The organism is Isoptericola sp. 178 (genome assembly GCF_030586525.1).
GTDB classification, from domain to species: domain Bacteria; phylum Actinomycetota; class Actinomycetes; order Actinomycetales; family Cellulomonadaceae; genus Isoptericola; species Isoptericola sediminis.
In genome coordinates, this window is record NZ_JAUQYN010000003.1 from 337264 (window position 1) to 394397 (window position 57134).

Below are 57134 nucleotides of genomic sequence, written 5' to 3' on the forward strand. Positions count from 1 at the left end.
CCAGTCACCCTCCGGCGGGTTCGCGACGGCCTCGACCGAGGCGGCTCCGGGGTTCGCGATGGGCCCCGGCGGCAGCCCGGCGTGCTGGTACGTGTTGTACGGGTTGCTCGGATCGTTGGTGTCGTCCCGGGTCAGCTCGGTGCCGGGGATCCCGAGACCGTAGGCGACCGCCGCATCGATCTGCAGACGCTGGCCGATGTCCAGACGATTCTCGATGGCCCGAGCCATCTTCGGACGGTCCTCGTCGGCCCGGGCCTCACGCTCGACGAGCGACGCCTTGATGAGCACGTTCTGCCGGTCGTCCTTGGCCACGCCCAGCGAGTCGAGCTCGGCCTTGGTCTGGTCGATCATCGTCGACAGCAGGTCGACGGCCGTGTCCCCCGGCTGGACGGCGTAGGTCTTGGGGAACAGCCAGCCCTCGGCGTCGCCGTCGGCCTCGCCGGGCAGCCCGATCTTCTTGGGCGAGTCCAGGGCCGCGGACAACTCGTCCTGCGTGATGGGCGTGACGGAGGCGATCTTGTCGACGACCTGCTCGACCGTGAACCCCTCGGGGATGGTCACGTTGGTCTCGACCTTCTCGTTCGCGACCAGCGCCTCGACCGCGTCGGCGGCACGCATCTGGGTGTACAGCTCGTAGGTGCCCGGCTGGATGCCGGACGCACCCGGCGTGGCGTCGAACGCCGCGTTGAACGCGCCCACGCTGGCGACCACGTCGGCCTCCACGAGCGCCGACCCCATCATCGCGCCCGTGGCGCCCTCGGGGATCTTGACCTGCACCGGGTCGACACCGGGTCCGGCGTAGTCCTCGGGCGCCGAGTCGAACAGGTCGAACCCCGACAGCGAACTGCCGAGCCGGTCGACGAGGAAGTAGCCGCCGACGCCGAGGACGCCGAGCAGCACCACGAGGATGACGGCCGTGCGACGCTGCCGCTGGCGCCTGCGCTTGCGCGCCGCGCGCTTGCTCGCCGCTGAGCGTCCCCGCGACGGCGAGGCGTGCCGCTGGACGGTGGTGGTCTCGAAGAGATCCGTCACGCCGGAAACATCCTTCTCATGGAACGGTCACTGGACATGCTCTCACGCCACCTCGACCAGCTCGCCGACCCGGTCCCCCGTGGTCCGCTCCGCCTCGAGTGCGTGTTGCAGAATGATAACGGCTGCGGCTTGGTCGATGACAGGGCGGTGCTTGGCCGTCTTCTTGCCCGCGGCCCGGAGCTGGGCATGGGCCGTCACCGTCGTCATCCGTTCGTCCACCAAGCGGACCGGCACCGGATCGACCGCGGCGGCCAGTCGGCCCGCGAACTCCCGGGCGTCCGTGGTCGCGGCCCCCTCGTTCCCCGACAGGTGCCGGGGCAGGCCGACGTAGACCACGGCGGCCGACCGCTCGGCGACCTCCGCAGCGATCCGCGCGACGTCCGCCGTCGGCCCCGGCGCACCGTCCGTGCCGGTCGGCACGGACAGCACGCGGCCCACGGTCTCGACCGGCGTGGCGACCAGCCCGTCCGGGTCGGACCCCGCCAGGCCGATCCGGGCCCTGCCGACGTCGACGCCGAGCCGGGCACCACGCGGCAGCGCGTCAAGCACCGGCGGCCTCGCGCACCTGGGCCCGGACGCCGTCGAGCGCCGCCGGGACCGCCCCGACGTCGGAGCCGCCGCCCTGGGCGAGGTCCGGCTTGCCGCCGCCCCCGCCGCCGAGGGTCCGGGCAGCGGTCTTGACGAAGTCCCCGGCCCGCAGGCCGGCGTCCCGCGCCGCCGCGTTGGTGGCGACGACGACGAGCGGACGACCGTTCGACTCCCCGGCGACCGCGACGACGGCGGCGTCCGACTCGCCGAGCCGGCCCCGGACGTCCAGCGCGAGCGTGCGCAGGTCGTCCGCGGAGCCGACCTCCCCGGCGTCGTGCGCGACGACCCGCACGTCGCCTTCGCGGGACGCCTCGGCGGCCAGCGTCGCGGCCTGCGCCAGCAGCTGTCCCTGACGCAGGGTGGCGAGCTCCTTCTCGGTGTCCCGCAGGCGGCTCATGAGCGAACCCACCCGGTCGGTCAGCTCCTCGGGCCGCGCGTTGAGCATGCCGGTCAGCTGACCGACCAGCGCGTGCTCCTTGGCGTGGAAGCCGTAGGCGCCGGCGCCGACCAGCGCGTCGACACGGCGCACCCCCGAGCCGATGGACGACTCCCCGAGCAGCGCCACCCGACCGACCTCGCCGGTCGCGCCGACGTGCGTGCCGCCGCACAGCTCGCGCGACCACTCGCCGCCGATGGAGACGACCCGGACGTTCTCGCCGTACTTCTCCCCGAAGAGGGCCATCGCACCCAGCTCCTTGGCCCGGGACAGGGGCATGACGGCGTCGGTGACCTCGAGGTTCTCCGTGAGCCGCTCGTTGACCCGCTCCTCGATCTCGCTGAGCTGGGCGGCCGAGACGGCCGTGGGCGAGCGGAAGTCGAACCGGACCCGGCTCGGCGCGTTCTCCGACCCGGCCTGGGTACGGTCCTCGCCGACCATCTCGTGCAGCGCCTTGTGGATCATGTGCGTCGCCGAGTGCGCCCGACTGATGGCCACGCGCCGACCGGCGTCGATCGTGGCGGTCCCGGGGTCGCCGAGCGCCACGGTGCCCTCCACCAGACGGCCGCGGTGCACGGACAGCCCCGCCACGGGACGCTGCACGTCGTCGACCTCGATCGTGGCGCCGGAGTCCAGCGTGATGGTGCCCTGGTCCGCGAGCTGGCCACCGGCCTCGGCGTAGAACGGCGTCCGGTCCAGGACGACCTCGACGTCCGCGGGGGCCGTGGCGGCCGGCGCGGACGCGCCGTCCACGAGCAGCCCCTCGACGTGCACCGAGGCCTGGTGGTCGGAGTACCCGAGGAACTCGACGGGGGCCGAGAGCTTCTTGGACAGCTCCTCGTAGGCCCGCAGGTCCCCGTGGCCGGTCTTCTTCGCCAGCGCGTCGGCGCGCGCCCGCTGCTTCTGCTCCGCCATGAGGTCGCGGAACGCCTTCTCGTCGACCCGGACGCCCTGCTCGGCGGCCATCTCGAGGGTCAGGTCGATCGGGAACCCGTAGGTGTCGTGCAGCTGGAAGGCCTCGGCCCCGCCGAGGACGACCGGACCGCCCTCGGAGGTCTTCTTGGCGCGCTGCACCGCGGTGTCCAGGATCGTCGTGCCGGAGGCGAGCGTGCGCCGGAAGGCGTCCTCCTCGCCGTAGGCGACGTCGGCGATGCGCCCGAAGTCCGTCTCGAGCTCGGGGTAGGACGCCTTCATCGCGTCCTTGGAGACCGGCAGCAGGGCGGGCAGTGCCTGCTCGTCGACGCCGAGCAGGCGCACCGCGCGCACCGCGCGGCGGATGAGGCGCCGCAGCACGTAGCCGCGACCCTCGTTCGCGGGGCGGACGCCGTCGCCGATGACCATCAGCGCCGAACGCACGTGGTCCGCGACGACGCGCATGCGCACGTCGTCCTCGAGGTTCGCGCCGTAGCGCTTGCCGGTCATCTCCTCAACCGTGGCGATGACGGGGTAGACCTCGTCGATCTCGTAGAGGTTCTCCTTGCCCTGGAGGAGGTAGGCGATGCGCTCGAGCCCGGCGCCGGTGTCGATGCTCTTGTGGTCGAGCTCGCCCAGCAGCGGGTAGCTCTTGCCCTGTCCCTCACCGCGGACGAACTCGTCGAAGACGAGGTTCCAGATCTCCAGGTACCGGTCGCCGCCCGGGTCCACCGTCCCGCCCTCGGCCTCGGGTCCGTAGGCCGGACCGCGGTCGTAGTGCCACTCGGCGCAGGGGCCGGCCGGGCCGGGCTGGCCCGTGTCCCAGAAGTTCTCCTCGCGCGGCAGCCGCACGACGTGCTTCGGGTCCAGGCCGATGCCCTTCGTCAGGGCGTCGTAGGCCTCGGTGTCCTGCTCCCAGATGGTGACCCACATGCGGTCGCCGTCGAAGCCGTAGCCACCGGCGCCCTGCTCGGTCGTCAGCAGCTCCCACGCGAAGTCGATGGCCTCGCGCTTGAAGTAGTCGCCGAACGAGAAGTTGCCGTTCATCTGGAAGAACGTGCCGTGCCGCGTCGTGCGCCCGACGTTCTCGATGTCGTTGGTGCGGATGCACTTCTGCACGCTGGCGGCCCGGGGCCAGGGCGCCTTCTCGGTGCCGAGGATGTACGGGATGAACGGCACCATGCCGGCGATCGTGAAGAGGATCGACGGGTCCGGCGAGACCAGCGGGACGCTCGGGACGATCTCGTGGTCCTTCGAGCGGAAGTAGTCCAGCCAACGCTGGCGGATGTCGGCGGTGCGCATGGTGTCCTTCGTCAGAGTCGTTGCCTGGTGGCCCTGGGGCCATTGTCCCGCGCCGGAGCGGTGCCGGCGGCGGGCTCAGAACGAGTAGCCCAGCTCGTCCTCGTCGGCGCGCGTAGCGGCCTCCGGGTCGACGGCGGCGTGTCGGCCGCGGCGGGCCCGGACGTCGACGTCGTCCGGGTGCGGCTGGCCCTCGGCGAGCAGCGCCGCGACGAGCTCGTCCTCGCGGGACTCGCGGGCCACGGAGAACTCGTGCCGGAACGTCTCCAGGAAGGTCCCGGTGCGGCGCGAGACGTCACGTCCGAGATCCTCGGCACGTGCGGCGACGGCCTCGGGGGTGTAGCGGGCCACCAGCCGCCGACCACGCTGGATCACGACGACCGTGATCGTCACGCCCACGCCCACCCAGAACAGCCGCCGCGTCATCGCGACGCCCCGTTCCCGGTCGACGACCGCCAGGCCTTGCCCAGGCCCTGGCGCACGCCGTAGGAGAACGCGGCGACCTTGACCAGGGGGCGACCCAGCGTCGAGGCGTACAGACCGGCCAGGGCCGAGACGTTCTCGCTCACCTGGGCGGCGGACGTCGTGATGACGTCGACCTTGACGAGCTGGTCGTTCGTCGAGGACACGGTGCTCGCGGCCTCGTCGAGGATCGGCACGGAGTGCTCCGTGAGCTCACGGATGCTGCGCGAGGTCTCGTCGAGCGTCCGCCCGAGCTTGACCAGCGGGACGGCCAGCAGGCCGACCAGCAGCACGAATGCGATGGCGGCGATCAGTCCCGCCACGTCCCCCACGGTCATCTCTCATCTCCTCGGTCGGGTGAGTCGCCACCCTATCCAAACGACGACGCCCCGTCCCCGATCGGGGGACGGGGCGTCGTGCCTGCTGAGCGCGGTGGCGCTGGATCAGCGGGCGTAGTACTCGACGACCATCTGGACGTCGCAGGTCACGGGGACCTCGGAGCGCTTCGGGGCGCGGGTCAGCGTCGTCGACAGCTTCTCCAGGTTGACGTCCAGGTAGCCCGGGACCTCGGGCAGCACGTCACGGTGCGCACCGGCGGCGGCGACCTGGAACGGCGTCGTGGTCTGCGACTTCGGCTTGACCTGGAGGGTCTGGCCGGGCTTCACGCGGAACGACGGGCGGTCGACGATCTTGCCGTCCACCATGATGTGGCGGTGCGTCACGGCCTGGCGCGCCTGCAGGATGGTGCGGGCGAAACCGGCACGGAGCACCAGCGCGTCGATGCGGGTCTCCAGGTCCTCGACCATGACCTCACCGGTCAGACCCGGGTGCTTGCGGGCGTTCTCGTAGACCTTGAGCAGCTGCTTCTCGCGCAGCGCGTACTGGGCGCGCAGACGCTGCTTCTCGCGCAGACGCACCGCGTAGTCGGACTCGGTGCGGCGACGGGCACGGCCGTGCTCGCCCGGGGGGTACGGACGCTTCTCGAAGTGGCGGACGGCCTTCGGGGTGAGGGCCAGACCGAGCTTGCGGCTCAGGCGCACCTGGCGGCGCGACTTGCGGACTGCAGTCACAGTGTTCTTCCTGTCCTGTCGTGGTTCTGAGGTCACACCCGAGGCGCAGTGGTCCGTGGACCAGGACGTCGGGTGCGGGACCAGCCGACGGAACCCTCGTCGACACCGTGACGATGTCGCAGGAGGAGTTCGCAGGGCCGAGGTCCCAGGTGGTCGCCGCGCGGGCAACCCGTCCATGTTACCCCATCGCCGCCGCGCCCCCGTGCCGTCCCCGCCGTCGTCACGCGACGGCGGTCAGGACCCGCCGTCGAGGATCTGCCGGATCCGGTCCAGCCGTTCACCGACCTGCCGCTCGAAACCCCGGTCGGTGGGTTCGTAGTACCGGCGCCCCGCCAGCTCGTCGGGCAGGTACCGCTGCGCGGCGACGCCGTGCGGCTCGTCGTGGGCGTAGCGGTACCCCTTCCCGTGGCCGAGCTTCTCCGCACCGGCGTAGTGGGCGTCACGCAGGTGGGCGGGGACCACCCCGACGCGACCCGCCGAGACGTCCGCGAGCGCCGCGCCGATCCCCGCGTACGCGCGGTTGGACTTCGGTGCCGTGGCCAGGTGGACCACGGCCTCGGCGAGCACGATCCGCCCCTCGGGCATCCCGACGAGCTGGACGGCCTGCGCCGCGGCGACGGCCGTCTGCAGAGCGGAGGGGTCCGCCATCCCGACGTCCTCGGCGGCCGAGATCACCAGCCGGCGGGCGATGAACCGGGGGTCCTCCCCTGCCGCGACCATGCGCGCGAGGTAGTGCAGCGCGGCGTCCACGTCGGAGCCGCGGATCGACTTGATGAACGCCGACACGACGTCGTAGTGCTGGTCGCCGTCGCGGTCGTACCGCACGGCCGCCACGTCGACGGCGCGCTCGACGGTGTCCAGGTCGACGGTGACCGGCTCGTCGGGGGCGACCTCGTCACGGGCGTCGCTGAGGGCCGCACCGGCCGCCGCCTCGAGGACCGTCAGGGCCTTGCGCGCGTCGCCGCCGGCCATGCGCACGAGCTGCTCCTCGGCGTCGTCGGCCAGCGTCACGGCACCGTCGAGCCCGCGCTCGTCCCGGATCGCCCGCCGGACCAGGCCGCGCACGTCCTCGGCGGTGAGCGGCCGCAGGGTCAGCAGCAGCGACCGGGACAGCAGCGGGGAGTTGACGGAGAACGACGGGTTCTCGGTGGTGGCCGCCACGAGGGTGACCCACCGGTTCTCCACGCTGGGCAGCAGGGCGTCCTGCTGCGTCTTGGAGAAGCGGTGGACCTCGTCGATGAACAGCACCGTCTCCTCACCGCCGGTGGCGAGCCGGCGCCGGGCGTCCTCGATGACCTGCCGGACGTCCTTGACCCCGGCGGTGACGGCGGAGAGCTCGACGAACCGTCGCCCGGAGCTCGTCGCGACGAGGTAGGCCAGCGTCGTCTTGCCGACACCCGGCGGACCCCACAGGATCACCGAGCCGGGCGCGGCCCGGCGCGCGGCGTCGTCGGCGGGTTCCACCAGGCGCCGCAACGGGGACCCGGCGACGAGCAGGTGCCCCTGACCGGTCACCTCGTCGAGCGAGGCGGGACGCATCCGGACGGCCAGCGGGGCGCCGGCGCCGCTGCGCGCGACCACCGGCGTGCCGTGCTCCCCGGTCGTCGCGGCGTTGAAGAGGTCCATGGGAAGGAGCCTAAGTGCCGCCGCCGACGATCGCACACCTGTTCGACGGCCGTCCCGGGTGCGGCGGCGCGGGGTGCCGCCGCGTGCGGGCGCCGCTGCTAACCTGTCGCGGCGATGCCCGGGCCGCCGGCCTCGTGGGAGGCCGCCACCCTCCCGACGCCGGAACGACAGACAGGGGCCGACCGTGACGCTGGACGCTTGGCTGACGCTCGCCGTGGTGCTGGCGGTGCTGGCGACGCTCGTGCGCGGTCGGGTCTCCCCCGCCGTGACGGTCTTCGCCGGCGCCGTGGCCGTGATGATCCTCGGGGTGGTGCCCGCCGAGGACGCGTTCTCCGGGTTCTCCAACGCGGCGCCGATCACTGTGGCGGCCCTGTACGTGCTGGCGGCCGGGATCGAGAAGACCGGGGCGCTGACCCCGGTGATGCAGTCCACCCTGGGCGAGGACGGCGCCTATCGCCGCCCCCTGGTGCGCACGCTGGCCCCGACGATGGCGGCCTCGGCGTTCCTCAACAACACGCCGATCGTGGCGATGCTCGTGCCCCAGGTGACCGCGTGGGCGAACCGCCGGCGGCTGGCCGTGTCCAAGATCCTCATGCCGGTGTCCTTCGCCGCGGTCCTGGGCGGCCTGCTCACCGTGATCGGGACCTCGACGAACCTCGTCGTGTCGGGCCAGATGTCCACGTTGGGCCTGGAGCCGATCGGGTTCTTCGAGATCGGCAAGGTCGGGCTGCCGATCGCCCTGGTCGGGTTCGTCGCACTGGTCGCCCTGGCGCCCGTGCTGCTGCCCGACCGCCGGTCGGCACGCGCGGAGATGGAGCAGGAGGGCCGGCGGTTCTCGTTCGAGATGATCGTCGAGCCGGGCGGCCCGGTCGACGGTCGCACCGTCGAGCAGGCCCGGCTGCGCGACCTGTCCGGCCTGTTCCTGGCGTCGGTGGACCGCGGGGACACGATCATCGCCCCGGTGCGTCCCGAGACCGTGCTGCGCGGCGGCAACCGGCTGCACTTCGTGGGGCCGATCGACCGCGTGGTCAACCTGCAGGAGATGCGCGGGCTGCGCTCGGCCGAGATGGAGCACGTGCTCGACCTGGACGAGCCCTCGGTGCGCTACTACGAGGCCGTGGTCGGCTCCCGCTCACCGCTGGTGGGACGCACGCTGAAGGACGTGGGCTTCCGCGCCACCTACCAGGCGGCGGTGCTGGCGATCCACCGCTCCGGCCAGCTCGTCGAGAGCCGGCTCGGCACCGAACGGATCCGCCTGGGCGACACCCTGATCCTGGTCAGCGACCCCGACTTCCGCGACCGGTGGCGCGACCGTGCGGACTTCCTCCTGGTGGCCGGCCTGGACGGGCACCCGCCGTCACGGGCGTCGCGCAGCTGGATCCCGGTCGGCCTGCTAGCGGCGGTCGTGGTGCTCGCCGCCACCGGCCTGGTGCCGATCCTGCACGGTTCGCTGGTGGCGGCCATCGTGCTGGTGGCCTCGAAGGTGCTCTCGCCGCTGGAGGCACGCCGCGCGATCGACGTCGAGGTGATCGTCGTCATCGCGTCCGCCTTCGGGCTCGCCGCCGCCATGGAGGCGTCGGGCCTGGCCGACGTCGTGGCGCAGGGCCTGGTGGGACTGTTCGGGGACTACGCCCCCTACGGCGTGCTGCTCGGCCTCGTGCTGGCGACCGTGGTGCTGACCGAGCTCGTGACGAACAACGCCGCGGCGCTGCTGATGCTGCCGGTCGCGGTGAGCACGGCCGCCTCGGCGGGCCTGGACCCGCGGGGCGCGGCGATCGCGGTCGCCGTCGCCGCGTCCGCCTCGTTCCTGTCCCCCATCGGCTACCAGACCAACATGATGGTCTACGGCCCGGGCGGGTACCGGTTCACCGACTACGCGCGTCTGGGGTGGATCCTGACGCTCGTGACGGTGGTGGCCACCGTCGTGCTGGTGCCGACCCTGTGGCCGGCACCAGCCTGACGGCGGCGTGCAGGACGGGCGCGTCAGGCCCCGTCGCCCTCGGGCTCGGCGTCCACGCCGGCCTCCTGGCGCTGCTCCGCGGTGATCGGTGCCGGTGCGTCGGTCAGCGGGTCGTAGCCGCCGCCGGACTTCGGGAAGGCGATGACGTCGCGGATGGACGGCGACTGCGTCAGCAGCGCGACGATCCGGTCCCAGCCGAAGGCGATGCCGCCGTGCGGCGGGGCGCCGAACTTGAAGGCGTCCAGCAGGAAGCCGAACTTCTCCTGGGCCTCCTCGTGACCGATGCCCATGACCTCGAAGATGCGCTCCTGCACGTCCCGGCGATGGATACGGATGGACCCGCCACCGATCTCGTTGCCGTTGCAGACGATGTCGTAGGCGTAGGCGAGCGCGTTGCCCGGGTCGGACTCGAACGTGTCGAGCCACTCCGGCTTCGGGGAGGTGAAGGCGTGGTGCAGGGCGGTCCACGCCGACGTGCCGAGCGCCACGTCCCCGTCGTCGGCGGCCTCTCCCGCCGGCTTGAACAGCGGCGCGTCCACGACCCACACGAACGACCAGGCGTCGTGGTCGATCTGGCCGGTGCGCTCGGCGATCTCCACGCGGGCGGCGCCCAGCAGGGCGCGGGAGTCCGTGGTGCGACCGGCCGCGAAGAACACGGCGTCGCCGGGCTGCGCGCCGGTGACCTCCGCGAGCCCGGCCCGCTCGGTCTCGGACAGGTTCTTGGCGACCGGGCCGCCGAGCGTGCCGTCCTCGGCGAACGTGACGTAGGCGAGGCCCTTGGCGCCGCGCTGCTTGGCCCAGTCCTGCCAGGCGTCGAACTGCCGGCGCGGCTGCGAGGCCCCGCCGGGCATGACGACGGCGCCGACGTACTCGTTCTGGAACACCCGGAACGAGGTGTCGGCGAAGTACTCGGTGAGCTCGACGAGCGGGTTGCCGAACCGCAGGTCGGGCTTGTCCGTGCCGTACAGGCGCATGGCGTCGGCGAAGGTGATCCGCTCGAACGGACGGGGCACCTCGACGTCGACGAGCCGCCAGATCTCGGCGAGCAGCTCCTCGGTCAGCCCGATGACGTCGTCCTGCTCGACGAAGCTCATCTCGACGTCGAGCTGGGTGAACTCGGGCTGCCGGTCGGCCCGGAAGTCCTCGTCGCGGTAGCAGCGCGCGATCTGGTAGTAGCGCTCCAGGCCGCCGACCATGAGGAGCTGCTTGAACAGCTGCGGCGACTGGGGCAGCGCGTACCAGGAGCCGGGCGAGAGCCGGGCCGGCACGAGGAAGTCCCGCGCACCCTCGGGCGTGGAGCGGGTCAGGGTGGGCGTCTCGACCTCGACGAACTCGTGCGAGTCCAGCACGCGCCGCGCCGCGGCGTTGACCTTGGCCCGCAGCCGCATGGCGTGCCCCGGCGCCGGGCGGCGCAGGTCCAGGTAGCGGTGCTTGAGCCGGGCCTCCTCACCGATCGTCTCGGTGTCCGCGAGCGCGGTGGAGACCTGGAAGGGCAGCGCCTCGGAGGTGTTGAGCACCTCGACCTCGGTGGCGATGACCTCGATGTCCCCGGTCGCGAGGTTCGCGTTGGCGTTGCCCTCGGGGCGCCGGGAGACCTCGCCGGTGACGCGCAGCACGAACTCGGAGCGCAGCGGGTGGGCGACCTCCTCGTCCCGGATGACGACCTGGGCGATGCCGGAGGCGTCGCGCAGGTCGATGAAGGCCACTCCTCCGTGATCACGGCGGCGATCGACCCAGCCCGTGAGGATGACGGTCTGGCCGATGTGCTCGGCTCGCAACGAGCCGGCCGTGTGGGTGCGGAGCACGGAAGGTTCCTTTCGCACGATGTCGGGAGTCTCACCGTCGGGTCCGCCGACGGAGTGGGGCGCACGCGACGCCCGTGACATCCTACGGGGGCAACCGCCCCGGACTGCGAGGAGAGATCGATGGCCCGCCAGATTGCGACGAACACCACCGTGGGTCGCGAGGAGCTGACCGAGTTCCTGCGGTCCCGTCACCACGGGGTGCTCGTCACCACCCGCGACGACGGGCGTCCGCAGCTCAGCCCGGTGGCCTTCGGCGTCGACCCGGCGGGGCGCGTCGTGGTCTCGACCTACCCGGAGCGCGCGAAGGCGGTCAACCTGCGCAAGCGCCCGCAGGTGTCGTTCATGGCCCAGAGCGACGACTTCGGCGACGCCTGGGTGCAGGTGGACGGCACGGCGGAGGTCCTGGACATGCCCGAAGCCCTGGAGCCGCTGGTGGAGTACTTCCGGGCTGCGGCCGGCAAGGAGCACCCGGACTGGGACGAGTACCGCGAGGCGATGAAGAAGCAGGACAAGTCGGTGATCCGGATCACCGTGGAGCGGTGGGGCCCGATCGCGACGGGCGGGTTCCCGCCGCGGCTCGCCGACGAGGGCTGAGCGGCCCCCGGTTCAGCCGCGCAGGCGCCGAAGGGCCCGCCGGGCCCGGGTCACCCGCGACGGCGGCCGGGCCTGCAGCTCGACGAGCAGGTCCGCCACGGTGGCGACCGCCGCGTCGGCGACCTGGCGAGGCATCCGCCGGTCGGGATCGACCCAGCGGGGCGCGGGCGGCTCGGGCACCAGGTCGTCGAGGTCACCGTGCACCCGGACCCCCCGGTCCCGCAGCCACCGGGTCCAGCGCTCGGTGCGTTCGACCACCCACGGGTGGTCGTGCGGTCCGATCGTGATCCGGGCGGCCGGTCTCGAGCCCATGCCGGGCACGACGACGGACTCGATGAGGGGCGAGGCGGCCCCTCCCCGTCGGGCGTCGTCACCGAGCTCCCGGTTCAGCCGCCGGAGCAGCCGGGCCTGCGCGACGCCGATCGACTCGTTCACGCGGGCCGCCTCGCGCGGTGCGACGTCGGCCGGGACTCCCAGGGCGTCGAGGAACCTGCGCCAGAGCACGTCCGGTGACCCCGCCGCCGGTGCCGTCACCACGTGGAGCCGGTCGGCGGGCAGGTCCGCACCCCACACCGTCAGCAGCCGGGGGACGTCGAACGACGCCATGAACCCCAGGCGGTTCTCGCGCGCACGACGCATGTACGCCGCGAAGGACCTCGTGCTGCCGAACTTGACCATCTCCTGCCAGCCGCTCGCCAGCTCCCGGGCGAGGTCACGTGCCGTGACCACCACGTGCACCTCGTCCCCGGTCCCGCTCAGGTCCTCGAGGACGCGTCGGGCCTGCTCCTCGGAGGCCGAGGAGAAGATCTCGTGGCTCACGACGACGTCCCCGCGGGACCGTCGCACGGCGCGCCGGAGCCTCGGCCAGGCGTCCCGCAGCGTGCGCGGGTCCAGCCCGTGGTCCTTGCCGGTGACGTCCAGGGCCGCCCGGTAGTGGATCTCGGGGTCGCGGAGCGGACCCAGCGGATAGGTCAGGCCGTGGCGCCGCAGGGCTCGCTCGTTGAGCAGGAGCCGGGACTGCAGCGAGGTCGTGCCCGACTTCGGGGCACCGACGTGCAGGAAGATTCGTCGCGGCATCGCAGCACCATGACACATCCCCGTGCGTCGGGCGCGCCGTCGGGTGGCCCTACGATGCCTGCATGGCAGCAGGGCAGATCATCGGGTGGGTGACGGGCCTGGTGGTGGCCCTCGTCGTCGTCACGGCCGTCGTCTGGTGGGTGAGGCGCCGTCGAACGGAACGACGCCGGCGGCAGGACGAGCAGCTGCGGCGCCGCACCCAGGACGCCGGCCAGGTGCTCGTGCGCACCGACGAGCGCGCCCGCCTGGCCGAGGACGAGCTCTCCTTCGCCGTGGCCGAGGTGGGCGACGGCGTCCGGGACGAGTTCGGCCCGACGCTGCAGCGGGCGCGCACGCACCTCGGCGAGGCGTTCCACCTCAACCAGCTGCTGCACGACGAGATCCCGGACACCGACGCCGAGCGGCACACCTGGTCCGGGCGCATCCTCGCGGCATGCACCGAGGCCGAGACGCTGCTGGACGACATCGAGCGAGCCCTGGCCGAGCGTCGCTCCGCGGTGCGCGCGACGCCGGACCTCCTGGAGCGGACCGCGACCCGTGCCGACTCCCTCGGCGACGGAGTGGCCGCGGCCCGCGAGGACGTCGAGCGGCTGCGCGGGCAGTACACCGAGGAGGCGCTGCGCCCCGTGGCGGACAACCCCGAGCAGGCCGAGCGGCTGCTCGACTTCGCGCGGCGCGGCGTGACGGCCGCGCGGAAGCGGCTGGCGGCGGGGCGCAAGGACGAGGCCGCCACGACCGCGCGCGCCGCGGAGGAGTCGGTGCGCCGCGCCGAGGGCCTGCTGGCGGCCGTCGACGACTTCGAGCACGAGGTGCTGCGTGCCGAGGCCGCGCTCGGCGCGGTCGTGGCCGAGTGCCGCGACGAGCTGGCGCAGGCGCGCGCCCTCCCGCAGCGCACCGGGGCCGTCGACGAGGCGGTCCGCGCCCTCGAGGCGGCGCTGGCGGCCGTCCCTGCCGCGGGCCAGCCGTCGGACCCCGTGGGTGCGCTGACGCGCCTGCGCGGGGCCGCCCAGGGGTTGGACGAGGCGGTGCGCGAGCACGAGGAGCGCGCCGCGCAGGCACGGCGTGCCGAGGCGGCCCGCGGCCCCGCGATCCAGGACGCCGAACGGCAGATCGCCGCCGCCCGCGGCGTCGTCGACGACTACCGGGCACCCGTCGGTCCGGACGCGCGGACCCGGCTGGCCGAGGCGGAGCGCGAGCTCGCGGCGGCCCGGGACGCCGCCGACGCGGAGCAGGCCGTGACCCGGGCACGGCGCGCGGCCTCGCTGGGGGCGGAGGCGGCGACGCTCGCCCAGCGGGACCTGCGGGCCCACCACGGACAGGGCGGCTACGGCCAGGGAATGGGACTGCCCCGCGGCCGGTCCGGCTCGGACGTCTTCGGCGCGGTGCTGGGCGGCATGGTGCTTGGCGGGATCCTCGACGACATCGGCGACCTGGGCGACTTCTTCGACTGACGCTCGCGCACGGTCACGGCCGCGGTCACCATCAGAACAGGGTCGCCGACCGCTCCTCCGGCGCGGTGGGCGCAGCGGCGACCATCGACCCGGCCGGGTAGTCGGCGTCGTCGTGGGGGCGCAGGTCGTCGTCGTAGCGGCCGGTGGCGCCGGAGGCGGCCCGGTGCGCGGACCCCGCGAACCCCCGCTCCTCGAGCAGGGGCCGCACCCGCTGCCAGAGCCAGTCCCGGTACCCGTCGTGCACGTCGGCACCTCGGGCGAAGACGCGCCGGTAGCCCGCCACCCGGTCGGGGTGCTCCCGGGCGAGCCACTGCAGGTACCACTCCCGCACGCCGGGCTTGAGCCGCAGCGGGACGACCGTCACGCCCGTCGCGCCCGCGTCGGCGATCGCGTCGAGCAGCCGGGTGAGGTGGTCCGTGGAGTCCGTCAGCCACGGCAGCACCGGGGCGACCATGACACCGCACGGCAGGCCCGCGGCACGGATCGTGCGGACGAGGTCCAGCCGCGCCTTCGGCGTCGGCGTGCCGGGTTCGACGGCCTGCTGGAGCTCGGCGTCGACGAACGACAACGAGACACCGAGACCGACGTCGACGTGCGTGGCGGCGTCGGCGATCAGCGGCAGGTCGCGGCGCAGCAGCGTGCCCTTGGTGAGGATCGAGAACGGCGTCCGCGAGTCAGCGAGCGCCGAGATGATCCCGGGCATGAGCCGGTAGCGCCCCTCGGCGCGCTGGTACGGGTCGGTGTTGGTGCCCAGCGCGACCGGCTCGCGCCGCCAGGAGGGCCGGGCCAGCTCGGCGCGCAGCACCTGGTCGACGTTCGTCTTCACCACGACCTGGGAGTCGAAGTCGGTCCCCGCGTCCAGGTCGAGGTACTCGTGCGTCGGGCGAGCAAAGCAGTTGTGGGCGACCACACCGTTGGCCACGAAGTCGCCTGTTCCTGTCGTGATGTCGACCATCTCCTGGTCGAAGCCACAGGCCTCGACCATCACGACACCGAGGTCCACCGAGGTCTTCAGCGCCATACCCGTCACGGAGAGCTTGCGGACGATCGCGGGCCGGACGAGGCGGAAGAACCGTTCCCGCGCCGCGAGACCACCTCGCACACGCACGCGCGCCACACCGTTCGGTCGTGGAGGCTCGAGCGTGTGGTCCAGGGCGAACCGCCGGAGGGAATCGGCCACCTGGGACAGGATCGCCTCGTCCTTGTTGGCGATCCTCAAGATCCCCCGGGAGCACGAACCCTCAGCGTCGAAGATCCCTGACAGAAAGCCCCTCGACCATTCCGCGCTCGGCACCGCCGGCCACTCGATCAGCCTTCTGATCGCATCGACGTCCGCCGACCGCGCGGTGTGCAGTGCGCTCATGGCGCGACGTGTCTCCGTCGCGGTCACGAACGGACGACGTCTCGTGACGATCCCGTCGAGGGCCAGGTACCGGGCGGTCCGGTCGAGACCCTCCCGGTCGGCCAGGGCGAGGCGGAACATGCACACGCGGGCACCGCCCCGCGATGTCCTCGGGTAGGTCTTCTCGAAGATCATGCCGTCGCCGCGGATCATCCCGGTGAGATAACCGCGCCGGTAGTCGCGCGACTCGGTACTGCCTGTGCCTTCTTCCGGCCGGCCGGTACCGAACCCCATCAAGGAGTCGTTCGTCGTGAGGTGCGGGCGCTGCGTGCCCGGTGGCCCGGCGGCGACGTGCTTCCATCCACGACCCCGGGCCAGGAACCGGTGCTCGGCGCTCGCCACGATCTCGGTGCCGTCGCGCAGGATCACCCGGTAGGCGGGTTTCACCGACGTCCATCGCGCCAGCACCGTGGTCTCGACGAACCGTCGGTAGGTCCCCTGGCGGCGCGTGCCGACGATCCGGTCACCGACCGACACCTGGCCGATCGGCTTCTGCGTGCCGTCCGCCATCAGGACGAGCGTGGACGGAGAGACGCAGTAGGTGCACGCGTGAGAGCAGCCGCGGTAAGGGTTGACCGTCCACCGGAACGGCATGCGCGAGGCGGCCGGCACCTTGGACAGCGCACTCTTGGCCATCACCTCGTGGAAGGTGATGCCGGCGAACTCCGGGGTGCGCGTGCTGCGCACGAGGCCGAGCCGGGCCAGCCCCGGCCGCTCCAGACCGGGCAGCGCCCCGTCGTCGGCCGTCGTCGCCTGCCCGTCCCATCGCACCCCCGTAGTCGAACACGCGTTCGACGACGGGTCAAGGGACGCGGGTCACCCGCAGGGGCGGGGCCTCACTCCCCCGGGACGACCCGGGGGTGCAGGTCCTCGGCGGGCGGCGCCCAGGTCGTCGGGTCCGCCTCGACCTGCTCGCCGGAGCGGATGTCCTTGACCTGGTGCTCCTCGCCCGGGAACCAGACGAACGGGATCCCGCGACGGTCGGCGACCTTGATCTGCCTGCCGAACTTCGCCGCGGACGGGGCCACGTCGGTGGGGATGCCACGGGCCCGCAGGGCCGCGGCCACGGCGTCGGACTGCGCACGGTGGTCCTCGTCGGTCACGGCGACCAGCACGGCGGTCGGCACCCCGCGCGTGGCGGTCATGAGTCCGGCGGAGAGCAGCCGCGAGACGAGCCGGGAGACCCCCACGGACAGCCCGACGCCGGGGTAGGTGTTCTTGCCGTCGGACGCGAGCGTGTCGTAACGGCCGCCGGAGCAGATCGAGCCGAGCTGCTCGTGGCCGACCAGCACGGTCTCGTAGACGGACCCCGTGTAGTAGTCGAGGCCGCGGGCGATCTTGAGGTCGGCCACCACGACGCCCGGAGCGCGGGCACCCGCCGCCTCGATCAGCGCGCCGAGCTCGGCCAGGCCGGTCTCCAGCAGGTCCGTGGCGGCGTCGTACCGCGCCGCGAGCTTGCGCACGTCGTCGACCACGGTCGTGTCGCTGCCGTGGATCGCCGCCAGGTCGAGGCAGGCGGCGGCCTGCTCGGCCGTCGCGCCCTGCTCGGCGACGAGCAGCTCGGCGACCTTCTCCACGCCGATCTTGTCGAGCTTGTCGATCTGGCGCAGCACGCCCTCGACGTCGCTCAGGCCCAGCCCGCGGTAGAACCCCTCGGCCACCTTGCGGTTGTTGACCAGGACCCGCACGGGCGGCAGCCCGACCTCGCGCAGGGCGCCGAGCGCCTCGGCCATGACCAGCGGCACCTCGACCTCGTAGTGGTAGGGCAGCTCGCCCGCGCCGACCACGTCGATGTCGGCCTGGACGAACTCCCGGAACCGACCCTCCTGCGGCCGTTCACCACGCCAGACCTTCTGGATCTGGTAGCGCTTGAACGGGAAGGCGAGACGTCCCGCGTTCTCCAGCACGTACCGGGCGAACGGGACCGTCAGGTCGAAGTGCAGCCCGAGCTGCTTCTCGCCACGTCCACCGTCCGCGGAGGTGTCCTCGCCCTCCTCCTGGAGGCGGCGCAGGACGTACACCTCCTTCGACGTCTCGCCCTTGCGCAGCAGCTGGTCGAGCGGCTCCACCGCGCGGGTCTCGATCCCCGCGAACCCGTGCAGCTCGAAGGTGCGGCGCAGCACGTCCAGCACGTGCTGCTCCACCACGCGACCGTCGGGGAGCCATTCGGGGAAACCGGAGAGAGGGGTGACGCGAGCCATGGGGACGATCTTCCCACGATCCCGGACGGTGCCCGGGCCACGTCCACCGCTGCCGTCAGGCCGGCAGGAACGGGTTGGCCGCCAGCTCCCGGCGCACCGTGGTCGTGGGTCCGTGCCCCGGGACGACGCCGAGCGCCGGGTCGAGGGCGCGGACGACGTCGCGCAGCGTGGCGAGCATCGCGTCCACGTCCGCGCCCGGCAGGTCGGTGCGCCCCACCCCGCCGGCGAAGAGGACGTCACCGCTGAGCACGACACCCGGTCCGCCGTCGCTCCCGTCGACGAGGTAGAGGGTCGACCCCTCGGTGTGCCCGGGGGCGTGCACGGCGTGCAGCGTGACGTCCCCGGCCACGATCTCGGTGGTCGACCCGTCGAAGGGCTCGACCGTCGCCGGGACCCGGTAGTCCCGCGGGTCGCGGCCGAAGTCGCCGAGCGCCTGCGCCAGCGCGCTGCTGACGCTCGTGGCCGCGGCGTCGTCCCCGCCGCGCAGGATCGTGCCGAACGGGTCGTCGATCCGGTAGGCGTCGGCGGCGTGCAGTCGGAGCGGCACGTCGAACCGGGCGCACAGCGCCGCGGCGTCCCAGGTGTGGTCGACGTGCCCGTGGGTAGCCAGCACGGCCCGTGGCACGAGCGAGCGGTCCGCGACGAGCTGTGCCACGCGGTCGGCCGTGCCGGCCCCCGCGTCGACGACGACGCAGTCGCGCCGGCCGTCGTCGCGGACGGCGTCGGCGACCACGACGCAGCAGTTGGTGCCGAACACGGGGGCGACCACGACATGCACGTCCATGGCGCCCACCGTAGTGCCGGACGGCGGGCCGTCACCGCCCGCGGGCCCGGATGCCGGAGTTCGTGCGGATGACCTGGGTCGCGAGCCCTAGACTGTCGGAGGCGCACGGTTGTCGTGCGCCGAGGATCCGAGGAGGCCGACGGACGGTGGCGCCGAGCAAGCGCGAGCGCGAGTACGCCCGGAAGCGCGAGGCGAAGTTCGCCGCGCGCCGACGCGCCAAGCAGGAGCGCCGTCGCCGCATCGGCATCGTCGTGGCGATCGTGGCGATCCTCGGCCTGGTCGGCGGCGGTGCGCTGGTCGCGGGGCTCACCGCGTCCGAGGACGCCCCCGTCGCGTCGGGCGTGGAGACCCCGGCCGGCGCGGCGTGCCCGCTGGGATCGACGGAGGCGCGCGACGGCGGTGAGCTGCCCGACCCATCGGTCGCCGAGGACCGGTCCTGGACGGCCTCGCTCGACCTGTGCGTGGACGGGGTCACCGAGACCGTCGAGCTGGAGCTGGCGGGAGCCGACGCACCGCAGGCGGTGGCGAGCTTCGTCGCGCTGGCCGACCAGGGCTACTTCGACGGCACCCAGTGCCACCGCCTGACCACCCAGGGGATCTACGTCCTGCAGTGCGGCGACCCGACCGCCACGGGCACCGGTGGCCCCGGCTACTCGTTCGGCCCGGTGGAGAACGCGCCCGCGGACGACGTGTACCCGGCCGGCACCCTGGCCATGGCCCGCCGCGGCGGCGACGCCGCGTCGATGGGCTCGCAGTTCTTCCTCGTCTACGAGGACTCGACCATCCCGTCCGACGCAGCCGGCGGGTACACGGTGTTCGGCACCGTGACGTCCGGCCTGGACCTGATCCAGGCAGTCGCTGACGCGGGCACGGCCGACGGAGCCGGTGACGGCTCCCCGGTCAGCCCCGTCATCATCGAAGGAGTGGAGACCCAGTGAGCGAGAGCACCCCCGGCTCGGCCGGCCCCGAGAACGTCGAGGCCGCCGAGCAGGCACAGGCCGAAACTCCTGGCGCCGGGACCGAGCGGTCGACGAACGCACCGTCCGACCCGGCACCGTCCGACCCGGCACCGTCCGCGCCCGAGGCCCCCCGGCCGTCGGCACCGAAGCCCTCGGCGCCGAAGCCGGGCCCGCCCGGAGCAGGCGCGCCCAAGCCGTCGGCGCTGCACCGGCCCACGCCCCGGACGGCGCCGACCCCCACCACCCCGGCCGCCCCGGTCCCCCCGGTGCACGACGCCGCCGAGACCGCTGCGGCCGCCGCCTTCGGCCGGGTGGACGACGACGGCACGGTGCACGTGCGCGAGGGCGACGGAGAGCGCCCCGTCGGGCAGTACCCGGGTGTCCCGGCCGAGGAGGCGCTGTCGCTCTACGTGCGGCGCTACCTGGACCTCGTGGCGAAGGTCGCCCTCTTCGAGACCCGCCTGGACAGCGCCGACCTGGCGATCCGCGAGATCGACCAGACGCTGGCCAAGCTGGCCGAGGAGACCACCGAGCCGGCCGCCGTCGGCGACCTGGACGCCCTGCGGAAGCGGGTGGAGCAGGTCCGCTCCCGCGCGGGCGAGCGTCGCGCGGCCCTGGAGGCCGAGCGGGTGGCCGCCAAGGAGCGTGCCGTCGAGGCCCGGACCGAGATCGTCGAGGCCGCGGAGAAGATCGCGGCGACCGACCCGGAGAAGATGCAGTGGCGCCCGGCGGGCGAGGAGCTGCGCAACCTGCTCGAGCGCTGGAAGGAGTCGCAGCGCACCGGCCCCCGCATCGACCGGCCGACCGAGGAGTCGCTCTGGAAGCGGTTCAGCCAGGCGCGCACCGCGTTCGACCGCGAGCGCCGGCACTTCTTCGCCGAGCTGGAGCAGCGCAACGCCTCCGCGAAGGCCGCCAAGGAGCAGATCGTGGCGGAGGCCGAGGCGCTCCAGCACTCCACCGAGTGGGGTCCCACGACCCGCGAGTACCGCGACCTGATGAACCGCTGGAAGGCTGCGGGCCGGGCGCACCGCAAGGACGACGACGCGCTGTGGGCCCGCTTCCGGGCGGCCCAGGACGTCTTCTTCGGTGCCCGGGACGAGGCGAACGCGGCGATCGACGCCGAGTACGGCGAGAACCTCAAGGTCAAGGAGGCGCTGCTGGCCGAGGCCGAGGCGCTGGTGCCCGTCAAGGACGTCAACGCCGCCAAGGAGGCGCTGCGCGGCATCCAGGACCGCTGGGAGGAGGCCGGCAAGGTGCCGCGGGCGGACCTGTCCCGCGTCGAGGGTCGCCTCCGGGCGGTCGAGAGCGCGATCCGGGACGCCGAGGACGACAAGTGGCGCCGGACGAACCCCGAGACGCAGGCGCGCGCGGAGGGCGCGGCCGCCCAGCTCGAGGAGGCGATCTCCGGCATGGAGTCCGAGCTCGCCGACGCCGAGGCGGCCGGGGACGAGCGCTCCGCCGACGAGATCCGGGGCGCCATCGCGGCGCGCAAGGCGTGGCTGGAGCAGATCGTCAAGGCTGCCGAGGACTCGCGCGGCTGACGCACGTCCTGTGGACGCCGCCCGGCGTCCACAGGACGACGGCCGCCGGGCGGTCGGCGCGGCGACGGGTCCCTAGGGTCGCTGGCTGAGACCGCGCGTCCAGCCCGGAGGTGACCGCGTGCCCGCCGTCCCGACGTCGGCCCCCCGTCCGTTGCGCGAGCTGCTGCACGGGCCGGGCCCCGCACCGCCGGTCGTCCGCCCGGGGGACGTCGGCGGCCGGGCCGCCTGGCAGACCCTGGTGCACGAGGGCGTCCTGCGGGTGCTGCGGGTCGACGCCGCGTGCCCGGCGGGCCGGGTCGTGGACGCGGCGCTGCGCGCCTCGGTGCTCGCCCCCGAGGTCCCGGCCGGCGCCGTCGTCACCGCACGCACGGCCGTCTGGGTGCACACCGGACGCGGCCGGCCGGAGACGCTGGACCTCACCTACCCGGCGGGCCGCCACCGTCCCGAGCGGCCCCGGGGTGCACGGCTGTGGCAGGGCCACCTGCTCGGTCCCGACACCCGGCGGCTCGGGGGCGTGGCCGTGACGACACCGCAGCGCACCCTGGTCGAGCTGGTGCTGCACGGCGCCCGGAACCCGGAGACGACCCTGCTGGCCGCCGCGCTCCTGCGGGCCGGCGCCGACCCGGGGCGTGCGCGACGCGCGATCGAGGCCCGGTCCCGGGTCGCCGCGCGCGGACCCGCGCACGCCGCCCTGTCCGCCGCGGCCGCGACGCTCGTCGGCGTGGAGTCCGCGCACCGGTGACGGCCCCGGCGTAGGTTGGGGTCCATGCCTTCCGCGGGAGCCGTCGAGGTCGAGGTCGCCGGTCGTCGGGTGCGGGTGTCCAGCCCGGACCGGGTCGTGTTCGGCGACCTGGGAATCACCAAGCTCGAGGTGGTCGAGTACTTCCTCGCCGTCGGCGACGGGATCCTCGGCGCGCTGCTGGACCGGCCCACGACGCTGGAGCGGTGGCCCAAGGGCTACTCCCCCGACGCCGTGATGGCGACCCGCCAGGACTCCCACGGCGACGCCTTCTACCAGAAGCGGATCCCGAAGGGCGCGCCGGACTACGTGCGCACCGCGCGGATCGCCTTCCCGTCCGGCCGCACGGCCGACGAGGTGGCCCCGACCGAGCTCGCCGTGATCGCCTGGGCGGCCCAGCTCGGCACCCTGACGTTCCACCCGTGGCCCGTCCGGCGGGACGACGTCGAGGCCGTCGACCAGCTCCGCATCGACCTCGATCCTCAGCCCGGCACGGACTTCGCCGACGCCGCGCGCGCCTCGCTGACCTTGCGCGAGGTGCTCGACGAGCTCGACCTGGTCGGCTACCCGAAGACCTCCGGGGGCCGAGGGCTGCACGTGTTCGTGCCCGTCGCGCCGCGCTGGAGCTTCGTCCAGGCCCGACGCGCCACCATCGCGATCGGTCGCGAGCTCGAACGACGCCTGCCGGACGCGGTGACGACCCGCTGGTGGAAGGAGGAGCGGGGGGAGCGCCTGTTCGTGGACTACAACCAGATGGCGCGCGACCGCACGATCGCCTCGGCGTACTCGCTGCGGCCCAACCCCCGGGCCACGGTCTCGACACCGCTGGACTGGGACGAGGTCACCGAGGTCCACCCGGACGACTTCACCCTGCGCACGGTGCCCGAGCGGTTCGCGGCGCGGGGCGACCTCTTCGCCGCCCTGCGGGCCGACCGTGACCCGGCCCTGGACTGCTCGTTGGAGCCGGCGCTGGAGCTGGCGCGCCGGGACGAGACCGAGCACGGGCTCGGCGACCTCCCCTATCCCCCGGAGTACCCGAAGATGCCGGGCGAGCCGCTGCGGGTGCAGCCCAGCCGGGCGAAGGACCGGCCGCCGGACGACTGACGGTCCTCGTCAGGGCCGGGTGCGGTACCGGAGGAAGACCGCGCCGGCGGCGAAGGGCCGGCTCTCCACGAGCTCCAGGGCCGTGCGCATCCCGTCCGGGAAGGCGCGGGTGCCACCGCCGAGCACGTGCGGGGCGACGAACATCTCGATCTCGTCGACGAGGCCCGCGCGCAGCGCCTCGGCCGCGACCGTCGGGCCCGCCACCTCGACGACGCCGTCCGCGCCGGCCGCGATCTCGGCGAGGCGCTCGGTGGTGAGTCGCGGTTCGAGGGTCGTGCGGGGAGCCGCGAGCGCGTCGAGCGAGTCGGAGCAGACGATCTTGTCCCGCCCCGCCCACAGGTCGGCGAACTCCTGCTCGACCGCGGAGTCCGCCTCCCAGTCGTCCCAGACCTTCAGCGTCTCGTACATGGCGCGGCCGAGGACGAACGTGCTCAGCTCACGGACACGGCGGTTGACGAAGGCGTGCATCTCCTCGCTCGGCGCGGTCCACCGGAAGTCGCCGTCGGGGTCGGTGACGTACCCGTCGAGGGAGCAGGTCATGCTGAATCTCACGGTTCCCATGCCGTGCCGACCTCCCGGGACCCCGGAACTCATCGGTCGATGCCCGGGGCATCGGGCAGGATCGTCGCCAGGTCGTACCCGACGGGTTCGACGAGCTGGTCGTACGTGCACGAGCCGGGGTCGCGGTCTGGTCGCCAGCGCTTGAACTGCGCGGTGTGCCGGAACCTCCGCCCCTCCATGTGGTCGTAGCCGACCTCGAGGACCCGCTCGACCCGCAGCGGGGTGAACGACAGGTCCTTGCCCGCGCTCCACCGCGACTGCGCGCCGGGCCGCCGCTCCCCCGCGCTGCCGTCCGCGACGGCGGGATCCTGCCAGTCGGCCCACGGGTGGTCGCCCGCCGCGGACGTCCCCGGCTCGACCCGCAGCGGTGCGAGCTCGTCGTACAACGCGGCGCGACGCGCGGCGGGGAAGGACGCGGCGACCCCCACGAACTGCAGCGACGGCCCGGCGTCCTCCCCGGCGCCGTCCAGGTAGAGGCCCAGCAGGAGCGAGCCCACCAACGGCCGGTCGGCCGTCGAGGTCTTGTGCTCCCGCAGACCGGCCAGGACGACGTCGGCCGTCCGGGCGTGCTTGACCTTCCACCACCCCCGCTTGTTGGGCTGGTACGGCTCGTCGTCGCGCTTGGCCACGACCCCGTCCAGCCCCGCCCCCTCGAACGCCGCGAACCACTCGCGGGCCGTGGCCGCGTCGTCGGTGCGCGGCGTGGCGTGCACCCGGGGGTCGTCCAGCCCGAGCCCGTCCAGCCGGGCGAGCCGCTCGGCCAGCGGACGGACCGACAGGTCCTCGTCGTCGAGGGCCAGCACGTCGAAGACGACGAGGGTGGCGGGGACCTCCTCGGCCAGGCGCCGGACCCGCGAGTCGGCCGGGTGGATGCGCTGGCTCAACGCGTCGAAGTCGAGGTGGGCGTCGGGACGGCCCGGGCCGGGCGGACGGGCGACGACGATCTCGGCGTCGACGACGCACCGCGACGGCAACGCCTCCCGCACGGCGTCGACGACCTCCGGGAAGTAGCGCTGCATCGGCCGGGCGTTGCGCGAGTCGATGCGCACCTCGTCGCCGTCGCGGTAGACGATCGCGCGGAACCCGTCCCACTTGGGTTCGTACACCCAGGCTGCGCCGTCGTCCGGCTGGTCGGGCACCGCGGCGACCGACCGGGCGAGCATGGGTCGGATCGGCGGGCGGAGCGGCAGGTCCATGCCGGTGAAACTACGCCCGTCGGGGCGTCACCGCCCGGTCAGGCGTCGGCGGGTGCCTCGGGTGCGTCGGAGCCGACGTCCTCGGCCTTGGTGCCGGTGATGCGGTAGACGTCGAAGACGCCGTCGATCTTGCGGGCGGCGGCCAGCACCTGCTGCAGGTGCGCCGGCTCGGCCATCTCGAAGACGAACCGGGAGATCGCGATGCGGTCCGTCGACGTGGAGACCGTCGCCGAGAGGATGTTCACGTGGTGGTCGGACAGCACCCGCGTCACGTCCGACAGCAGCCGGGACCGGTCGAGGGCCTCGACCTGGATCTGGACGAGGAACATCGTGTTCGCGCCGTTGGTCCAGGACACGTCGACGATCCGCTCGGGCTGCTCGCGCAGCTGGGCGAGGTTCGCGCAGTCCGCGCGGTGCACGCTCACGCCCGCACCCCGCGTGACGAACCCGACGATCTCGTCGCCGGGGACGGGGGTGCAGCACTTGGCGAGCTTGACCCAGATGTCGTCCATGCCCTTGACGGCCACGCCCGGGTCGCCGGTGGAGCGCGAGCGGCGCACGGCCTGACCCGGCCGCGCGACCTCGGCGGTGTCCTCGGCCGTGCCGTCCTCCCCGCCGAGGGACTTCACGAGCGTCTCGACGACGTGCTGGGCGGAGACGTTGTTCTCCCCCACCGCGGCGTACAGCGCGGAGACGTCGTCGTAGCGCAGGTCGTTGGCCAGCCCCACGAGCGCCTCGTGGCTCATCAGGCGCTGGATCGGCAGGTTCTGCTTGCGCATCGCCCGCGTGATCGCGTCCTTGCCGCGCTCGATCGCCTCGTCCCGGCGTTCCTTGGTGAACCACTGGCGGATCTTGTTGCGCGCCCGGCCGGACTTCACGAAGTTGAGCCAGTCCTGGGACGGTCCGGCCGTCTCGGCCTTGGAGGTCAGCACCTCCACGACGTCGCCGTTCTGCAGCGGCGAGTCGAGCGGCACCAGCCGTCCGTTGACGCGTGCGCCCATGGTCCGGTGACCGACCTCGGTGTGCACCGAGTAGGCGAAGTCGACCGGGGTGGCACCGGCCGGCAGCGCCATGACCTCACCCTTGGGCGTGAAGACGTAGACCTCGGCCGCACCGATCTCGTAGCGCAGGGAGTCGAGGAACTCGCCCGGGTCGGCCGTCTCGCGCTGCCAGTCCACGAGCTGGCGCAGCCAGGCCATGTCGTTCGCCCGCGGGTCGTTCGACCCGCCCTTGCCGGCGCGCGCCGTCTCCTTGTACTTCCAGTGCGCCGCGACGCCGTACTCGGCGCGGCGGTGCATGTCGTGCGTGCGGATCTGGATCTCGACCGGCTTGCCGCCGGGTCCGACGACCGTCGTGTGCAACGACTGGTACATGTTGAACTTCGGCATCGCGATGTAGTCCTTGAACCGGCCCGGGACCGGGTTCCACCGCGCGTGCAGCGCACCGAGCGCCGCGTAGCAGTCGCGCACCGAGTCCACCAGGACACGGGTGCCGACCAGGTCGTAGATCTCCGTGAAGTCGTGCCCGCGCACGATCATCTTCTGGTAGATCGAGTAGTAGTGCTTGGGGCGGCCCGTCACCGTCGCGCGGATCTTCGCCCCACGCAGGTCCGCCGAGATCTGCTCGCGCACCACACCGAGGTACTCCTCGCGGGCGGGGGCCCGCTCGGCCACGAGGTGCACGATCTCGTCGTAGACCTTCGGGTACAGGGTCTGGAAGGAGAGGTCCTCCAGCTCCCACTTGATCGTGTTCATGCCCAGCCGGTGGGCCAGGGGCGCGTAGATCTCCAGGGTCTCGCGGGCCTTGCGCGACGCCGAGGACCCGGAGACGTACTTCCAGGTGCGGGCGTTGTGCAGGCGGTCGGCGAGCTTGATGACCAGGACGCGGATGTCCTTGGCCATCGCCACGACCATCTTGCGCACGGTCTCGGCCTGCGCCGCGTCGCCGTAGGTGACCTTGTCCAGCTTCGTGACGCCGTCGACGAGCATCGCGATCTCGCTGCCGAAGTCCCGCGTGAGGTCGTCCAGCGAGTAGTCGGTGTCCTCGACGGTGTCGTGCAGCAGCGCGGCGGCCAGCGTGGCGCCGTCGAATCCCAGCTCGGCCAGGATCGTGGCGACCGCCACGGGGTGGGTGATGTACGGGTCGCCCGACTTGCGCTGCTGACCGCGGTGGGCGCGCTCGGCGATGCCGTAGGCACGCTCCAGCACGCTCAGGTCGCTCTTGGGGTGGTTGGTGCGCACCGCCTGGAGCAGCGGCTCGAGCGCCGGCGTCGAGGGGGTCGCACCGCCCAGACCGAGGCGCACGAGGCGGTTGCGCACCCGGTTCCCGGCTCCGGTGGAGGAGGATCGGGGCGCGTCGGCGGCAGAGCGGGTCTGCGTGTCGTCGCTCACGAGCACCTCCTTCGCCCATCGCCGCCGGGGTGACCTCCGGGACGGCAAGTCTACGTCCCCACCCGCAACAGGGTCTCGACGGTGTGGTCACCGAGCCGGGCCCGACCGCCCAGGGCGGCCAGCTCGAGCAGGAACGCCAGTGCCACGACCGTCCCCCCGCAGCGCTGCACCAGCCGGGCGGCGGCCTCGGCCGTCCCACCCGTGGCGAGCACGTCGTCGACCACGAGAACACGCGCACCGGGCTGCAGTGTTCCCCGGCGCAGCTCGATGGACGCCGTGCCGTACTCCAGCTCGTAGTCCTCGCGCTCGACCGGCGGCGGCAGCTTGCCCGCCTTGCGCAGCGGGACGAAGCCCACGCCGAGCCGGGTGGCCAGCGGCGCGCCGAGGAGGAACCCGCGCGCCTCCATCCCGGCGACCACGTCGACGCCGCCGTCGGCCTCCACCAGGGAGGCGAACGCGTCGGTGACGTCGGCCAGGGCCGCACCGTCCGCCAGCAGGGGCATGATGTCCCGGAAGACGACCGGCGGGTGCGGGTAGTCCGGGATGTCCTGGATGAGCGAGCGGATCTCGGCCGCCCTGGCCGGACCGAGCCCGGCCAGGGCGACCACCGAGATGTCGTCCTCGATCACGGGTGACGTCACCTGCCGCCGCGCTTCCGGCGCGGCTGGGACCCGTGCCCCTGGTGATGCCCCGGGATCAGCTGGGACCGTCCGGCGGCCACGGCCGCGAGCTCGGCCTCGTGGCCGCCCTCGTCGGCCAGGCGACCCCGCTCGGCCAGCACCTCCTCGGTGTGGCGGCGGATCTTCGGCTCGCGCTGGCGCAGCGACACGTCCAGCGGCGTGGCCAGGAAGATCGACGAGGCCGCACCGACCGCGATACCGACGAACAGCGAGAGCGAGAGGTCCCGCAGGGTTCCCGCGCCGAGCACGAAGGCACCGAGGAAGAGGATGCCCGCCACCGGGAGCAGGGCCACCACGGAGGTGTTGATGGACCGCACCAGGGTCTGGTTGACGGCCAGGTTGGCCCGCTCGGCGTAGGTGTTGCGCGACTGGTCGAGCACACCGGTGGTGTTCTCGCGCACCTTGTCGAACACGACCATCTTGTCGTAGAGCGAGAAGCCCAGGATCGTCAGGAAGCCGATGATCGTGGACGGCGTGACCTCCCAGCCGATCAGGGCGTACACCCCGGCGGAGATCAGCAGGTCGCTGAGCATCGCCAGGATGCCGGCGACCGACATCCGCCAGGCGCGGAAGTACACGGCCATGAAGGCCGCCGCGAGGAGGACGAAGACCGTCACGCCCCACAGCGCCTTCTCGGAGACCGACTCGCCCCACGTGGGGCCGACGAACGAGGAGTCGACGTCCGCGGCCTCGACGCCGTACCCGGCGGCGAGGGCCTCGACCACGGCCGTCTCGTCGGCGCCGGAGACCTGCGAGGTCTGGACCCGGACGGCGTCGCCGCCGACGACCGCGACGCGCGGCTCGTCCTCCGGCAGCACCTCGTGCACGGCGTCGACGGCGACCGACTGCTCGGTCGTCGACGTGCCGTTGACCGTGAACTCCGAACCGCCCCGGAAGTCGATCCCGAGGGTGAGGCCCTTGGTGAGCAGGATGATGATCGAGGCGATCCCCAGGACGCCGACGATCGAGAACCAGACCCGCCGCTTCGCGACGATCGGGTAGGAGCGACGACCCGTGTACAGGTCGTTGCCCCACTGGGCGAAGGTCATGCTGCCGGCCATCAGCGGCTCTCCTCGTTCTCGCCGGGGACGGCGTCGTCACGGCGTTCGTCGGTCCCGGGGTCGTCCGGCGGCCCGTCCGCGGCGGCCGCACGGCGCTGCGCCGCGCGGCGCTCGGCGATCGTCATCCGGCGACCGGAGTCGTCGGTGCTCGGCGCCGGCGAGGCGGTGGCCCCGGCGAAGGCGGGCACCGGTTCCTTCTCGGGCTCCTCGGAGGTCTCCGGTGTCGGCTCCGGCGTCGAGAAGCGCCCCGCCCCCACGTACCGGGGGCCGCTGGTGCTGCGCAGGCGCTCGGGCGAGAGCCCGGACAGCGAGTGACCGTCGCGGAAGAACGGCACCTTGGTCAGCAGCTGCAGCGTCGGGTGCGTGAACCAGAAGACCACGGCGATGTCGATGATCGTCGTCAGACCCAGGGTGAACGCGAAGCCCTGCACCCCGCCGACGGCGAGGAAGTAGAGCACGATCGCGGAGATCAGCGTGACCGACTTGGCGGCCAGGACGGTGCGCTTGGCCCGTCGCCATCCTCGCTCGACCGCCATCGCCATCGAGCGTCCGTCACGCATCTCGTCCCGGATGCGTTCGAAGTACACGATGAACGAGTCCGCGGTGAAGCCGATGGCCACGATCAGACCGGCGACGCCCGCCAGGGACAGGCGGTAGTCGATCGTCCAGGACAGCAGCGCGATGAACACGTAGGTGATGGCGCCCGCGATGAGCAGCGAACCGACGGTCACCAGACCCAGGGTGCGGTACTGGAAGAGCGAGTAGACGACCACCAGGGCCATACCGATCAGACCCGCGATGAGACCGTTGCGGAGCTGCTCGGAGCCGAGCGTGGCCGAGATCGTCTCCTGGCTCTGGACCTCGTAGGCGATCGGCAGCGAGCCGAAGCTCAGCTGGTTGGCCAGCGTGGCCGCCGAGTCCCGGGTGAACGACCCGGAGATCTGCGCCTGGCCGTCGGTGATGATCACACCGGGCGCCAGCGACGGGGCCGAGATGACGAGCCCGTCCAGGACCATCGCGAACTGGTTGCGCGGGGACTCCAGGCTCTGCAGCCGCTCGGTGACCTGGCGGAACTCCGTGGTGCCCTCGGCGTCGAACTCGATGTTCACGACCCACTCGTTGGTGGTCGTGCCGTTGGGGCCGGAGCCGAGCCCGGAGCTGGCGTTGCTCAGGTGCGTGCCGTCGACCTCGACCGGGCCGAGGACGTACTTCAGCATGCTGCCGTCGTTGGAGCAGGTGACCAGGACCTGGTCCGGGTCCGCCCCGCCGCCACCGGCCAGGTTGGCCGGGTCGGTGCAGTCGAGGGCGTCGAACTTCTCCTGCACGGCGGGCGTGATCTGCGCGAGGTCGGAGGCGTCGGTGGGGTCGACGTCCTGCGCCTCGGTCGCGATCTGCTCGTCGAGCGCGGCGAGCTCCTCCGGGGTGGCTCCGGCCGGGGTCTCGCCCTCGGCCGCGTCGCCCTCGCCCTCGGCCGCGTCGCCCTCGCCGGACCCGTCGGCGCCCTCGGACGCCTCCGCGGACGGCTGCTGGGACGGGATCCCGAGCTCGTAGGCCAGGACCGGGCGGAAGCGCATCTGCGCCGGCTGGGAGACGAGGTCGATCGTCGCCTGGGACACCTCGCCAGGGATGGAGACGACGATGTTCTCGCCACCCTGGTTGACGATCTCGGCCTCGACGACGCCGGAGGAGTCGATGCGCTGCCGGATCACGTTGATCGACTCGTCGATCGCCTCCGGCGTGAGCTCGGAACCATCCGTCGACGTCGGCGTCAGGATGATCTGGGTCCCGCCCTGCAGGTCGAGAGCGAGTCCGGGTGCCAGGCTGGCGCCGCCGGGGTTGTCGTCGCTCTTGGGGTCCAGGTAGGTCCCGACGAGGAGGGCCACGAACGGCACCACCATCGACAGGAGCGCGAAGACCACGAGCGTGCGTACCGGACGCGAGCGCCGCGTGCTGGAGTTGGCCACTTGGTTCTCTTCCCGTGTGCGCGCCGCCGGAGCGGAGCGTGATGGCGCCGGTCGGGTCAGGGCCCGACCGGCGCGGAGGTCACTTGTCCTCGGTCTCGCCGTGCTCCCGGCGCTTGTCCTCCTGGACCTTCCGCTCCGCGGTGTCCAGCTCCGACAGGTCGTCCGGCACCTCGACGGGACCGTCTGCGGGGGCGATGCTACCGGCTTCCGACGTGTCCTCGGTCACCTCGTCGTCCTCGGAGTCCGCCACCGGCTGGTCCATCCGCTTGACGACGGCGGCCCGCAGCCAGCGGGTCTGCGACCCCGGGGTGGACTCGAGGGTGACGATGTCCGACTCCTCGTCGATGTCGACCACGGTGCCGACGAGCCCGGAACCCGTCATGACTTCCTGGCCGGGGGCGAGCGAGGACCGGAACTCGGCCTGCTGCTTCTGCTGCTTGCGCGTCCGCGAGCTCATGAACAGCATGAGCGCGGCGAGCGCGACGAAGAGGATGATGATCGTGGGGTCCACGGGGATTCAGTCCTTCTATCGGAAGATCGTGTGTTCGTCTCAGTCTAGGGTGCCGTGCGGCACCCTCAGACCTCGTCGAACAACGTGCGCGACGTCGCCCCGGTTCCCTCACCGCTCGCCGACGCCGGTGCGGCCCACGTCCCCGCCGGCGGCTCCAGCCCCAGGTGCTCCCACGCCGCGGCGGTCGCGACCCGCCCGCGGGGGGTGCGCGCGACCAGTCCCTCGCGCACGAGGTACGGCTCGGCGACCGTCTCGACGGTGTCGGACTCCTCGCCGACGGTCATCGCCAGCGTCGTCAGCCCGACCGGCCCGCCGCCGAACCGGCGGCACAGCGCCGCCAGGACGGCGCGGTCCAGTCGGTCCAGGCCGATCGGGTCGACCTCGTAGACCTCCAGCGCGGCCCGGGCCGCCCGCAGGTCGAGCACGCCGTCGCCGCGCACCTGCGCCCAGTCCCGGACGCGGCGCAGCAGGCGGTTGGCGATCCGCGGGGTGCCGCGCGAGCGGCCCGCGATCTCGTGCGCGGCCTCGTGCTTGATCTCGACACCGAGCAGCCCGGCCGAGCGCAGGATCACCCGTTCCAGCTCGGCCGCCTCGTAGAAGTCGAGGTGCCCGGTGAACCCGAAGCGGTCGCGCAGCGGGGCCGGCAGCAGCCCCGACCGGGTGGTGGCCCCCACCACCGTGAACGGCGGCAGGGTCAGCGGGATCGCGCTGGCACCGGCGCCCTTGCCCACCACGACGTCGACCCGGAAGTCCTCCATCGCGACGTAGAGCAGCTCCTCGGCCGGGCGGGCGAGCCGGTGGATCTCGTCGATGAACAGCACCTCGCCCTCCTCGAGCGAGGACAGCACGGCGGCGAGGTCGCCCGCGTGCTGGATCGCCGGGCCGCTGGTGACCCGCAGCGAGGTCCCCAGCTCGGCGGCGATGATCATGGCCAGCGTGGTCTTGCCCAGCCCGGGCGGACCCGACAGCAGCACGTGGTCCGGGGCGGTGTCGCGCGCCATGGAGGCCTGCAGCACCAGGGAGAGCTGGTCGCGCACCACCCGCTGCCCGACGAAGTCGTCGAGCTTCTTGGGCCGCAGCGCCGCCTCGGCCGCGCGCTCGACCTCGTCGGCACCCGCGCCGACGAGCCGTTCGCCGAGGTCCTGGGGGTCGATCGCGCCCTCAGCCATGGCGCGGCCCCAGCTGCCTCAGAGCCGCGCGGAGCACGGCAGGAACGTCGGCGGCGGCGATCCTCTCGGTGCCGGCCTCCGCCAGCGCCTTGTCGACGGCGCCCTCGGCGATCTTGGCGGACCAGCCCAGACCGACCAGCGCCTCGACGACCTGGTCGCGACCGTCGCCGCCGGTCGGGGCGGTGCCGCCGTCCTCGGTGCCGGCCGCGTCCGTCGGTGCACCGAGCCGCCCGGAGAGCTCGAGCACGATGCGCTGGGCGCTCTTGGTGCCGATCCCGGGCACGCGCCGCAGCGCGGCCGTGTCCTCGTCCGCCACCGCGCGGCGCAGGGCGGACGGGGTGAGCACGGCGAGCATCGCCAGGGCGATCCGCGGGCCGACCCCGGACACCGACTGCGCGGTCTCGAACACCTCGCGCTCCTCGGTGTCGGCGAAGCCGTAGAGCGTCAGCGAGTCCTCGCGCACCACGAGGGTCGTGTGCAGCAGGGTCCGCTCCCCCACGCGCAGACCGGCCAGCGTCGACGGCGTCGCGTGGACCAGGTGGCCCACGCCGCCGACGTCGACCACCGCGCGGTCCAGGGCGACCTGCGCCACGGTGCCGGTCAGGGAGGCGATCATCGGACGTGTTCCTTCCGTGGGGTGCGCGGGGCGCGCTGCCGCCCGCGTGCGCGGTGCTCGGCCGCCGCCCAGGCGCGCTGCGCGGGGGTGAGCTCGTGGTGGTCGCCGCCCTGCAGGGCACCCGCCGGGCGCCACAGGTGGGTGATGGCGAGCGCGAGGGCGTCGGCGGCGTCCGCCGGGCTCGGTGCGGTGTCCAGCCGCAGGATCGAGGCGACCATGCGCTGGACCTGCGCCTTCTCCGCCCGGCCGGAACCGGTCACGGCGGCCTTGACCTCGCTGGGGGTGTGCAGGGCGACCGGGACGCCGCGCCGGGCGGCGGCGACCATCGCCAGGCCGGCGACCTGCGCGGTGCCCATGACGGTCCCCCGGTTGTTCTGGGCGAAGACGCGCTCCACCGCCACGACGTCCGGGGTGTGCTCGTCCAGCCAGCTCTCCAGGCCGTCGGCGATCGTCAGCAGGCGCAGGTCCGTGCTCGTGCCCGGCGCCGAGCCCAGCACACCGACGCCCACGAGGGCGGCCCGGCGCCCCCGCCGGGAGTCCACGACCCCGACACCGCACCGGGTCAGCCCCGGATCCACTCCCAGCACTCGCACGCCGTCACTGTCTCACGCACCCCCGACAGGGCCGCCGAGGCGCGCCCGCACCTGCGGTGCGCTGCGCGTCAGTCCTCGTCGAGCGCGGCCATGACCTCGTCGGGGGCGTCGAAGTTCGCGTACACGTTCTGCACGTCGTCGCTGTCCTCGAGGGCGTCGATGAGCCGCATGATCTTGCGCGCCCCCTCGACGTCGACCTCGACCTGCATCGACGGGTGCCAGATCGAGTCCGCGGAGTCGTACTCGATCCCGGCGTCCACGATCGCGGAGCGCACGTCGACCAGGTCGGTCGCCTCGGACAGCACCTCGATGTAGTCGCCCTGGTCGATGACCTCCTCGGCGCCCGCGTCCAGCGCCGCCAGCATGACGTCGTCCTCCGTGACGCCGTCGGCCTTGGGCACCACGACCTGACCCTTGCGGGAGAACAGGTAGGACACCGAGCCGGGGTCGGCCAGCGACCCGCCGTTGCGCGTGAAGGCCGTGCGCACCTCGGCCGCGGCACGGTTCTTGTTGTCGGTGAGGCACTCCACGAGGACGGCGATGCCGTTGTTGCCGTAACCCTCGTACATGATGACCTGGTAGTCGACGGCGTCGGCGCCCTCACCGGAACCGCGCTTGACCGCGCGGTCGATGTTGTCGTTGGGGACGGACGACTTCTTCGCCTTCTGGATGGCGTCGAACAGCGTCGGGTTGCCCGCGGGATCGCCGCCGCCGGTGCGGGCCGCGACCTCGATGTTCTTGATCAGCTTCGCGAAGAGCTTGCCACGCTTGGCATCGATCGCCGCCTTCTTGTGCTTGGTCGTGGCCCACTTCGAGTGACCGGACATGACCTGACTAACTCCTTCGCGTGGCGTTGACTTCGCGGACGAACTGCGCGTGCACCCGCCAGTCCCCGGTGACCTCCGGATGGAACGCGGTCGCGAGCAGTCGCCCCGAACGGGCTGCCACGATCTTACCGGCGGCCTCGCCGAGACCCGCGCCGGCGGTCGAGCGCTCGGGGATGCGGGCGAGCACCTCCACCCCCGGACCCGCCTCGGTGATCCAGGGCGCGCGGATGAACACCGCCCGCACCGGACCGCCGTCCAGCCCCTGCATCGGCAGGTCCGCCTCGAAGGAGTCGACCTGACGGCCGAACGCGTTGCGCTGGACCGTCACGTCCATCCCCCCGAGCGTCTGCTGGCCCTCGATCCCGCCGGTGATGCGGTCCGCCAGCAGGATCATGCCCGCGCACGAGCCGTAGACCGGCAGGCCGGCGGCGATCGCGGCGCACAGCGGGTCGCGCAGCTCGAACACGCGCAGCAGCTTGTCCATCGTCGTGGACTCCCCGCCGGGCAGCACGAGGCCGTCGACCGCCTCGAGCTCGGCGCGGCGGCGGACCGGCACGACGCGCGCACCGGCGCCCTCCAGGGCCCGGGTGTGCTCGCGCACGTCCCCCTGCAGGGCGAGTACTCCGATCGTCGTGGTCACCGCGGCAGTGTACGCACCACGGCGCCGCGGCCGAAGCCGGTCGTCTAGCATCGAACAGGTGCACACCCCCGGTTCCCGCTCGTGGCGCGCCGGTCTGGTGCCCACGGGGCGCCCCGGTGCGCACGAGGTGCGCCCCGCGGCGCTCGTCGTGGTCGCCGTCGCGGCCGGCGCCCTCGGCGCCCTCGGCGGGGTCGCCCTCCGCGCGCTGGTGGGGCTGCTCACGCAGGTGTTCACCGGCTCCGCCGACCCGTCCGCGCACGGGGTGGGGGTCGGCCTCTCGCACCCGGCGGTGCCCTGGCTCGGTGCCGGGGTGCTCGTCGCGGCGCCCGTGCTGGGCGGGCTCCTGCAGGGACCGGTCGTGCACCGGTGGGCTCCCGTGAGCGCCCGCGGGCTCGGGGTGCCCGAGGTGATGCTCGCCGTCGCCCGCGACGGGGGCCGCGTGCCGCCCCGGGTCGCCGCGGTCAAGGCGTACGCCGCCTCGGTCTGCCTGGGCTCGGGAGGCAGCGTGGGCGTGGTCGGCCCGACGGTCCAGATCGGTGCCGTGCTGGCCTCCGGGGCCGGCCAGCTCCTACGCCTGCCGGACCACCGGTTGCGCGCCGTGGTCGCCGCCGGCGCGGCGGCGGGCATCACCGGCGCGTTCGACGCCCCGCTCGCCGGGGCGCTCTTCGCGGTCGAGCTCGTGCTGCTCGAGATCAGCGGCGGGGCCCTGGCCGTGCTGGCGCTCGCCGTCGCCACCGCCGTCGGGGTCGGGCACCTGCTCGGCACCGGCGGGCCGCTGCTGGCGCTGCCCCCGCACACCGTCGCCGGCGGGCCGGCGCTCGCGGCCGTGGGCGTGCTGGGCGTGGCCGCCGGGGCGACCGGAGCCCTGTTCACCCGCTTCCTGTACGCGACCGCCGACGTCTGCGACCGGCTGTGGCGCGGCCCGGAGTGGCTGCGCCCGGCCGTCGGCGGGCTGCTGCTCGGCGGGCTGCTGCTGTGGTGGCCGCAGCTGTACGGCGTGGGCTACGGCGCGGTGGCCGACGCGCTGGCCGGCCGGTTCGTCCTGGCCACGCTGCTGGCCCTGGTGGCTCTGAAGATCCTGGCGACGAGCCTCACCCTGGGCGTAGGCGGCTCCGGCGGGGTGTTCGCCCCGGCCCTCTTCGTCGGGGCGATGCTCGGCGGCGCGTGCGGCCAGGTGGTGACCACGGTGTGGCCGGGGTCGGGCACCGACGCCGCCGCCTTCACCGTCATCGGGATGGCGGCCGTCCTGGCCGGGACCGTCCGGGCACCGGCCACCGCGGTGGCGTTCGTCGTGGAGGTGCTGGCCGTCCCCGAGCTGCTGGCCGCGCTGCTGGTCGCGGTGCTGCTGGCCGCGGTGACGAGCCGGCTGCTGTGCGCCGACACGGTCTACACCCGCAAGCTGACCCGACGCGGGGTCGCGCTGCACCGCTAGTCGCGGTGCTCGAGCGCCTCGTCGTCGTTCTCCTCACCCAGGTGCCGCACGACGCCGTCCCAGCCCGCGACCAGGTGGTCCAGCAGGTCCGGCAGCACGCGGGGGAACACCTCGCGCGTCTCGGCCCGCAGGTCGTCCGCGCTGAGCCAGCGCATCTCGTCGAGCACGTCCCGCTCGACGTCGGTCCACCCGTGGTCGGTCGGCTCGTGACCGTCCTCGACGCGGGCCACGAAGAACACCTCGTCCTGGCGGCAGGTCTCGGCGAAGAAGTGGAAGAGCCCGGCGCGGGTCATGACCGGGCCCTCCAGGTCGGCCGGTCCGAGCTCCAGGCCGGCCTCCTCGCGCAGCTCGCGCAGCGCCGCCTGCTCCTCCGTCTCGCCGGCGTCGATGCCGCCGCCCACGGTGAACCACCACGACCGGGTGGGGTCGTCGGCGTCGTGGCCGCGCACCAGCAGGGCCCGGCCGGCCCCGTCCAGGACGATGACGCGGGCGGCGCGCCGGTGGCGCCGGCCGTCGTCCCCGGGCACCCAGTCGGGGCCCAACGAGGACGACGCCGGCGTCTCCGGCGAGCTCACCAACCGCGCTCCGCGAGCCGGACCGGCTCCGGGTCCTCGTCGACGTTGATGCCGACCATGGCCTCGCCCAGACCGCGGGAGACCTTCGCCAGGACGTCCGGGTCGTCGTAGAAGGTCGTCGCCTGCACGATCGCCTTGGCGCGCGCCACCGGGTCGCCGGACTTGAAGATGCCCGACCCCACGAAGACGCCCTCGGCGCCGAGCTGACGCATCATCGCGGCGTCCGCCGGCGTCGCGATGCCGCCGGCCGTGAACAGCACGACGGGCAGGCGACCGGCGCGGGCGACCTCCGCCACGAGCTCGTACGGCGCCTGCAGCTCCTTGGCCGCGACGAACAGCTCGTCGGCGGGCAGCGAGCTGAGCCGCTGGATCTCGCCACGGATCTGGCGCATGTGGGTCGTGGCGTTCGAGACGTCGCCCGTCCCGGCCTCGCCCTTGGAACGGATCATCGCCGCACCCTCGGTGATGCGGCGCAGGGCCTCGCCGAGGTTGGTGGCGCCGCACACGAACGGCACGGTGAAGGCCCACTTGTCGATGTGGTGGGTGTAGTCGGCGGGCGTGAGCACCTCGGACTCGTCGACGTAGTCGACGCCGAGGGACTGCAGCACCTGGGCCTCGACGAAGTGCCCGATGCGCGCCTTGGCCATCACGGGGATGGAGACGGCGTCCACGATGCCCGCGATCATGTCCGGGTCGCTCATGCGGGCGACGCCGCCCTGAGCGCGGATGTCAGCGGGGACCCGCTCGAGGGCCATGACCGCGACGGCCCCGGCGTCCTCGGCGATCTTCGCCTGTTCGGGGGTGACGACGTCCATGATGACGCCCCCCGTGAGCATCTCGGCCATCCCCCGCTTGACGCGGGCCGTGCCCACCTCGCCGACGCCCGTCGTGCCGGCAGGTGTCCCGGTGGTCTCGCTCAACGCAACCTCACAGAAGTTCTTCGAGCACGCCGCGACCTCCGGGCCGCCCGCGTGCCGGCGTGGTCCCACGCCGTAGGCCCCATCCTACGGCGGTTCGCCCGCGGGTCAGGCCCGCTCGAGCCCGGCCGGCATCTGGTCGTCGAGCTCGACCGTGCGGGGAAGCGGTGCCCGGCCCGCCAGCCGCAGCCAGCGCACGACGCGGGGACGCCGGGCACGGCGCGCCTGCGCCACGGCCTCGTTGTGGAAGCGCCGGGCGAGCTGGGCCCGGTACCAGGCCGAGTACAGGTCGCCCAGCAGGTCGTCGCCGACCTCGGTCACCCGCAGCTCGGCCACCTCGTCCGGGTCCTCGAGCACGGACCGCAACGTCATGGACAGCGCCGACTCGGCGCGCTCGCGCTCGGGCGGGAGGCCGCGCAGCGAGAAGGCCTCGCTGGGGCGCGGGTCGGCGGTGCGGTCGGGCACGTCCAGGGCGGCCAGCGCGGCGTCGGCGAGCAGCACGGCGCTGGCGGGATCGAGCAGCCCGGCGGACGCCAGGTCGACGGACACCCGCCCGCGCCGGTCCAGCTGCGCCTGCAGCGCGTGCCGCGAGGCGACGACCTTGCGGTGCAGACGGTCCAGCCGCGAGGCCGTGACCCAACCCAGCCACAGCGCCAGACCCACGAGGACGACGACGACGAGCGCCGTCTCGGACCAGCTCCAGCTCATCGGTCGACACCCCCGCGGGTCCGGGGGCCACGACCCAGCAGCCACGGCGGGCGCCCGGCCAGGAGGTCCTCGTGCACGGCCCCGTCGCCCAGCGCCTCGGAGGCGGCGAGGGCCATCTCGTAGACCGCCAGTACCCGCTCGGTGACCTCCGACCAGTCGAAGGTGCGCACGAACCGCCGGGCCCGTTCGCGGCGTTCCTCGGTGCCCGCCGGGTCCGCGAGCGCCGCCAGGACCGTCGCGGCCAGGTCCTCGGCGTCGCCGGTGCGGAAGAGCCGACCCGCCGTGCCGTCGTCCAGCACCCGGCGGAACGCCCCCAGGTCGCTCGCGACGACGCCGGTGCCCGCGCTCATCGCCTCGACGAGCACGATGCCGAAGCTCTCGCCGCCGGTCTGCGGGGCCACGTACAGGTCGGCCGACGCCAGCAGCGTCGCCTTGTCGGCGTCGCTGACGCCCCCGAGCCACTCGAACGACGACGCGTGCCCGCCCAGCGCGGCCTCGGCCTCGGCCCGGCCCTCGTCACCGCGCCCGGCGACGAGGAAGCGCGTCCCGGGCACCTCGGCGAGGATCCGGGGGGCCGCCGCCGCCAGGACCTGCAGCCCCTTGCGCGGTTCGTCGAGCCGGCCCAGGAAGGCCACGGTGGGCGCCTCGGGCGTGCCCTGCCAGCGTGGCGCCGGGGGCACGTCGAAGTGGTCGACGTAGACCCCGTTGGGCACCACCACCGCGTCCCCGCCGAGGTGGTCGATCAGGGTGCGTCGGGCGTCCTCGGACACGGCGATGCGCGCCGAGATCTTCTCCAGCGACTGCCGCAGCAGCGGGTGGGCGATCTGCAGGGCCCGCGACCGCACCTGCGAGGTGTGGAAGGTGGCGACCACCGGTCCGTCGGCGACCCACAGGGCCAGCATGGACAACGACGGGGTCATGGGCTCGTGCAGGTGGAGCACGTCGAAGCGGCCCGCGTCGATCCACCGGCGCACGCGCGCGGCGGCCCGCGGGCCGAAGGCGAGGCGCGCCACCGAGCCGTTGTAGCGCACCGGCACGGCCCGGCCGGCCGGGGTGACGACGTCGGGCACCTCGGTGTCCTCGTCGGCCGGGGCCAGGACGGAGACCTCGTGCCCACCCGCGCGCAGCGCCTCGGCCAGGTCGCGCACGTGGAACTGCACCCCGCCGGGGGCGTCGAAGGAGTACGGGCACACGATGCCCACGCGCAGCGGTCGCATCACGCCTCACCCGCCCGGGCCTTGGTGCGGGCGTACCGTTCGGGGTCGAGGTCGTCGACGAACACCTTCTGCAGCATGTGCCAGTCCGCGGTGCGCTCGACGAGGAACTCCCCGACGGCGTCGACCCACTCCTGGGTGAGCAGCGCGACCTGCTCGGCCCGATTCTGACCGGCGGGGACGGGGACCGGGGGCATGAAACGGATGACGGTCCCCCAGGCCGACCCCGCGCGGCGGCGGCGCTCGCCGTGCAGGCGTTCGTGGAAGACACCGGTCGGCACCAGCGGGGCGCCGGTGGCCAGCGCCAGCGCCGCGGGGCCGGCGGCGACCCGGGCCCGGTGGCCGCACAGGTCGACCTCGACGCCGCGGGACGTCAGGTCCCGGTCGGCCAGCAGCGGGAGGAGGCGGGGGCCGTCCTCGGCGCCGCGCACCAGGTCGCGGAACACGCCGTCGTCGCCGAGGGCGAGCACGTCGATCCCGATCGAGCGGCGGAACGCGACGAACTCGGTGAACAGCGCGGCGGGTTCGAGGCGTTCGGCGACCGTCAGCACCGGTGCCAGGTGCGGCGTGGCCCAGGCCCCGGCGAGGTCCCAGTTGCCGCAGTGGCTCAGCGCCATGACGACCGAACCGCCCGCCTCCACCACCGGGCGGACGTTCTCCTCGCCCTCGACGCGCACCCGGGCGGCGATCTGGTCGGGGTCGGCGCCCTGGAGCGTGAACGCCTCGCGGAAGTAGCGCAGGTAGCGGCGCATCCCCTCGCGGGACAGCCGGCGCAGCGCCCGCGCGTCCAGCTCGGGCCGGACGCGGGCGTAGTTGGCCTCCAGCCGGCGCACCCCGGCACCGTGGCGCCACCAGGTCAGGTCGGCCGCCACCGTGGCGGCGGCCCGCTGCAGCGGTTCGGGCACCCGGTGGGCGTGCCGCCAGGCGAAGGTGTAGAGCGCCGCGACGTCCATCAGGCATCCTCCAGGGGACGGCCGCCCAGGTGGATCTGACGGCGGACCGTCATGATCCGCTGGACGACCGTGACGAGGCTGGCGACCGCCAGCAGGGACAGCACCACGACGAGCACGAGGACCGGCAGGCCGACCTGGACGAACCCGGTGGGCGCCAGGGCGATGACCAGCCGGTCGGTCCGCGCGGCGATGCCCACGTCCGCGCTCGCCCCGACGGACTCGGCGCGGGCCCGGGCGTACGGCACCACCGAGCCCAGGGCGAGGCAGGCCAGCGCGGCCACGGTGCCCCAGGTGGCGTAGGGCACGTCGGGGTGGAGCACGAACCAGAGGGTGATGCCGACGAAGACCGCGCCGTCGGAGATCCGGTCCAGGGTCGAGTCTAGGAAGGCCCCCCAGGGGCCGCTGCGGCCGGAGAGGCGCGCCATGACCCCGTCCAGGGAGTCCAGCAGCGCGAAGAGCCCGATGAGCACCCCGCCGAGCAGCAGGTGCCCGGTGGGCAGCAGGGTCAGGGCGACCACCGTGACGACCACCGTGCCCGCCACGGTCACGGTGTCCGGCGAGACGCCCCGGCGGAGCAGCAGGTGCGCGAGCGGGGTGAACAGTCGCTGCATGGTGGCCCGCAGGCGGCCGAACATGGGTGTTGCTCCTCGGTCTGTGGTGTGCCGGCTCCGGCCGGCGACGCCAGGGTAGCGGTCGGCCCGGCTCAGGCGTCGGGCCACGCCGCGGCGAGCCGGGCGCGGGTGTCGGCGAGCAGCTCCGGCAACGACTTCGTGCGGCCCACCACGGGCAGGAAGTTCGCGTCCCCGAGCCACCGCGGCACGACGTGCTGGTGCAGGTGCGCGGCGATCCCGGCACCCGCGACCTCCCCCTGGTTCATCCCGAGGTTGAACCCGGCCGGCGCGTAGACGTCCCGCACGACCTGCATCGCCGTCTGGGTCATCGTCGCCAGCTCGAGGGTCTCGTCGTGGGTCAGGTCCGGGTAGTCCGACACATGCCGGTACGGCAGCACCATCAGGTGCGCGCTGTTGTACGGGTACAGGTTCAGCACGACGTAGCACGCGGCCCCGCGGGCGACGACGAGGCCGTCCTCGTCGTCGCCCGTGGGGATCCGGCAGAACGGGCAGTGCTGCACCGAGGAGTCGGCGGGCTTGTCCTGCCCGCCGATGTAGACCATCCGGTGCGGCGTCCACAGCCGCGCCATGTCGTCCTCCGGCGGGCCGAAGCGGTCCGCCGGCACCTGCTCGGGTCCGGTCGCGGGATCCGTCACGTCAGACCTGCTCGCGGTCGCGGACCGCGGTCACGATGCGCTGCACGGCCTCGTCGACCGGCACCCCGTTCTCCTGGGTCCCGTCGCGGAACCGGAAGGAGACGGCGCCGGCGTCGGCGTCCTCTCCCCCGGCGATGAGCACGAACGGCACCTTCTGCTTGGCGGCGTTGCGGATCTTCTTGCCGAACCGGTCGTCGGAGGTGTCGAGCTCGGCCCGCACGCCCTCGGCACGGAGCTTCGCCACGACGTCGCCGAGGTAGTCGTCGAACGCCTCGGCCACGGGCACGGCGAGCACCTGCACCGGGGCGAGCCAGGCCGGGAAGGCGCCGGCGTAGTGCTCGAGCAGGACGGCGAAGAACCGCTCGATCGAACCGAACAGCGCCCGGTGGATCATGACCGGCCGCTGCCGGGTCCCGTCGGCCGCGGTGTACTCCAGGTCGAACTTCTCCGGCAGGTTGAAGTCGAGCTGGATCGTCGACATCTGCCAGGTGCGGCCGATGGCGTCCCGGGCCTGGACCGAGATCTTCGGGCCGTAGAACGCGGCACCGCCCGGGTCGGGCACGAGGTCCAGACCGGAGGCGGTGGCCACCTCCTCCAGGGTGCGGGTCGCCTCCTCCCAGGCCTCGTCCTCGCCGACGGACTTCTCCGGGTCGCGGGTGGACAGCTCGAGGTAGAAGTCGTCGAGTCCGTAGTCCTTGAGCAGGTCCAGCACGAACGTCAGCGTGGTGGACAGCTCGTCGCGCATCTGCTCGCGGGTGCAGTAGATGTGCGCGTCGTCCTGGGTGAACCCGCGCGCGCGGGTCAGGCCGTGCACGACGCCGGACTTCTCGTACCGGTACACCGTCCCGAACTCGAACAGCCGCAGCGGCAGCTCCCGGTAGGACCGCCCGCGCGAGTCGAAGATCAGGTTGTGCATCGGGCAGTTCATCGGCTTGAGGTAGTAGTCCTGCCCCGGCTTGCGCACGACGCCGTCGTCGTCGAGCTCGGCGTCCAGGTGCATGGGCGGGTACATGCCGTCCGCGTACCAGTCCAGGTGCCCCGAGGTCTCGAAGAGCCGGCCCTTGGTGATGTGCGGGCTGGCGACGAACGAGTAGCCGCCCTCGATGTGCTTGCGCCGCGAGTAGTCCTCCATCTCCGTGCGCACGATGCCGCCCTTGGGGTGGAACACCGCGAGCCCGGAACCGATCTCGTCGGGGAAGCTGAACAGGTCCAGCTCGCTGCCCAGGCGTCGGTGGTCGCGTCGCTCGGCCTCCGCGAGCCGCTCCAGGTAGGCCTTCAGGTCGTCCTTGGTCGGCCAGGCGGTGCCGTAGACCCGCTGCAGCTGCGGGTTCTTCTCGCTGCCGCGCCAGTACGCCGCGGCCGAGCGCATGAGCTGCACGCCGTTGCCGATGAGCCGGGTGGACGGCAGGTGCGGGCCGCGGCACAGGTCGGACCAGACGACCTGCTCGCTCTCGCGGCCGGCGCCGCGGACGTTGTCGTAGATGGTCAGCTCGCCGCCGCCGACCTCGACGGAGGAGCCGTCCTCGTCGGACGCGCCTCCCTTGAGGCCGATCAGCTCGAGCTTGTACGGCTCGGCGGCCAGCTCGGCCCGCGCCTCGTCCTCGGTGACCACGCGCCGGCGGAAGGTCTGGCCCTCCTTGATGATGCGGGCCATCACCTTGTCCAGCTTCTTGAGGTCCTCGGGCGTGAACGGCTCGGCGACGTCGAAGTCGTAGTAGAAGCCGTCGGTCACCGGCGGACCGATGCCGAGCCTCGCCTCGGGGTTGACCTGCTGCACCGCCTGGGCGAGGACGTGCGCCGCGCTGTGCCGCAGGACCGCCAGCCCGTCCGGCGAACCGACGGCGACCGGCTCGACGACGGTGCCGGGCACGACCTCGCGGGACAGGTCCAGCAGCTCGCCGTCCACGCGCATGACCACGACGTCGCGCCGGTCGGCGAAGAGCTCGGTGCCCGTCGTCGCCTGCTCCACCGTCACCGCGGTCGTGGGGTCGGTGGCGTTCGCTACGGCGTCGGACACGGTGGTGCTCCTTGCGCTGGTGGTTCGGGTGGGCGGCGGCCCGCGGGCCGCCGGGCGACATCGCCGGTGGCGACGCCCCTCGATCGTACCGACCCGGCGCGGACGCCGGTGCCCGCGACCCGGGCCGCCGCCGGGTGCGGTGCGGGACCGACGCCCGGGACATCCATGTGAAGTAATTCACAAGAAACGTCCTCGCAGGTCAGGCTATGTGGTCTTACCATGGAGCCAGACGCCGGATCGGCGCCGCACACCGGCCGCGAGAGTCGCGACCCGGACCCTCGGAGGGGAACATGACCACCATCGCCCGCACCACCAGCACCACCCCCACCGGCAACCGCGGGGTGCGCATCGTGGGAATCGTCGCCCTGATCGCCGGCCTCGTGATGATCGTCGCCGGTGCGGTCACGTGGGCGACCGTCAGCTCCCAGCTCAGCGCGCAGAACATCACCGTCTCGGAGGACGCCGCCTTCCTCGCCGGGGACGAGGTCGACGGACCGTTCTCCGCCTACGCCCAGGCGCAGATCATCGACAAGCACGCGCTGGACGCCACCGACGGGCTCACCTACGCCGAGCTCGACCGGGAGGACCCGCGCCGCGACACCGCGATGAACGCCTCGTTCCTGCGGGCCTCGCTGTTCACCTCGGTCGTCGCCTACGGCGTCAGCGCCCTGGTCATCGGCCTCGGTGTCCTGTTCGGCCTGCTGGGCTGGTCGGTGCGCTCCCTCGCCGTCGAGGCGCCGCCGGTCAAGACCGCCGCGGAGGCCTGACCGACACCGCACGCAGGGCCCGCTCCCCCGTCGGGGAGCGGGCTCTCGCCGTGTCCGCGGGGACCGGGCAGGATGGCACGGTGGACCCCTCCGACGGACCGCCCGTCGACCCGCCCTCGGCGGCCCGGACGGCACGCACCCTCGCCGAGCTCGACGCGCACCTGGTCTCCTGCCGCGCCTGCCCCCGCCTGGTCGCCTGGCGCGAGCAGGTCGGCCGGGAGAAGCGCGCAGCGTTCCGCGACGAGACGTACTGGGCCCGGCCGGTCCCCGGTTTCGGGGACGCGCACGCGTCCGTCGTCGTCGTCGGGCTCGCCCCCGCGGCCCACGGGGCGAACCGCACCGGCCGGATGTTCACCGGCGACCGCAGCGGGGACTTCCTGTTCGCCGCGCTGCACCGCTGCGGGCTCGCCAACCAGCCCGAGTCGACGGGCCGGGGCGACGGCATGGCCCTCGACGGCGTCCGCCTGGTGGCGCCCGTGCGGTGCGTGCCGCCCGAGAACCGCCCCACGCCGCAGGAACGTCGGCGCTGCGCGCCCTACCTCGCGCGCGAGCTGGAGCTGCTCGCCCCGACGCTGCGGGTCACGGTGGCGCTCGGCGCCATCGGCTGGAACGCGCTGCTGGGCTCGCTGTCCGAGCAGGGCTGGTCGGTCCCGCGTCCCCGGCCGCGGTTCGCCCACGGAGCCGAGCTCGCCCTGCAGCACCTCGACGGCGGGCCGCGGCGCCTGACCGTGCTCGGCAGCTACCACGTCTCGCCGCACAACACCTCGACCGGCCGGCTGACCCCGTCGATGCTCGACGCCGTGCTGGGCCGGGCGGCGACCCTCGCCCGGCACCCGAGGGCCGCGACGTGACCAGCATCCCCGACCGCACCGAGCCGCCGCTGCGCGCCGACGAGACCCGCACGCTGCGCGCCTTCCTCGACTACCACCGCGACACCCTGCGCCGGAAGACGTCCGGCCTGACCGCCGACCAGCTGCGCACCCCGCTGCCGCCGTCGGACATGACGCTCGGCGGGCTGCTCAAGCACCTCGCCTACGTCGAGTCGCACTGGTGCAGCGTCGTCCTGACCGGCGCCCCCGCCCTCGCCCCCTTCGACACGGTCGACTGGTCGGCCGACCCGGACTGGGACTGGCACTCGGCGGCGGACGACTCCCCCGCCGCGTTGCGCGAGCTGTACGACACGACCGTCGCCGCCGCGGACCGGCTCCTGGACGCGGCGCTGGCGGTCGCCGGTCCGGAACAGCTGTCCGCGCGGGAGGACCGGCACGGCGGCGGCCGGTTCAGCCTGCGCTGGATCCTCGTGCACCTGGTCGAGGAGTACGCCCGCCACAACGGGCACGCCGACCTGCTGCGCGAGGCGGTCGACGGCTCGACGGGCGAGTGACGCAGGTCAGACCGGGCGGCGCCGCTCCGTCGCGATGATCTGCTCGGAGACGAACGCCACGACGACGGCGAGCAGGACGACCGGCGTCATCGCGGCCGCGTTGGAGCCCAGCAGCACCACCACCAGGACCGCCGAGGCCACGGGGTAGGGAAGGATCGCGGCCGTCGCGGCGGCCATCCCCGCCGCCATGGCCGGGATCACCCCGTAGCCCGGCAGGCCGGAGACGAGCACGCCCGCCGCGGCGCCCAGGAGCACGGCCGGGAAGATGGCGCCGCCGCGCAACGCGCCGAGAGACACCCCGTACCCGATCGACTTGAAGGCGAGGAGCGCGACCAGCACCGGCGCGGACCATGCGCCGGGGTCGGCGGCGAGCGGCTCCAGCAGCCCCTGACCGCTGAGCGCCACCTCCTCGGGGGACCGACCGGTCAGCAGGGCGTAGGCACCCGCGCACCCGCCGACGACCAGCGCCGCACCGACCGCGGCGGACAGCGGCCGGTCCGCCGCCCGTCGCGCCGTCCAGCGGCCGAGGTGGTGCACCTGCCGCACCGCGAACGCGGTGGCCACGGCGAACGGCACGGTCCACAGCACGTCGCCGAGGTCGGGCCGGTCGGGGCCGGCGAGGTCCGGCAGCGCGAGCGAGGGGATCTGCAGACCGGTCCAGGTGCCCATGCCGGTGAAGACCAGGGACCCGATCCCGGCGGACAGCAGGCAGGGCAGCACGACACGGGCGAGACGGGGACCGGCCAGCCCGGCCGCCTCCAGGACGAAGATCGCGGCGACCAGCGGGCTGCCGAAGATGGCCGCGAGCGCCGCGGCGGCGCCGGCGACCGTGATCAGCGCACCGGCCCCGGGCGCCCCGGACGCCGCGACGGGTCGCACGAGCAGCAGGGCGACGGCCGACCCGAGGGCGAGCAGCGGCGCCTCCGGACCGAGCACCACGCCGAGCGGGAGCCCGCCGAGCGCCGCGAGGAGGATCCCGGGCACGAACCGTGCGGGCACGGGGTCGATGCCCAGGCCGTCGATCGGGACGTGACCCCCGTGACCGGGCAGCCACCGGACGGCGACACCGACGAGCACACCACCGAGCAGCAGCCACGGCAAGGCCCACCACCAGGGCGCCACCTCGTGGCCGAACGTCGCGGGCCACGTCTCCCAGACCGCGTGCTCCAGGGCGTGCAGGAGCGCGAGGAACCCGAAGGCCACCAGGGACACCGGGACACCGATGCCCGCGGCGAGCAGCAGCACCCCCACGTAACCGCGCGTGCGGGCGGCACGCTGCTCGGGGGTCAGGTCCTCCTCGGCCGGGGCGGGGTCCGACGGCGGCTGCTCGGCTGTCACCGCCCGGTCAGCCGAGGACCTTGGCCTTGGCGGCGGAGAACTCCGCGTCGGTCAGCAGTCCGGCCGAGCGCATGTCGCCGAGCTGCTGGAGCTGGGACATGGTCTCCGTGGCCGGGGCCACGGCCTGGGTCGGCTGCTGCTGCGCGAGCAGCTGCTGCATCTGTTGCTGCTGCGCGAAGTGCGCCTCCTGGGCGTGGTACGCCTCCGCGGAGGCCTGCTGGGTGCCCCGGGCCCCCGCCCGGTCGTCCATCCGCCGGCTGACGGCACCGGCGGTCCCCGCGATCACGGCGGTCCGGGCCATGGTGCCGATCAGGCCCGGGCGGCCGACTCTCCTGACCATGTCAGTCCTCCTCGTCCAGCACGCTCGTCAGCTCCTCGATCGCGGCCGCCGGTACCGTCATCATGTCGATGACGCGCCCGCCCGCGTCCCGGACGGCACCGGCCAGGCCGGTCGCCCAGGTGTGCTCGAACACGAGCATCCCGACCGCCGTCCCCGGGGCGAGGTCGGCGGCCACGGCGTCGACGTCGTCCTCGGCCAGGAACCCGGCGGGCTCACCGACCAGGTCGCCGAGCTCGGAGCCGGCGTCGGCGGCCTCGAACCACTCGATCTCGCCCTCGAGGTCACGACGGATCGCCAGCGCGTCCAGGACGTTGATCGTCCCGGCGTCCTGCAGCCGGGTCAGCTCGGCCAGGACCGCGCCGGTGAACTCACGGTGCGGGAACTCGACCAGGAGGAGCTCCACGGGGGCGGTGACTGTCATGTCGGGCCTTTCCGTCGGGCGCCCGCGGCGGACGCCGGGATCGGCGGGACCGGGCGGCGGACGCGAAGGCGCTGCTCAACCGCCACGATCATGGTCCGGGGCGGGACGTGGCGCAACAGGAGCGCCGGCCCGGAGGCCGTGACGGGCCGGGGACGGTTGGCGCGCGTTGTGTGAGACGGGTGTGAACACCGCCGTGTCGCGGCGGACAGCCGGGCGCCGACGACCCACCATGGTGGGCGTGCCACGCGACGACACCCCGATCTTCGACGCCCTCGCCCGCGAGTTCGAGGCGGGGCGACCCCTGCTGCACGTGGCTCGTGCGCTCGGGGGCGACCCCTTCGGCGACCCCCTGGCGCGCACGCGCGCCACCGAGGTCCGCCTCGTCTCGCCGGACGCCGCGTCCCGCCTTCCCCGCCGGTCGCGCCGCAGCCGGGCCCGCGACTGACCGCCGGTCGGGGCGACGGCGAAAAAAGTCCATCCACGTGCATCCGGATCGGTCACCGTTCACGAACACCTGGTGTCAAGCCACCGGAGCAACCCCGCCAAGGACGGCGGGACCGACACCAGGAGGACACATGCGTACGATCCGAACCACGGCCGCCCTCGGCGCCACCGCGTTGGCCGCCGCAGCGGGCACCGCACTCGCCCTGCCCGCCTCGGCGGACGGACATGTCGCGATGCTGAGCGTCCTGCACGGCGTGCCGGACACGACCGTGGACGTGTACGTCAACGGTGAGCTCACGCTCGACGACTTCGAGCCCGGCGACCTCGCCGGCCCGCTCGAGCTCGAGCCCGACACCTACTCGGTGGCGATCACCGCCGCCGACGCCGAGGACGACTCCGACCCGGTCATCGGCCCCGTGGACCTGCCGCTCGAGGGCGGCATGAACTACACCGCGGCCGCGCACCTCGACGCCGAGGGCTCGCCGACCGCGACGCTGTTCACCAACGACACCTCCGAGATCGCCGCCGGTGAGGGCCGCCTGACCGTCCGTCACGTGGCGGCCGCTCCGGCCGTCGACGTGCTGGCCGGCGGTGACCCGGTGATCGAGGGCCTCGAGAACCCTGACGAGCAGGTGCTCGACCTCCCGGCCGGCACGGTCTCCGCGGCGGTCGCCGCCGCCGGCACCACCGACCCGGTGATCGGGCCGGCCGACGTCGACGTGGCCGAGGGCACGAACACCATCGTCTACGCCTGGGGCTCGCTGGAGAACGACTCGCTGGCTCTCGCCACGCAGACCGTCGAGGGCATGCACTCCGCTCCTGACGGCGTCGACGCCGGGACCACCGGTGCCGCCGCTGCCGACCACCACGGCTTCTTCACGCCGTTCACCGTCGGCACCATCATGACCCTGCTGGCCGGGTTCGTCATCGCGATCGCGGTCCGGGAGGGCGTCCGGGCGCACCGGGCACGCCGGTGACACGCACACACCGCTCCGCGGCGGGCCGGGTCACGCGCCCGGTCCGCCGCGTGGCCCTGGCCACCGTGGCCGCCGTCTCCGTCTCGACCCTGGCCGGCGTGCTGATGGTCGTGGCCGACGACACCCCCACGGTCGGGGCCGACGTCCCCCGGGTGGAGGCCGCCGAGGCGACCTCCGCACCGGAGGCACCGGCGTCCCCCTCGGCGTCCGCCGACCCGACGCCGGGGGGCGCCGGCGACCAGGAGGGTGCCGGCGGGCCGGCGGTCCCGGACATCCCCGTCGTCTCGGCCGATCTCGCGGGGATCGAGCCGGCCGCGCCACCCGAGCTGGTCACGGTCCAGGGACTGCTGGAGACACCGGTCCGTCCGGTGGGCGTGGACCCCGACGGCACGATGGAGCTCCCCGAGTCGGGCGACGTGGCGGGCTGGTACCGCTTCGGCCCGGCCCCGGGCGACCCGCAGGGCGCGGCCGTTCTCGCGTCCCACGTCGACACCCAGGAGGGTGTCGGGAAGTTCGCCCGGCTGGCCGAGGCGACGGCCGGCGACAAGGTCACGGTGACCGACGCCGACGGCGTCCGGCACCGGTACGAGGTCACGGAGATCACGCGGTACTCGAAGGAGGCGGTGCCCTGGGAGAAGTTCTTCGACCGCTCGGGTGAGCGGCGACTGGTCCTGGTGACGTGCGGCGGCCGGTGGGACGCCGAGGCGGGCCACTACGAGGACAACCTGGTGGTGACGGCCGTGGCGACGTGACGCGCGGCGGCTGACGCGCTAGGTTCGACCCCGAAGCCGCCGATCGCGCGGGACGACCCGTATCACGGAGGTTCTGTGACCACTGGGGCCGAAGGTGCCGCACTGCCGGCCGCCGACCCCGACGCGGACGTGAGCGCCGCGTTCGCAGCCGGCACCGAGGACGGACTGGCAGCGGCCTACCGTCGCTGGTCGTCTCTCGTGCACACGGTCGCACTCCGGTCGTTGGGCGAGGTCTCGGACGCCGAGGACGTCACCCAACAGGTCTTCGTCGCCGCCTGGCAGGCACGCGGGTCCTACGACCCGCAGCGGGCCAAGCTGTCGACCTGGTTGCTGGGCATCGCCCGGCACAAGATCGCGGACGTGCACGCCTCCCGGGAGAGGCTGCGACGCCAACGCCGAGCCGCGGAGGCGTTCACGCCGAACCCCGTCGGGGAGGCCGACCCGGTCGGTGCCCCTGTCGTGGACCGGGCGATCGTGGCCGACGAGCTGGACCGGCTCGGCGACCCGGCCGGGACGATCCTGCGGCTCGCGTTCTACCGGGACATGACACACACGCAGATCGCCGAGGAGATGTCCCTTCCCCTCGGCACCGTCAAGAGCCATGTCAGGCGAAGTCTGACCCGGCTGCGCACACGATTGGAGGTGGATGGTGCAGCACGTTGACCCGGAGGTCCTCGCGCTCCTCGCGCTCGGGGAGCAGGACGTCGTGTCCGACGACGAGCGCGCCCACCTCGCCTCGTGCGTGGCCTGCCAGGCCGAGCGCGACAGCCTCGCCGACGTGGCCTCCACGGCGCGCGAGCTGGGGCCCGAGGAGCTGGTGGCACCGGCGCCCCACGTGTGGGACCGGATCCGCGCGGAGATCGACCAGGAGGAGGCGTCGAGCGATGCCGCCTGGGTCGCCGGCGTCGAGTCCGCCGAGGCGGAGGTCGTCGACCTCGCCTCCCGACGGCGCCCGGCCGCGCTCTGGGCCGTGGCGGCCGCCAGCGCGGCGCTCGTCGTGGGTGTCGGTGGCGGTATCGCCTGGGAACGGGCGCAGGGCCCCGAGGCCGTGACGGCCCCCACGCCCGTCGCCGTCGCCCAGGCCGAGCTCGAACCGCTGCCCGACTGGCCCGACTCGACGGGTAGCGCGACGGTCGAGGAGGCCGCCGGCGGCGAGCTCGAGATCGTCGTCTCCGTCGCCGGGGCGGACGGCTCCGGCGAGGGTGCCTACCGCGAGGTCTGGCTCATCGCCGACGACCTCAGCGGCATGGTCAGCCTGGGCGTGCTCAAGGGCGACACCGGGACGTTCCCGGTACCCGCCGGGCTGGACCTGGAGCGCTACTCGCTGGTCGACGTCTCGGAGGAGCCGTTCGACGGCGACCCCACGCACTCCGGCGACTCGATCGTCCGCGGGGGTCTCGACCAGGCCTGACCGCCCGCACGACGCGTCACCCTCTCCCTGTCCGGCCCGGACGCCGTGGACCCTCTGGTTCCGCGAGCGTCCGGGCCGGACGTCCGTGCGTCGCGGGACCGGTCACCGTCCGCCGGCCGGCCCCAGGCCCTCCGTGCGGTCCACGTACCCCACGGTGCGCTCGCCGACGGTGGTCAGCGCCGCGGCGTAGCCGCCCACGGGAGGACGCAGGTCGCTGGTGACCAGTGCCGCCGGCGACGCTCCGCCGAGATCGGTCCAGGTGCGCGCCTTGACCGCGGCCTCGCGGCGCACCCAGTCCCCGACGGCGCCCGGGTCCGGCAGGTCGGACGCCCGCTGGACGTCGACGCCGACGGGACCCTGCGGGTCCAGCGCGACGACGACCAGGACGCCGGAGTGCGCGACGGAGACCCCGGGGCGGCGGTCGCCCGGCCCCAGGACGCGTGGCGCCCCGTGCGGCCGGCCGCACTCGGCGCAGGTGCGGTCCAGCACGACCTCCGCGGCGCCCACCCCGAGGTGCGCGGCGACCGCGAGGCGCAGCAGGGCCGCACCGACCAGCGACCGCCCGCGGTCGGCGGGGCGGTCGAACGAGTCCAGGCGCGCCCGTTCGGTGTCGTCGAGCAGGGCGGTCAGCTCGTGGTCCGCGGCGGCGAGGGTGGACCACCAGACCTCGACCGTCACCGTCTCACCTGCCACTTTGTGTTCCGCATCTAGGTAAGGCTAACCTCACTGCGTGCCGACAACGACCCCCGCCGCCCTGCCGCGCCCGGACAGCACCCTGCTGCCCGCGCTCGCGGACGTGTCGGCGCCGGCCCGGCCCGCGCTGGTCACGTCGTCCGGCGAGACCCTCACCCACGCCGCGCTGCGCGAACGCGTCGGCGACCTCGCCGCCCGGCTCCCGGACGTCGCCGACGGCCGGCGCCTCGTGCACCTGCCGCTGCGCCCGGACCTGGGCGGGGTCCTGGCGTACCTGGCCACGCTCGAGGCCGGTCACGTCGCGCTCGTCACGGCCGACGACGACCGGACCTCCCAGATCCTGGACCGGTACCGGCCCGACGTCCGGGCGACCGGTGACCCCGACGAGCCGTTCACCGTGACGTCGCCGGACCCGGCACACCTCCTCCACCCTGACCTGGCACTGCTCCTGAGCACGTCGGGCAGCACCGGCTCGCCGAAGCTGGTGCGCCTGTCGCACGAGAACCTCACGAGCAACGCCCTCGCCATCGCCCAGGCCCTGGGGCTGACCGCGGCCGACCGTGCCGTGACCAGCCTCCCGCTGCACTACACGTTCGGGTTGTCCGTGCTGCACTCCCACCTGGCGGTCGGCGCCTCGGTGGTGCTGCAGGAGGCGTCGGTCCTGGACGAGGCGTTCTGGCGCACCGTGGACGGCCTGCAGGTGACGACGCTGGCGGCCGTGCCGCACACGGTCGAGCTCATGGAGTCCACCGGTGTGCTCGAGCGGCCGCACCCCTCGCTGCGCCTGCTGACCCAGGCGGGCGGACGCCTGCACCCCGACCGGGTGGTGCGCACCGCGGCGCTCGGCCGCGAGCACGGCTGGGGCCTGTCGGTCATGTACGGCCAGACCGAGGCCACGGCCCGCATCTGCGTGCTCGACCCGTCCCTCGCGGCGGACCACCCCGACGCCGTCGGACGACCCGTCCCGGGCACCTCCCTCGTGATCGACACCACCGTGCCGGAGGCCTCCGACGGTGCCGGTGAGGTCGTGGTGCACGGCCCCGGCGTCATGATGGGCTACGCCGAGCACGCCGACGACCTCGCGCTCGGCCCGCTGCTCACCGAGCTGCGCACGGGCGACCTGGGACGGGTGGGGCCGGACGGTCTGCTGCGGCTGGTCGGACGCCGGTCCGGCTTCGTCAAGGTGATGGGTCTGCGGATCGCCCTCGCACCGGTCGAGGCCGCCCTCGAGTCCGCCGGGCTGAGCGCCTGCGTGGGAGGGGACGACGACGGTCTGACGGTCGCGGTCGCCCCGGAGCCGGGCGGCGACGACACCGGGACCGCCGTCCGCGCCCGCGAGGTCGCCGCCGCGGCCTCCGGCCTCGGCCCCGCGGCCGTGTCCGTCGCCGTCGGCGAGCTGCCCCGCCTGCAGAGCGGCAAGGTCGACCGCCGCGGCTGCGCCGCCCTCGTGCGCGAGACCTGCGTCGGATGCCCGGTCGCGCCGAACGGCTCGGCCTCCCCGTCCGCCGTCCAGGTGGCCCACGCCGTCGGCGAGGTGCTCGGCCGGGACGCCGTCGACCTCGACCGCAGCTTCGTCCAGCAGGGCGGTGACTCGCTCAGCCACGTGCAGGCGTCCGTCCGGCTCGAGGGCCTCGTCGGCCCGCTCCCCCGCGGCTGGCACCACCGCCCCCTGCGCGAGCTCGCCGAGCTGGACCGCTCCCGCGCCGACGCCTCGCCCGCGAACCCCGCACCGGCTGGGGGACGTCGTGGGTGGCGCACGGTGGAGACGTCGGTGCTGCTGCGCGCGATCGCCGTCGTCATCATCTGCGGGTCGCACGCCGACCTGTTCCGCGTCCTCGGCGGCGCGCACACCCTGCTCGCCGTGGCCGGCTTCAACGCTGCGCGCTTCGGCCTGTCGGCCGACACGTCCCGGGGGCGCTGGCGGGCCACCGCCCGCACGCTCGTCGGCGTGGCGGTCCCCACCATGGCCGTCGTGCTGTTCGGCATGATCACCCACGACCGCTACGGGTGGGGCAACCTCGCGCTCGCCAACTGGCTGTTCGGCGACGTCACCTACGGTTTCCGCAACGAGCTGTGGTTCGTCGACGCGCTCGTGGCCTGCACGCTCGTGCTGACCGCCGCGCTGTCGGTCCCCGCCGTCTCCCGGCTCTGGCGGCGCGACCCCTGGCTCGTCGCGGCCGGGGTCGCCGTGCTGGCCCTCGTGCCGCGTTTCGTCGTGCTCGCGCTCGGCGAGGGCGTGCTGCGCGGCATCATGCCGACCACGCTCTGGCTCTTCGCCGTCGGCGCGGCCGCGGCGCACGCCGACACCCGCCGGCGCCGTCTGCTCACCCTCGCGGTCGCGGTGGTCGGCGGGGCGACGTTCTTCCCCGACGACCCGGTGCGCAACGCCACCGTCCTGGCCGGCGTGGCCCTGCTCACCCTCGTGCCCGAGGTGCGGGTGCCCGCCCGCTGGGTGCCCGTGATCGGCGTCCTGGCCGCCGCCTCGCTGTACGTCTACCTCGTCCAGTTCCAGATCCTCGACGTCGTGCCCACGGCGCTCGGCGCCACCGCCGTCGCGATCGCGGCCGGCTGCCTCCTCTGGCGTCTCGCGGACCGCCCGGTCCGCCGGCTCCAGGACCTCCTCGTCCCCCCGACCCGATGAAACGGAAGCCCTTCGTGTCACGTCAGCACCGCCGTCCCCTCGTCGCCGCCCTCCTCGCCCTCCCGCTGGCGCTCACCGCGTGCAGCACCGACGGCGAGTCCGAGGACGCCTTCGCGGCCGAGCCCGGGGCGCTGCAGATCTACTCCTCCCAGCACCGCGACGTCACGCAGGCCTGGGCCGAGGCGTTCACCGAGAAGACCGGCATCGAGACCCAGGTCCGCGAGGGCCAGGACTCCTCGATGGGTCACATGATCGTTGAGGAGGGCGAGGCCTCCCCGGCCGACGTGTTCCTCACGGAGAACTCCCCCGCGATGACCGTGGTGGAGCGCGCCGACCTGCTCGCCCCGGTGGACGAGGAGACCCAGGCCCAGGTGCGCGACGGGATGGCGCCGTCGTCCGGCCGGTGGACGGCGGTCGCCGCCCGCTCGACCGTGCTCGTCTACAACACCGACATGATCAGCGAGGACGAGCTGCCGGACTCGATCATGGACCTGGCCGACCCCGAGTGGGCCGGCAAGTGGGGCGCTGCCCCGGGCGGTGCCGACTTCCAGGCCATCATGGCCGGCATGCTCGCCGACCGCGGTGAGGCCGAGACCCGGGCCTGGCTCGAGGCCCTGGCCGAGAACTCCGAGGTCTACCAGAACAACATCGCCACGATGAAGGCCGTCAACGCCGGCGAGGTGCCGGTCGGGATCATGTACCACTACTACTGGTACCGCGACCAGGCCGGGGACCAGGAGGGCAGCGCGAACACGCAGCTGCACTACTTCGGCCAGCAGGACCCGGGGGCCTTCGTCAGCCTCTCCGCGGGCGGCGTGCTGGAGTCGTCCGACATGCCGGACGAGGCCCAGCAGTTCCTCGCCTACGTCACCAGCCCCGAGGGTCAGCAGGTGCTCGTCGACAGCGGCTCCATGGAGTACGCCGTGGGTGCCGGCGTCGAGTCGGACCCGGCGCTGCCCACGCTGGAGGAGCTGGACGCCCCGCCGGTCGACCCCTTCACCCTGAACTCTGACACCGTCCTGGAGCTCATGACCGATGCGAGCATCCTCTAGGAGCCGCGGGGTCGCCGTCGCCGCGACCCTCGTCGCCGCGCTCACCGTCCTGCCGCTGGTGGTCGTCCTCCTCGACGCCTCCTCCGCGGGCGTCGAGGAGGCGGTCGACTACCTCGTGCGGCCCCGCGTCGGTGAGCTGCTGGGGAACACCGGCCTGCTGATGGGCGTCACCGTGCCCGCCACGGTGGTCCTCGGCACCCTCGCGGCCTGGCTCGTGGAGCGCACGGCCCTGCCCTGGGCCGGGCTCTGGCGCACGCTGCTGCTGGCGCCCCTGGCGGTGCCGGCGTTCGTCAGCGCCTACGCCTGGGTGACGGTCGCGCCCTGGCTGACCGGGTTCGGCGGGGCCGCACTGGTCACGACCCTGGCGTACTTCCCGTTCGTGTTCCTGCCCGTGGCCGCGCTGCTGCGGTCGCTCGACCCCGCCGAGGAGGAGGTCGCCCGGTCCCTGGGCCTGTCCCCGACGCGGGCCGTCGTCCGGACGGTGCTCCCCCGGCTCCGCCCGGCGATCAGCGGCGGGGCGCTGCTGGTCGCCCTGCACCTCCTGGCCGAGTACGGCGTCCTGGAGATGATGCGGTTCCAGA

At 73.7% G+C, this 57134-nt stretch carries 55 protein-coding genes (2 of these 55 only partly in view); 19 read left to right on the top strand and 36 right to left on the bottom strand.

Translation table 11 applies throughout. From position 1 onward, the window contains the following. From mltG to Q6349_RS10745, 7 genes are all read right to left on the bottom strand, one after another. Window positions 1–1032 carry the 5' portion of an endolytic transglycosylase MltG gene (mltG, locus tag Q6349_RS10715; RefSeq protein ID WP_304604073.1) on the bottom strand. It extends 117 nt beyond the left edge of the window, so 1032 of the gene's 1149 nt are visible here — the first part of the coding sequence; its start codon is at window positions 1030–1032; its stop codon lies beyond the left edge, outside the window. 42 nt (window positions 1033–1074) lie between these two features. Beyond that, complete coding sequence (gene ruvX, locus Q6349_RS10720) at window positions 1075–1581, bottom strand: Holliday junction resolvase RuvX (protein ID WP_304604074.1); 507 nt, start codon at window positions 1579–1581, stop codon at window positions 1075–1077. Then, window positions 1574–4270: an alanine--tRNA ligase gene (alaS, locus tag Q6349_RS10725; RefSeq protein ID WP_304604075.1), complete on the bottom strand. Its 2697-nt coding sequence runs from the start codon at window positions 4268–4270 to the stop codon at window positions 1574–1576. Before alaS ends, ruvX begins: the two co-directional genes overlap by 8 nt. A 75-nt stretch (window positions 4271–4345) precedes the next feature. Beyond that, window positions 4346–4693 carry a hypothetical protein gene (locus Q6349_RS10730; protein WP_304604076.1) on the bottom strand — a complete coding sequence of 116 codons (348 nt, stop codon included), beginning with the start codon at window positions 4691–4693 and terminating at the stop codon, window positions 4346–4348. After that, window positions 4690–5067, bottom strand: a complete 378-nt coding sequence (locus tag Q6349_RS10735) for a DUF948 domain-containing protein (RefSeq protein WP_171248228.1) — start codon at window positions 5065–5067, stop codon at window positions 4690–4692. The genes Q6349_RS10730 and Q6349_RS10735 overlap by 4 nt, the downstream gene beginning before the upstream one ends. Before the next feature lie 105 nt (window positions 5068–5172). Continuing rightward, complete coding sequence (gene rpsD, locus Q6349_RS10740; protein ID WP_171248227.1) at window positions 5173–5799, bottom strand: 30S ribosomal protein S4; 627 nt, start codon at window positions 5797–5799, stop codon at window positions 5173–5175. A 234-nt stretch (window positions 5800–6033) separates the two neighbouring features. Next, window positions 6034–7425 carry a replication-associated recombination protein A gene (locus tag Q6349_RS10745; RefSeq protein ID WP_304604077.1) on the bottom strand — a complete coding sequence of 464 codons (1392 nt, stop codon included), beginning with the start codon at window positions 7423–7425 and terminating at the stop codon, window positions 6034–6036. 184 nt (window positions 7426–7609) lie between these two features. On the opposite strand from Q6349_RS10745, the gene Q6349_RS10750 reads away from it, so the two are divergent. After that, window positions 7610–9385, top strand: a complete 1776-nt coding sequence (locus Q6349_RS10750; RefSeq protein ID WP_171248225.1) for an SLC13 family permease — start codon at window positions 7610–7612, stop codon at window positions 9383–9385. Between the two features lie 23 nt (window positions 9386–9408). Here Q6349_RS10750 and aspS read toward each other — a convergent pair whose 3' ends face one another. Beyond that, the gene (gene aspS / locus Q6349_RS10755; protein WP_304604078.1) at window positions 9409–11190 is read right to left on the bottom strand and encodes an aspartate--tRNA ligase; all 1782 of its coding nucleotides are present in this window, start codon (window positions 11188–11190) and stop codon (window positions 9409–9411) included. A 120-nt stretch (window positions 11191–11310) separates the two neighbouring features. Between aspS and Q6349_RS10760 the strand changes: the two genes are divergently transcribed. Beyond that, the gene (locus Q6349_RS10760) at window positions 11311–11784 is read left to right on the top strand and encodes a PPOX class F420-dependent oxidoreductase (protein WP_304604079.1); all 474 of its coding nucleotides are present in this window, start codon (window positions 11311–11313) and stop codon (window positions 11782–11784) included. 12 nt (window positions 11785–11796) lie between these two features. Here the strand turns inward: Q6349_RS10760 and Q6349_RS10765 are convergent, their stop codons facing one another. Next, a complete protein-coding gene (locus tag Q6349_RS10765; RefSeq protein WP_304604080.1) occupies window positions 11797–12861 on the bottom strand; it encodes a hypothetical protein in 1065 nt (354 codons plus the stop codon). Between the two features lie 62 nt (window positions 12862–12923). Here Q6349_RS10765 and Q6349_RS10770 point away from each other — a divergent pair, with 62 nt between their 5' ends. Then, window positions 12924–14312 (top strand): hypothetical protein, encoded by a 1389-nt coding sequence (locus Q6349_RS10770; RefSeq protein ID WP_304604081.1) that lies wholly within the window; start codon window positions 12924–12926, stop codon window positions 14310–14312. A 31-nt stretch (window positions 14313–14343) separates the two neighbouring features. Here the strand turns inward: Q6349_RS10770 and Q6349_RS10775 are convergent, their stop codons facing one another. The 3 genes from Q6349_RS10775 to Q6349_RS10785 all read right to left on the bottom strand — a co-directional run bounded on the left by Q6349_RS10775 (window position 14344) and on the right by Q6349_RS10785 (window position 18699). After that, window positions 14344–16485: an intein-containing Rv2578c family radical SAM protein gene (locus Q6349_RS10775; RefSeq protein ID WP_370375386.1), complete on the bottom strand. Its 2142-nt coding sequence runs from the start codon at window positions 16483–16485 to the stop codon at window positions 14344–14346. Window positions 16486–16550: 65 nt separating this feature from the next. Beyond that, window positions 16551–17915, bottom strand: coding sequence for a histidine--tRNA ligase (gene hisS, locus Q6349_RS10780; protein WP_304604082.1), 1365 nt, complete (start codon window positions 17913–17915; stop codon window positions 16551–16553). Between the two features lie 55 nt (window positions 17916–17970). Next, window positions 17971–18699 (bottom strand): MBL fold metallo-hydrolase, encoded by a 729-nt coding sequence (locus tag Q6349_RS10785; protein ID WP_304604083.1) that lies wholly within the window; start codon window positions 18697–18699, stop codon window positions 17971–17973. Window positions 18700–18845: 146 nt separating this feature from the next. Here Q6349_RS10785 and Q6349_RS10790 point away from each other — a divergent pair, with 146 nt between their 5' ends. From Q6349_RS10790 to Q6349_RS10805, 4 genes are all read left to right on the top strand, one after another. Further along, window positions 18846–19637, top strand: coding sequence for a peptidylprolyl isomerase (locus tag Q6349_RS10790; RefSeq protein WP_304604084.1), 792 nt, complete (start codon window positions 18846–18848; stop codon window positions 19635–19637). Then, a complete protein-coding gene (locus Q6349_RS10795; RefSeq protein ID WP_171248216.1) occupies window positions 19634–21199 on the top strand; it encodes a DUF349 domain-containing protein in 1566 nt (521 codons plus the stop codon). Before Q6349_RS10790 ends, Q6349_RS10795 begins: the two co-directional genes overlap by 4 nt. 118 nt (window positions 21200–21317) lie before the next feature. Continuing rightward, window positions 21318–21941 carry a hypothetical protein gene (locus Q6349_RS10800; protein WP_304604085.1) on the top strand — a complete coding sequence of 208 codons (624 nt, stop codon included), beginning with the start codon at window positions 21318–21320 and terminating at the stop codon, window positions 21939–21941. A 24-nt stretch (window positions 21942–21965) separates the two neighbouring features. Next, window positions 21966–23042, top strand: coding sequence for a DNA polymerase domain-containing protein (locus tag Q6349_RS10805; protein WP_304604086.1), 1077 nt, complete (start codon window positions 21966–21968; stop codon window positions 23040–23042). A 9-nt stretch (window positions 23043–23051) separates the two neighbouring features. Here the strand turns inward: Q6349_RS10805 and Q6349_RS10810 are convergent, their stop codons facing one another. The 12 genes from Q6349_RS10810 to pdxT form a co-directional block, all read right to left on the bottom strand. Next, complete coding sequence (locus Q6349_RS10810; RefSeq protein ID WP_370375613.1) at window positions 23052–23636, bottom strand: dihydrofolate reductase family protein; 585 nt, start codon at window positions 23634–23636, stop codon at window positions 23052–23054. After that, a complete protein-coding gene (locus tag Q6349_RS10815) occupies window positions 23633–24799 on the bottom strand; it encodes an ATP-dependent DNA ligase (RefSeq protein ID WP_304604088.1) in 1167 nt (388 codons plus the stop codon). Before Q6349_RS10815 ends, Q6349_RS10810 begins: the two co-directional genes overlap by 4 nt. Before the next feature lie 38 nt (window positions 24800–24837). Then, entirely contained in the window at window positions 24838–27189 is a 2352-nt protein-coding gene (locus Q6349_RS10820) for a bifunctional (p)ppGpp synthetase/guanosine-3',5'-bis(diphosphate) 3'-pyrophosphohydrolase (protein WP_304604089.1), read from the bottom strand. A 50-nt stretch (window positions 27190–27239) separates the two neighbouring features. Further along, window positions 27240–27815 carry an adenine phosphoribosyltransferase gene (locus tag Q6349_RS10825; RefSeq protein WP_304604457.1) on the bottom strand — a complete coding sequence of 192 codons (576 nt, stop codon included), beginning with the start codon at window positions 27813–27815 and terminating at the stop codon, window positions 27240–27242. Window positions 27816–27826: 11 nt separating this feature from the next. After that, window positions 27827–28930, bottom strand: a complete 1104-nt coding sequence (gene secF / locus Q6349_RS10830) for a protein translocase subunit SecF (RefSeq protein WP_171248210.1) — start codon at window positions 28928–28930, stop codon at window positions 27827–27829. After that, window positions 28930–30894 (bottom strand): protein translocase subunit SecD, encoded by a 1965-nt coding sequence (gene secD, locus Q6349_RS10835; RefSeq protein WP_369810820.1) that lies wholly within the window; start codon window positions 30892–30894, stop codon window positions 28930–28932. Before secD ends, secF begins: the two co-directional genes overlap by 1 nt. A gap of 79 nt (window positions 30895–30973) precedes the next feature. Next, on the bottom strand, window positions 30974–31405 hold the full coding sequence (yajC, locus tag Q6349_RS10840) for a preprotein translocase subunit YajC (RefSeq protein WP_304604090.1): 432 nt from the start codon (window positions 31403–31405) through the stop codon (window positions 30974–30976). A 65-nt stretch (window positions 31406–31470) separates the two neighbouring features. Then, a complete protein-coding gene (gene ruvB, locus Q6349_RS10845) occupies window positions 31471–32574 on the bottom strand; it encodes a Holliday junction branch migration DNA helicase RuvB (protein WP_304604091.1) in 1104 nt (367 codons plus the stop codon). Then, window positions 32567–33190, bottom strand: a complete 624-nt coding sequence (gene ruvA / locus Q6349_RS10850) for a Holliday junction branch migration protein RuvA (RefSeq protein WP_171248208.1) — start codon at window positions 33188–33190, stop codon at window positions 32567–32569. Before ruvA ends, ruvB begins: the two co-directional genes overlap by 8 nt. Then, a complete protein-coding gene (ruvC, locus tag Q6349_RS10855; RefSeq protein ID WP_171248207.1) occupies window positions 33187–33783 on the bottom strand; it encodes a crossover junction endodeoxyribonuclease RuvC in 597 nt (198 codons plus the stop codon). The genes ruvA and ruvC overlap by 4 nt, the downstream gene beginning before the upstream one ends. Window positions 33784–33851: 68 nt before the next feature. Then, the gene (locus tag Q6349_RS10860) at window positions 33852–34610 is read right to left on the bottom strand and encodes a YebC/PmpR family DNA-binding transcriptional regulator (RefSeq protein WP_171248206.1); all 759 of its coding nucleotides are present in this window, start codon (window positions 34608–34610) and stop codon (window positions 33852–33854) included. A 7-nt stretch (window positions 34611–34617) separates the two neighbouring features. Then, window positions 34618–35250, bottom strand: coding sequence for a pyridoxal 5'-phosphate synthase glutaminase subunit PdxT (pdxT, locus tag Q6349_RS10865; RefSeq protein ID WP_304604092.1), 633 nt, complete (start codon window positions 35248–35250; stop codon window positions 34618–34620). 58 nt (window positions 35251–35308) lie between these two features. Between pdxT and Q6349_RS10870 the strand changes: the two genes are divergently transcribed. Beyond that, a complete protein-coding gene (locus Q6349_RS10870) occupies window positions 35309–36682 on the top strand; it encodes a chloride channel protein (protein ID WP_304604093.1) in 1374 nt (457 codons plus the stop codon). Here the strand turns inward: Q6349_RS10870 and Q6349_RS10875 are convergent. The 8 genes from Q6349_RS10875 to thrS all read right to left on the bottom strand — a co-directional run bounded on the left by Q6349_RS10875 (window position 36679) and on the right by thrS (window position 44333). Then, complete coding sequence (locus Q6349_RS10875; RefSeq protein WP_304604094.1) at window positions 36679–37257, bottom strand: NUDIX hydrolase; 579 nt, start codon at window positions 37255–37257, stop codon at window positions 36679–36681. The two genes, Q6349_RS10870 and Q6349_RS10875, sit on opposite strands and share 4 nt — an antisense overlap. Then, complete coding sequence (gene pdxS, locus Q6349_RS10880; protein WP_171248202.1) at window positions 37254–38177, bottom strand: pyridoxal 5'-phosphate synthase lyase subunit PdxS; 924 nt, start codon at window positions 38175–38177, stop codon at window positions 37254–37256. The genes Q6349_RS10875 and pdxS overlap by 4 nt, the downstream gene beginning before the upstream one ends. Before the next feature lie 105 nt (window positions 38178–38282). Beyond that, the gene (locus Q6349_RS10885) at window positions 38283–38882 is read right to left on the bottom strand and encodes a hypothetical protein (protein WP_171248201.1); all 600 of its coding nucleotides are present in this window, start codon (window positions 38880–38882) and stop codon (window positions 38283–38285) included. Then, complete coding sequence (locus Q6349_RS10890) at window positions 38879–40090, bottom strand: glycosyltransferase family 4 protein (RefSeq protein WP_304604459.1); 1212 nt, start codon at window positions 40088–40090, stop codon at window positions 38879–38881. Before Q6349_RS10890 ends, Q6349_RS10885 begins: the two co-directional genes overlap by 4 nt. Window positions 40091–40098: 8 nt before the next feature. Beyond that, window positions 40099–41049: a phosphatidylinositol mannoside acyltransferase gene (locus Q6349_RS10895; protein WP_304604095.1), complete on the bottom strand. Its 951-nt coding sequence runs from the start codon at window positions 41047–41049 to the stop codon at window positions 40099–40101. Continuing rightward, complete coding sequence (gene pgsA / locus Q6349_RS10900) at window positions 41049–41684, bottom strand: phosphatidylinositol phosphate synthase (protein WP_304604096.1); 636 nt, start codon at window positions 41682–41684, stop codon at window positions 41049–41051. The genes Q6349_RS10895 and pgsA overlap by 1 nt, the downstream gene beginning before the upstream one ends. A gap of 68 nt (window positions 41685–41752) precedes the next feature. Next, window positions 41753–42250 carry an HIT domain-containing protein gene (locus tag Q6349_RS10905; protein WP_171248337.1) on the bottom strand — a complete coding sequence of 166 codons (498 nt, stop codon included), beginning with the start codon at window positions 42248–42250 and terminating at the stop codon, window positions 41753–41755. Window positions 42251–42317: 67 nt separating this feature from the next. Continuing rightward, window positions 42318–44333, bottom strand: coding sequence for a threonine--tRNA ligase (gene thrS / locus Q6349_RS10910; protein WP_304604097.1), 2016 nt, complete (start codon window positions 44331–44333; stop codon window positions 42318–42320). A 290-nt stretch (window positions 44334–44623) separates the two neighbouring features. Here thrS and Q6349_RS10915 point away from each other — a divergent pair, with 290 nt between their 5' ends. From Q6349_RS10915 to Q6349_RS10925, 3 genes are all read left to right on the top strand, one after another. Next, window positions 44624–45100, top strand: coding sequence for an aromatic ring-opening dioxygenase LigA (locus tag Q6349_RS10915; RefSeq protein WP_304604098.1), 477 nt, complete (start codon window positions 44624–44626; stop codon window positions 45098–45100). Window positions 45101–45180: 80 nt separating this feature from the next. Next, the gene (locus Q6349_RS10920; RefSeq protein ID WP_304604099.1) at window positions 45181–45951 is read left to right on the top strand and encodes a uracil-DNA glycosylase; all 771 of its coding nucleotides are present in this window, start codon (window positions 45181–45183) and stop codon (window positions 45949–45951) included. Continuing rightward, window positions 45948–46484, top strand: a complete 537-nt coding sequence (locus Q6349_RS10925) for a DinB family protein (RefSeq protein ID WP_304604100.1) — start codon at window positions 45948–45950, stop codon at window positions 46482–46484. The genes Q6349_RS10920 and Q6349_RS10925 overlap by 4 nt, the downstream gene beginning before the upstream one ends. Window positions 46485–46490: 6 nt before the next feature. Here the strand turns inward: Q6349_RS10925 and Q6349_RS10930 are convergent, their stop codons facing one another. From Q6349_RS10930 to Q6349_RS10940, 3 genes are read right to left on the bottom strand one after another with little or no spacing between them, the layout of a single operon-like run. Then, the gene (locus Q6349_RS10930) at window positions 46491–47822 is read right to left on the bottom strand and encodes a chloride channel protein (protein ID WP_304604101.1); all 1332 of its coding nucleotides are present in this window, start codon (window positions 47820–47822) and stop codon (window positions 46491–46493) included. A gap of 7 nt (window positions 47823–47829) precedes the next feature. Continuing rightward, window positions 47830–48162 carry an SHOCT domain-containing protein gene (locus Q6349_RS10935; RefSeq protein ID WP_171248195.1) on the bottom strand — a complete coding sequence of 111 codons (333 nt, stop codon included), beginning with the start codon at window positions 48160–48162 and terminating at the stop codon, window positions 47830–47832. Between the two features lies 1 nt (window position 48163). Continuing rightward, complete coding sequence (locus Q6349_RS10940; protein ID WP_304604102.1) at window positions 48164–48583, bottom strand: DUF6325 family protein; 420 nt, start codon at window positions 48581–48583, stop codon at window positions 48164–48166. 238 nt (window positions 48584–48821) lie between these two features. Here Q6349_RS10940 and Q6349_RS10945 point away from each other — a divergent pair, with 238 nt between their 5' ends. The 5 genes from Q6349_RS10945 to Q6349_RS10965 all read left to right on the top strand — a co-directional run bounded on the left by Q6349_RS10945 (window position 48822) and on the right by Q6349_RS10965 (window position 52167). Beyond that, window positions 48822–49028 carry a hypothetical protein gene (locus tag Q6349_RS10945; RefSeq protein WP_171248193.1) on the top strand — a complete coding sequence of 69 codons (207 nt, stop codon included), beginning with the start codon at window positions 48822–48824 and terminating at the stop codon, window positions 49026–49028. A 130-nt stretch (window positions 49029–49158) separates the two neighbouring features. Continuing rightward, window positions 49159–50004 (top strand): DUF4397 domain-containing protein, encoded by an 846-nt coding sequence (locus Q6349_RS10950; protein WP_304604103.1) that lies wholly within the window; start codon window positions 49159–49161, stop codon window positions 50002–50004. Further along, complete coding sequence (locus tag Q6349_RS10955) at window positions 50001–50756, top strand: class F sortase (protein ID WP_304604104.1); 756 nt, start codon at window positions 50001–50003, stop codon at window positions 50754–50756. The genes Q6349_RS10950 and Q6349_RS10955 overlap by 4 nt, the downstream gene beginning before the upstream one ends. Window positions 50757–50831: 75 nt before the next feature. Continuing rightward, window positions 50832–51419: an RNA polymerase sigma factor gene (locus tag Q6349_RS10960; RefSeq protein WP_304604105.1), complete on the top strand. Its 588-nt coding sequence runs from the start codon at window positions 50832–50834 to the stop codon at window positions 51417–51419. Then, on the top strand, window positions 51403–52167 hold the full coding sequence (locus Q6349_RS10965) for an anti-sigma factor (protein ID WP_304604106.1): 765 nt from the start codon (window positions 51403–51405) through the stop codon (window positions 52165–52167). Before Q6349_RS10960 ends, Q6349_RS10965 begins: the two co-directional genes overlap by 17 nt. A gap of 102 nt (window positions 52168–52269) precedes the next feature. Here Q6349_RS10965 and Q6349_RS10970 read toward each other — a convergent pair whose 3' ends face one another. Further along, the gene (locus Q6349_RS10970) at window positions 52270–52845 is read right to left on the bottom strand and encodes a 4'-phosphopantetheinyl transferase superfamily protein (protein ID WP_304604107.1); all 576 of its coding nucleotides are present in this window, start codon (window positions 52843–52845) and stop codon (window positions 52270–52272) included. 52 nt (window positions 52846–52897) lie between these two features. Between Q6349_RS10970 and Q6349_RS10975 the strand changes: the two genes are divergently transcribed. The 3 genes in view from Q6349_RS10975 to Q6349_RS10985 are tightly spaced (at most 14 nt apart) and all read left to right on the top strand, a layout consistent with a single transcriptional unit that may run on beyond the window. Beyond that, window positions 52898–55501, top strand: a complete 2604-nt coding sequence (locus Q6349_RS10975) for an AMP-binding protein (protein ID WP_304604108.1) — start codon at window positions 52898–52900, stop codon at window positions 55499–55501. 14 nt (window positions 55502–55515) lie between these two features. Continuing rightward, a complete protein-coding gene (locus tag Q6349_RS10980; RefSeq protein WP_304604109.1) occupies window positions 55516–56553 on the top strand; it encodes an extracellular solute-binding protein in 1038 nt (345 codons plus the stop codon). Further along, window positions 56537–57134, top strand: the beginning of a protein-coding gene (locus Q6349_RS10985) for an iron ABC transporter permease (RefSeq protein WP_304604110.1). Its footprint extends 920 nt past the window's final position; the window shows 598 of its 1518 coding nt (coding positions 1–598); the start codon lies at window positions 56537–56539; its stop codon lies off the right edge, out of view. Before Q6349_RS10980 ends, Q6349_RS10985 begins: the two co-directional genes overlap by 17 nt.

What these genes read in the sequence shown, in the direction of transcription:
- ruvA (WP_171248208.1), bottom strand. Translation starts at nt 33,190, where the DNA reads ATGATCGCCTCCCTGACCGGCACCGTGGCGCAGGTCGCCCTGGACCGC.
- Q6349_RS10735 (WP_171248228.1), bottom strand. Translation starts at nt 5,067, where the DNA reads ATGACCGTGGGGGACGTGGCGGGACTGATCGCCGCCATCGCATTCGTG.
- alaS (WP_304604075.1), bottom strand. Translation starts at nt 4,270, where the DNA reads ATGCGCACCGCCGACATCCGCCAGCGTTGGCTGGACTACTTCCGCTCG.
- ruvB (WP_304604091.1), bottom strand. Translation starts at nt 32,574, where the DNA reads ATGGCTGAGGGCGCGATCGACCCCCAGGACCTCGGCGAACGGCTCGTC.
- Q6349_RS10950 (WP_304604103.1), top strand. Translation starts at nt 49,159, where the DNA reads ATGCGTACGATCCGAACCACGGCCGCCCTCGGCGCCACCGCGTTGGCC.
- Q6349_RS10905 (WP_171248337.1), bottom strand. Translation starts at nt 42,250, where the DNA reads ATGGCGCGGCTGTGGACGCCGCACCGGATGGTCTACATCGGCGGGCAG.
- Q6349_RS10745 (WP_304604077.1), bottom strand. Translation starts at nt 7,425, where the DNA reads ATGGACCTCTTCAACGCCGCGACGACCGGGGAGCACGGCACGCCGGTG.
- secF (WP_171248210.1), bottom strand. Translation starts at nt 28,930, where the DNA reads ATGGCCGGCAGCATGACCTTCGCCCAGTGGGGCAACGACCTGTACACG.
- Q6349_RS10940 (WP_304604102.1), bottom strand. Translation starts at nt 48,583, where the DNA reads ATGACAGTCACCGCCCCCGTGGAGCTCCTCCTGGTCGAGTTCCCGCAC.
- Q6349_RS10885 (WP_171248201.1), bottom strand. Translation starts at nt 38,882, where the DNA reads ATGAGCTGGAGCTGGTCCGAGACGGCGCTCGTCGTCGTCGTCCTCGTG.
- Q6349_RS10935 (WP_171248195.1), bottom strand. Translation starts at nt 48,162, where the DNA reads ATGGTCAGGAGAGTCGGCCGCCCGGGCCTGATCGGCACCATGGCCCGG.
- hisS (WP_304604082.1), bottom strand. Translation starts at nt 17,915, where the DNA reads ATGGCTCGCGTCACCCCTCTCTCCGGTTTCCCCGAATGGCTCCCCGAC.
- Q6349_RS10965 (WP_304604106.1), top strand. Translation starts at nt 51,403, where the DNA reads ATGGTGCAGCACGTTGACCCGGAGGTCCTCGCGCTCCTCGCGCTCGGG.
- Q6349_RS10765 (WP_304604080.1), bottom strand. Translation starts at nt 12,861, where the DNA reads ATGCCGCGACGAATCTTCCTGCACGTCGGTGCCCCGAAGTCGGGCACG.
- Q6349_RS10915 (WP_304604098.1), top strand. Translation starts at nt 44,624, where the DNA reads ATGACCACCATCGCCCGCACCACCAGCACCACCCCCACCGGCAACCGC.
- Q6349_RS10785 (WP_304604083.1), bottom strand. Translation starts at nt 18,699, where the DNA reads ATGGACGTGCATGTCGTGGTCGCCCCCGTGTTCGGCACCAACTGCTGC.
- Q6349_RS10895 (WP_304604095.1), bottom strand. Translation starts at nt 41,049, where the DNA reads ATGGACGTCGCGGCGCTCTACACCTTCGCCTGGCGGCACGCCCACCGG.
- Q6349_RS10860 (WP_171248206.1), bottom strand. Translation starts at nt 34,610, where the DNA reads ATGTCCGGTCACTCGAAGTGGGCCACGACCAAGCACAAGAAGGCGGCG.
- Q6349_RS10815 (WP_304604088.1), bottom strand. Translation starts at nt 24,799, where the DNA reads ATGGACCTGCCGCTCCGCCCGCCGATCCGACCCATGCTCGCCCGGTCG.
- Q6349_RS10805 (WP_304604086.1), top strand. Translation starts at nt 21,966, where the DNA reads ATGCCTTCCGCGGGAGCCGTCGAGGTCGAGGTCGCCGGTCGTCGGGTG.
- Q6349_RS10760 (WP_304604079.1), top strand. Translation starts at nt 11,311, where the DNA reads ATGGCCCGCCAGATTGCGACGAACACCACCGTGGGTCGCGAGGAGCTG.
- pgsA (WP_304604096.1), bottom strand. Translation starts at nt 41,684, where the DNA reads ATGTTCGGCCGCCTGCGGGCCACCATGCAGCGACTGTTCACCCCGCTC.
- Q6349_RS10770 (WP_304604081.1), top strand. Translation starts at nt 12,924, where the DNA reads ATGGCAGCAGGGCAGATCATCGGGTGGGTGACGGGCCTGGTGGTGGCC.
- Q6349_RS10810 (WP_370375613.1), bottom strand. Translation starts at nt 23,636, where the DNA reads ATGAGTTCCGGGGTCCCGGGAGGTCGGCACGGCATGGGAACCGTGAGA.
- Q6349_RS10730 (WP_304604076.1), bottom strand. Translation starts at nt 4,693, where the DNA reads ATGACGCGGCGGCTGTTCTGGGTGGGCGTGGGCGTGACGATCACGGTC.